We start from the raw sequence: 57671 nt of genomic DNA, 5'->3' as shown, positions 1-57671 counted from the left end.
TAATGTTAGCAACATCATTGGTGTAACTTACTTCTTTCATTTTGATAACAGGGTTATTATCCATAAAATCATAAGTACTTTTGCATCCCATAGCAAATGTAGCCACCACTTTTCCCCGGTCAATTATTTTATCTTCTCCCGTAACTACTCCTTTTTCTATCAGAGGGATTAAGCCATCAGAGAACATCTCAGAGTGTACTCCAAGTCTTTTGTGATTTGTAAGGGAAGCCAGGACTGCATTAGGGATGTTTCCTATGCCCATTTGAAGAGTGGCTCCATCTTCAATCAATGATGCTACATGATATCCTATTTTTTTATCTATTTCAGTAGGGGGACTGACTTTTGCTTCATAAATTGGTGAATCATGTTCTATCATGAAATTAAAGTTACTAATATGTATAAGTCCATCTCCATAGGTTCTCGGCATACTTGGATTAATCTGGGCTATCACTGTTTCGGCGGTTTCTATAACTGCTTTAGTGGTGTCTACAGAAACTCCAAGGGAGCAATATCCGAATCGGTCTGGTGGTGAGACTTGTACAAGTGCAACGTTTACAGGCAGAAGTTTTCTTCTGAAAAGTATAGGGATTTCGCTTAGAAAAATAGGAATGTAATCTGCTCTTCCACTTTGCGTTGCTTCCCTTACATTGGCTCCGACAAAAAGGGATTTTAAATGAAAGTTGTTCTGATATTCCGGTTTAACATACTCCGCTTGTCCTTCCGTATGCATATGAATTATTTCAACATTCTTCAGTTCTACAGCTCTTTTTACCATTGCTTCAATTAATATCTTAGGTGCAGCTGCCACACTGTGAATAAAAACCCGGTCATTGCTTTTAATTATTTTTATTGCTTCTTCCGCTGTTGTATAATTCATAGTTCAGAATGTTTTATTCCCTTTAATAAATAGTACATAAAATGTAAAGATGTTTATTTCTCCTTAAATTGACAATGACAATAATCATATTAAACCTTTATAGCTTAATTTATTTATCATGTTGTTTAGGAGAGTGATATTTTGCTTATTATAAGGTATTTGCAAATTATTTGTTCATAACGGAATTAGGAGTTGATTTTGAAACTTCCGGAAGATCAGAAGGGAGTGGTGATGTTTTATTGCCTGGTTTTATTTATTTTTTACAAGAAAAATTATCTTTTGTTAAAAATGAGTAAGCTTAAGTGAAAATAAAAATCTATAGCGGAGCTTTCTGGAGGATGTTATAAGCATTGAAGTTTTTATAATTTATCATCATTATATGAGTTTAGTGATGTAACGAATTGCATTTTATTCTTTTAGCTTAAGATAGATATGTCTTATGTTGTTAACCCCTGTCTCTCTCTCGTCTATATAAAATCTGTTTATATTTTTTATTAAGGGTAATAATTTGGGAAAGCCATAATTTCTTGGATCGAAATCCGGTTTCTTTTTAATGATAAAGTTACCCAGGTTAGCCAGAAAAGTCCAGCCACTCTCATCTGCTAAATCATTAACACTTTCTATAATCATTTGTATAGTTTCTTTATCAACTTTACTCAGAGGCTCTCCTTTTACTTTTGGTTTTGAAGCCTTTTGAGTAATGCTATACGTGTCATGATTTGAACTTTTTAGAATTTCTAAATATATAAACTTGTCACATGCGGATATAAAGGGTTGAGGTGTTTTCTTCTCTCCGAAGCCAATAACGGTCATTCCTGCTTCCCTGAGTCTGGTTGCTAATCTGGTAAAATCACTGTCACTTGAGACAATGCAAAAACCATTGACCTTGCTTGAATATAAAATATCCATTGCGTCAATTATTAAGGCGCTATCACTGGAGTTTTTCCCTGTGGTATAGCTGTATTGTTGAACAGGAGTTATCGCATTTTCTAAAAGAACATTCTTCCAACCTGATAGGGTTGGTTTGGTCCAATCCGCATAAATTCTTTTAATTGTTGGTGTTCCATACCTGGAAATCTCTTCCAACATTTCCTTTACATTTGCATACGGCACATTGTCCGCATCGATTAATACTGCAAGTTTATCATCGGTCATGTTTGTATATTATTGTTAGGAGTGATGCCAGAATTAATTTTCTTTAAGAAATCTAAATTAATTACATAAGATTTAGGTTGTTCTGAATATAAGTTCATAAAGTGTTATACAAAGAAGCAGGTAGGAGTGTTGTAGTAAAAAGCCTTTTATTCCCTAATTTGTTTTTTTTAGAGGGAAATTTAGGTTTATTAAAATAGTATTTTGATAAATCTGAAGCTGGAAAACTAATGTGCTAGAAGATATGTCGATCGTCTTTATTATCTTCTATTGAGATAGCTTTGTTATGAAGGTAAGGATCAGTAGTATCTTATATTTAGGCCAGCCAGTAAGTAATATTGATTAAACTTACCATAGTATTGTTGATAGGCAAAACCCAAAGATGGACTAACTCTGAAACTTCCTCTATTTCTTACCTGTTTGTTTCCTACTTCATAATCACAGGTAATTTTGAATTCCTTTCTGAAGGAAGTTCTTTCTCCGTCAGCTGACCTATAGACCGCTTCAGCCCATAAGCGTTCATTTAAAAACCTTGATTGTGCTCCAAAAGTGAATTCAAAAAAGGTCTGGTTTACAATGTCTATATGAGAAAATCCCATTCCACTGCTTATCATTACAGGGTAGATAGGGATATTAAGTTTTATGATCTGCCAGTCCAGGTTATTCAGATATCCTGTATTATCGTTTATACTTTGTTGTCTGAACTCTGTAGAGAACGCTCCCCAGTTAGCTCTGATCTGAGGGTTGAGAAGGATGGCGTTATATTTCCCATAATAGCCACTCTGAAGAAAACCTTCTAGTGAGACGACTTCAGGATGTTTATCCCTCGTAGATAATACATGTGTTTGAAGTCTGTAAATTCCATAGCCAAAGAGCCTGATCCCTTCCAGTAAAAGCCATTCTGAATTCCCGCTCCCGGAAACAGAACCTGAGTAACGGTCGATTCTTTTGGCTTCCCCTAATTCCTTAATGATTCCACCCACTTGTCCAAAAGTGTTGGCCGAGATAGTTAAGACTAAAGCAAAAACAATAATTATTTTATTCATCTTAAAAGAAAATGCACAGCTGTAAATGATCTGTAAATGAATTAAGATAAAAATAATTAAAAAGTGCGGCAGTTAAAAACTCCGCACATAAAATTCTTATAACCCAGATTAACCTTAATGAGGGATTTCCTCAACCAATATTGCTTTTCCTTTTTTATCGAAATAGGTACAAGTCATTTTATCCATACAAACTGTCCATTTTTCAATACCTAATTTTGCACTCATGGTGATAAAAGTCGAATAATCTGATTGCCCATTCTGATGAGCTTTTAGAGCTGCTTTAAATTGTTCAGTCTCACATTGGTCATTAATAAGTATTGCTTCATGGCTGGATATTGAGGATTTTTTGTAATCATTGGGACCATAATAGTCAGTATGACCGTCTGTTACATAGGTTTTATAGAAAGTAACACCGAGACTTTTAATATCCTGGATGTATGCTGGAAAGTCTGCACCTGATTTTACTTTACTATGAGCCGCTTTGATTTGTTCAATTGTAAACATCTTAATTTAATTTTGGAATAATGAATTTAGAATTATAATAAATTTATGGTTTACAAACTGGTAGTTATCAATTTGTTTGTAAAATGAATGTAATGCAAAGGTGTTTTTTAAAGGATAGATTTGATTGTAAAAAATCGTTTTTTTAGAGGAATCTTTTAAAATTTTCAGGTGTGTCTCCAGTAAATTGTTTGAAGTCTTTAATAAAATGAGCCTGATCAAAGAAGTTATTTTCGTAACAGATTTCAGTTAATGATTTATTGCTGCTGAGGCTGTTAATAATCGAATTAAAGCGGATAATGGAAGCGAACTTTTTAGGTGTAGTGCCAACAATTTTTCTAAACCTTTTTTCGAACGGACTCAGACTGATGTCGAGTTTTTCATTGAGTTCTTTTATTCGGATAGTGCCTTTGCTTTGGTATATAAGCTTTACTGCTTCAATGATCAGATTGTCCGTTTGTTTATCTTTTAATTGAGTGAATAAGAATAATTCAACAATATTTATTCGTTGTTGGTCAGTCGTAGCAATAGCAAGTTTTTCTTCAATGTCTTTTATTGCTTGTTTATCAAAAATGTCTTCCAGGGCAATGCTTAGATTAAATAATTCATTGGCTGGGTTAGAGGAAAAATGAGTAAATCCTGTTTCCGTAAAATAAACTAAAACGGTTCCGATGTTAGCTGAATTTTTAAAGATTTTATAACTGTCGGAAATACCTGTTATTCCTGCGGAAGTCAATTTGCTTTCAGTATTGTTATGAATAGTCGAAAGTTGTCCTTTGTACTGAAATCCGATGACAAGACCAGAAGAAGGAAAAACCTTATATTCATTTTCGACAAGGTTCTCTGACACTACAAAATGTTTGATGTAGGGTTTTAGTTTTTCAGTAGGAGGGTGTTTGTCGAACTTCATTTATACTAAAATATTCAATTGGCTGGGAATAACCAAAAGTTGGGCAGAGGCCTGAATGCTTTGTACGACTCAGGTTCTATATTGAATCTTGAGAATAATTGGTGGAATGCATTTATTTTATCAGTTCATGACATTGGCCATTGTATTTAGAGTCTGATTGTTTTTTGAATCCAGTATTCATAACCCATATGGATCACAGGAGATAATCCAAATGCGTATCAGCGAATATAAAAAGTAAATGTTTTTAATATCATTTGCTGTTAATGCTTAGTATAAGTTTTAAATTATATGTTGATATTAAATTCAATGTTTATGTCAGATGCAATCTGTCCACCTCGAAGCCCCCAATCCTCTAGTGGCTGCTCATTAAGCGTTATAAAAACAGTGTTTTTGTCAATTGAGAGTTTTTTGTCAAGTTATTGAACTATGTTTTGATAAAGTAACTTCTTGGTCTCTGTTGTTCTTCCTTTGAAAAGTGTTATCTGTATAATTATATCATACGGCTTTTTAGAATATAATAAATCCTGATCAAATTCAATTAATCTTAAGTTTTTATCTTCTTCAGTATTTGCAATGTATGAACCAGTACCGAATGGATATATTCAATTAATTGAAGTAAAAAATCTTTGTCTTTACCTTTGGCAATGCTGATATCTGTTACTGGCATAGTTTTAGGTTGTTATCTGATTTTTTCTAAATATACCAAAATTAAATTATCATTTATTGGCTGTCTTTTAAATTCTCTATATCCTAATTTCTGATAGAGAAATAAATTTTTTGCACTCTTGAATCCTGTAAAAAGTTCATAACGATTACAATTGCTGAGTTGAGTTTCTATTTCTTTCATTAAGGTCTGTCCGATTTTCTGGTTTTGGAATTCTTTATCTACAATTAGTCGTCCTATGTAAACGGTGCCATTATTGTTGCATGCACGAACAGACCCAACTATTTGTCCATTTAAGATGGCTTTTAAAAACAGTGTTCCTTTGTCCATTTCTGTTTTAATTTCGATTATGGTCTGGTTCAGTGGTGGAATATTATATTCATTATGAAGTTCTGCTTCAGTTTGATAACATTCCTTTTGAAGTCTGAGTATTGCTTCCAAATCACCTTCATTCGCATGCAAAATTTGTAGATTCATTTATCTTTCTATTGGTCAATTTAAAGTAAATAATATGTCTAATCCCCACCTAGTTTCAAGATGTTGAACTTAGGATATTGTATATTAATTCTTTCTAAAATACTTATTTGCCCGCCAATACTTCGGGCAGGAGCTTTATCAAGACCTAAATGAAGCAATTTACCTTTACAAGCAAGCATGCCTTCACAGATCTCTCTAAGCCCATTACAGTAACTAAAAACTCCATAAAGCAGACTAACCAGATGTAACCCTTACTGGTATTTCTTATAATATCGATTGGATTTATGTCTAAAAGCACAAACCTCAACAACTTTGGAAGGAATACAAGAAAATACTTGTGATAATATCGGCTGTCCGACAAATTTTTTATCTTTGATCATGTTATGATTTGCTCGCAAAACAAACATAAATATAAGGGAGGGACTTTCATTAGTTCCTACCTTTAAATTTTAGTCGGACAACAATGATACCTTATAATACCTTACTGAACATTAAATATTCTTATAATAAAATTCTTCATGACATTCTATAACGTTAGCTTTAATATTTGAGAAGCAATAAGCTCAAGTGAAAGTACTTTATCCGCGGCATCTAATTTTATAGCTTCTTTAGGCATTCCAAACACCACACTGCTTTTCTCATCCTGAGCAATGGTTTTTGCCCCTGCTTGTTTCATTTCCAATAACCCTTTTGCACCGTCATCACCCATTCCTGTAAGTAATACTCCGATACTGTTAGCGCCAGCGTAACGGGCAGTAGATCTAAACAGCACATCTACCGCAGGTTTGTGTCTGTTTACCAATGGGCCATCTTTCACTTCTACATAATATCTTGCACCACTTCTTTTAAGCAGCATATGTTTGTTCCCTGGGGCAATTAATGCTCTTCCCCTTAAAACACTATCCCCATTCTCCGCTTCTTTCACTGTGATCCTGCAAAGCTCGTTGAGTCTCAAGGCAAATGATTTGGTAAACAATTCGGGCATATGTTGCACAATGACAATACCCGGAGCATCCAGGGGCATCCCTTCGAGCAGCACACGGATCGCTTCAGTTCCACCAGTAGAAGCACCGACAGCAACTACCTTCTCAGTTGTCTTGATCATGCTGGTAGGACCGGAAGAACTAATCATGGCATCCGCAGATAATTTTGGAGCTACCTTCTCGAAGTGGGCTTTACGTCCTGGTTTTGATAGTGAAGCCGCTTTAATAATATCGATGATCCTCATTTTCGAATCTTCCCACGACTCATTGGATTCCAATTTGGGTTTTGTAATTACTTCCACGGCTCCATATTCTAATGCCTTTATCGCTGTCTCTGTACCTTTATCTGTAAGACTTGAAATAATCACAACAGGAATAGGGTGCTGAGACATAATCTTTCTTAAGAATGTCAATCCATCCATTTTGGGCATCTCAACATCAAGCGTAATCACATCAGGGATTTCGTGCTGTATTTTCATCGCCGCAAAATAAGGATCAGAAGCGGTTGCCATCACCTCTATGGTAGAATCAGAATTCAGAATTTCTGTTAACATTTTCCTCACCACCGCAGAATCATCAACAATCAAAACTTTTATTTTATTTTTCACGGGTTACAATTTAAAAGGTCAGACAATATCATCAGACTTAAACAAATTTCATATGAACTTCACCTGTATGAGTATAGAATTTCAACTTACGGGCTAAACCTCCTCCTAAATGACTTGCTACAATTGGTATCTGCATCTGTTTCAACATTACTTTAGCAAGTTTACAGTTCCGCTGCCCGATATTGAGAACATTGGCAGTGGTAGACTTTCCTAAACCACCAAAAATTTTAGCTTGCAGATCTTTCTTTTGGCTGCCAAGACAAATCATTTTTTCCTGCAGCTTTTCAATCGCAATATTTCCATATTTAGGTGAAGGTAAACCTTCGCCGTTCCATAATGGAAGCATATAATGATTGATACCTCCTATTTTAAGTACCGGATCATAAAGACAAACTGATACGCAGGTCCCTAAGACAGTAATTACTTCATGAGGACGATTATCTGCAAATAAAGCAGCTGGATACAGGTAATGTGTCAAAATTTTATTCATTCACCTCCCTGTTTAAAACTTTTCCTCGTTAATAAAAAATGTATCGTTTCCTTCTTCTGAATAATTTGAATTGTTCCATTCCTCAGACAATGGAAGAAAAAGAATAAAGGTGCTACCTTGTTTGCCAGATGATACACTTAAAGTTCCTTTTAAGTTTTCCGCCAGGGCCTGAGCTACGGCAAGCCCCAGACCATGTCCTTTGTGGCTCTTGGTCATTCCAGATTCCAGCTGCTGAAACCTGTCAAATATTTTAGGAACATCTACCGCTTTGATTCCAATTCCATAATCCGTTACCTTGATCACTAAGCCCTCTGATTGCAGGCCAGCATAAATATTGATCTTAGAATCAGGGTAGCTAAACTCTATGGCATTGGACAAAAGGTTGGAAATGATAAGCTGAAACTTTAAAGGATCAGTATTAAATTTTATCTCGGATGGTGAGGAAGAAAATTCTATCACAAGAATTTTCCTGTTGGCCATCTCTTTGAATGAATCAATAGCGCCCTTCAAAAGGTTTGTAATTTCTGTAGTAATAATTTGAGGATGTCCTTCCCCCGCTTCTAATTCGGCGGCAGCGAATATATTTCTTAATTGAAAATCCAGACCGAAAGCTTCCAGATGTATTAGCGAGGCCATTGTCTTTACCTTGTCCATATCCTCTCCACTAGACTTAAGAATACTTTCGGATAATCCCAAAATCGCTGTAAATGGATTAATGATCTCATTGCGAATATTAGAGAGAAAATTGCTCTTCATTGTTTCCGACTGTTCCAGCTTCTTATTCAACTGCTGAAGTTGTGCCATAAGATCATTCATCTCCTTTAAGGAGGGTTGTTTTTCCGACAATCGCAATTGCAATTCATGAATTAATTCTTCATCGGATAATTTCATATTCTCTCTTGATCTGTTAAAAACAATACTTCTAAATTCGTCTGAATATAGTAGGTTTAATCTGTTGCAAAGGAACATTCATATCCGTAATAGATTCAGAATGTCCCAAAAAGAAAATACCTCCTTTATTGAGCTTATCGCATAATCGGTTGATGACTTTTTCCTGAGTCTCTTTATCAAAATAAATAAGAACATTCCTGCAAAATATTATATCAAAATTATATGGAACATTATAGGTATGATCCATGAAATTCAATCTTTGGAGGGAGAGCTTCTGCCTTAATTCAGGAACTATTTTGTATGTTTTATTCTTATCATCTTTTCCTCTTAGAAAATATTTTCTTTTTAATACCAGAGGAATCACACTGGTTCTTTCTTCTGAATAAATAGCCAGAGCCGCTTTCTTAAGTATCTCTGTGGAGAGGTCAGTTCCAAAGATGGAAAAATTAAAAGGTCGGGTTTCTGCAAATTCACTAGCAACCATAGCGATGGTGTAGGGTTCCTCTCCGCTAGAACAACCTGCACTCCAAATCCGTAATGGACGTCCGGCATCCCGCCCTATAGTCATTGCTGGAAAGCAATGATTGCTAAGAAAATCGAAATGAATTGACTCTCTGAAAAAATCGGTTTTATTGGTAGTCACTACATCGATCATTTGAATCAGTTCCGTCCTTTGTCCTTCGGGACTGAAAACAAAATCACAATATTCCTTAAATGAATATAAATTAAGGGCGTTCAATCGTTTTTGAAGCCGGCATTCAAGCAATGTTTTTTTTGACGGTGGCATTTTAATTCCATAATCCGAATAAATCATAGAGCTCATTTTTCTGAACTCCTCATTAGACATTTTTACTACAACCATAGTGGATAAAATCACTTAATTGATTAGAGGAATTATCTCCCATGTAAAATATAACTCCGGGCATCCCAGTCAAATAAAGGAATTCGAAAATAAATTTTTCATAGTTGTATAATTTCACAGGTTTAAAAATTAAATAATGGTTTCAGATGTGTTTTCTTTCATCTGATGAAGTTCATTGATAGAAAAAACTTCATCAATATTAAGGACCATGATGAAATCTTCATCGTTCTTTATCATACCTTGAATAAACTCAGCTTTATATTTACTTCCTAATGCAGGAGAAGGCAGTATTTTTTCTGATGAAAGCTCAAGTACTTCCTGAACCGAATCCACCAATGCTCCAATGGTGATCTGTTCATTCTCCATCATGATAGAAAGAACTATGATGCAGGAATCGATTGTAAAATCAGTTTTAGCCAGTCCAAATTTTATGCGTGTATCAATTACAGGCAAGACATTACCTCTAAGGTTAATTACTCCTGTCATAAAGTCTGGAGATTTAGGAACTTTTGTTACCGTGGGTATTTCCAATATTTCATGTACCCTTTCGACAGTTACAGCAAAAGTTTCGTTTTCCAACTTAAATGATAGGTAAGAATTACTTACATTCAGATTTTCTATGCTCATTGTAAAACTTCGTTATGTATTTGATTAAATATATATTCCTTAATGATTCTGTTGGGATCAACAACAAGAGCAACCTCTCCATTTCCTAAGATCGTCGCTCCTGAAATAACGTCCACACTTTTGTACAACCTTCCAAGTGGTTTTAATACTGCCTGATATTCTCCAATAATAGTATCGACCGATAAAGCTACCCTTCTATCGTCCTGCTTCACCACCACCACCTGATGCAGTTGAGGACAATTTTCCTTTATATCAAATTCATCTCTCAGATATATAAAAGGCACCTGCTCTCCGTCCAGAATTATAAGGTCATTGATCTTATCTACAAATTCTTCATGATTTGCTTCAAAACATTTATCCACATTACCTAATGGTATTACAAAATGTGTAGCATTGATTTTTACAAGCAATCCGTCAATGATCGAAAGTGTAAGAGGAAGCTTAATATTAATGGTAGTTCCTTCGTTGAGCACGGACTCTACTTCCACTTCACCTCTGATTTCAGTAATCTGTCTTTTCACTACATCCATTCCTACTCCACGACCAGAAACCTCGGTAACTTTCTCTGCGGTAGAAAATCCCGGAAGAAAAATAAGATCGAAGATCTGACGCCGATCCAGATTCTGATCTGCAGTGATTAATCCTTTGCTGATGGCCTTTTGCCTGATCATTTCCGGATCAATTCCTTTTCCATCATCGCGGATCTGAATAATCACACTATTCCCGGAATAAAATGCCTTTAATAAGATTTTTCCTTGGGCAGGTTTTCCTTTCTTCACTCGCTCTTCTCCCGATTCAATTCCATGATCCAGTGAATTCCGGAAAATATGCATCAGAGGATCTGCCAGGTTTTCGATAATATTTTTGTCCAGTTCTGTATCTGCACCTTCAGAAACAAACACAACGTCCTTATTCAATTGGGTTGAAAGATCTCTCACCAGTCGTTGAAATCGAACCAATAAGTTTTCAATCGGAATAAGACATATACTAAAAGTATTATCTCTTAACTGACGGGTGATCTTTTCAATATTTTCTGAAATACTTATTAGTTCAGAGGACGCAATCTGTTCTGAAACAAGATTTAACCTTGCCTGAGTAGTTACAAGCTCACTTACAAGACTCATCAATTCATCCAGCTTTTCAGAAGCCACCCTGATACTTGAAATTGAATTATCTTTAGAAGTAATGATAGATCTCTCATTGGCTTTTTCCATCTTATTTCTTACCTCCTCTATTCTACTTTTAGAAGAAGATTTCTTTACTAATCCGCCAAACTTTAAAATCTTATCATCAATGCTTAAAGAAACATCTCGGGCAATAGTAGAAAAGCCATCCTGATCCAGTAAGTTTGTTTCTGAAATCTTTCTTATTTCAAGCTCGCAGTCTTCTTCAACGAACATGAAAACATCCAAGATACTGTTTTCCGTTACACTTCCTGAGACATAAATTTCCCAGCTTAAATATATTTCAGCAGGATCGAGTTTTTTAAAATCAGGTAATCGTTCCGTATTTGAAACTGTATAAGTTGCGCCAAGCTGAGACAGATCATCTAGAAGGAATAACACATTAGTCCCTTTTCTCACCAACCCCTTTTCAGGAACAAATTTCACCCAGTAAGTAGGAGAATCTGAAACTTTATTCTCTATCTTATGATCAGAAGAATTGTTTTTTATACTCTCCTCACCAGAAGTACCGTTCAGAACCTCAATTAGACCTCGGATCAGGTTTTCATGGTTGATTTTATGGACTGAATTTTCCAGCTCTACGTCTGTAAGCAGCACCCGCAGATGGTCAACAGAAGCAAATGTTATGTTTAGGACATTATCCGTTACAGACATTTTACCTTCCCTGATATAATCATAGAGCGTTTCAAAGTGATGTGTAAAATCTCCGATCCGGTAAAAGCCAAACATTGTGCTATTACCTTTCAATGTGTGCATGATTCGGAAGATCTGCTCTGTGATCGAACTATCCGAAGGATTATTGTGCAATAAGAGGGAAACTCTTTCCAGTTCATTGATGAGTGTGGTGGCTTCCTCAAAGAACACCGCTTTAAATCTGTCCATTATCTAATGACTTTTTCAATGGTGGAAATTAATTTTTCAGGAACGAATGGTTTTACAATCCAACCTGTTGCTCCCGCTGCTTTAGCTTCATCCTTTTTCGCTGCCTGAGACTCTGTAGTAAGGAATAAGATCGGCACATACTGGTATTCGGCTTTTCCGCGGATCTCCTTAATCAAAGCAATACCGTCCTTTTTCGGCATGTGAAGATCTGTGATGACGAGATGAATCTCCTTCCCATCCAGAAACTTCATCGCATCTTCTCCGTCCACTCCTACAAGCACATTATATCCCGCATTTATCAAAGTAAAAGAAACTACTTCTCTTACGCTTTCCGAATCATCAGCTATTAGAATCGTCTTTTTCATTTATTTATTTACCTGATTTATATTAATTACTTAGCATATCAGCATTACGAAGTAATTGATTCATTTCTTCGCTTAACTCCTTTTTGAGGTTCACTTCTTTATCATTATTCCGGAGATAAATCATGAATGAGATAAGTACTTGTAAACACATAATATCTATACGGGCAATGTCCATAAGAAGAATATTGTAAGTCTTATGTACCTTTTTTATTTCTTTCAATTCTTTGAAAAAAAAATCCGAATGTTTGATGCTAAGATCCCCGCTAACTACAATATCAATGGTCTCTTTATTGTCAGATAGCTTTTTTTGAATATTAAATTTTTCCATATTAGTTAGGTTAAAAAAAACTATATCTTTTTTCGGAATTACTTGCGCCACTTACCTTCGCATTAGATGATGTATCGAAGTTCCTTCTGATAACTTCTTCATAATATTACTAAGAGCAATTTGTATACTTTAATAAACAAGGGATACCCTTAAAATACCTACAAGCGAATTTTTAAATGCCGGATTTGCACCAGGATTGATTATATATTGGAAGTCTGGCTGAACTATAAAGTTATTCCCAAACTTTGCCTTATAATTCAACTCTATTAAACATCTGCTTTGAGTATAACTGATAGGATAAGTTTTATGAAGATGATTATTTATTGATGAATATACGAATCCCAAACCAAGTATATCATTAGAACGGGAAGGTAGTATACCTGTATAAATCAACCCTGTGCTTAAGTAAAAATCTACTAAATTGATTTTCCCGGGACTAGACCCTGATTGTAAAAATGCAGTTACTCCCTGGTTATCCTTAGAATTTTCAGCAAAGATTAGTCTGTCCATAGTAACATAAATCCCGTAACTTCCATCCACAGAATTTGAGGAATCGGAAAGGCCTCTGAAATCTCCATTGTGATAATATCCTCCAATTTTATAATTTCCTTTTACTACCGAATCCTTAATTTCTTTCATCTGAATTTCAAATGTTGAGAATAATCTCTTATTACCATCAATTTGCCACTTAAGGTTATTAGGATTATCCTGAAACTTTAATGGAGATCCATCGAACACTGCTGCCTGGAATGCAAGTTTTTCGGATTGCTTCCATTTGGCATATAAAGATGGGGTGGCATATGGATAGATAGATAAAGGCACATTCAATGCTATACTAGGATACATTCCGAAGGAGGTGTTTAGAAAATTGCCGGCAGTAGCATTTACTGCGAAGGTAGAATTCATGTCGAATTGACCAAAAAGAATTGAAAATTTGCCTATATCCTGACTATACCAAAATTCAAACAGACTTATCCGGTTTGTTGCTTCTATTCTTGATACAGGCTGTATATCTCCGACATAACGTGCGGATGGATTTCCACCGTGGGCATTGAAGGCATGCAGGAATAGTTTTCCTCCTTTAAACCATCCGGCTTTTTCAGTAGACAATCCCAAAGATAGATCTATTTTACCAACATAGCTGTGGCCGCTTTTTCTTCCACCTTGCATATTGCTTATCAAATCACCCGTGATTTCAGTCCTGAAAGTAAAAGGAGAAGAATTTTGCGCATTACCTTTTAAGCATGCCATTGCAAAGCTTAAAATAATTAAACATTTTTTCATCTGGGAAAATTTAAGCAGATATTGAATGACTATTCAGGCTTTCCAATATCTGCTATATGATTTAAAACTTTGTAAAATCTGCGTCGGAAACCGAACCATTGTCGAGTTTTATAGCTACGCCATTTATAGATTTTCCAGTTTTAACTGTAGGTGCTTGTTTTGAAAAACTCTTCTTTTTTGTATATCCATTATCCCCAGAAGTGTACCTTTTACTTTTGTCATGTCCGAGATTAAAGAATGAAATGGTTTCTTCTAAAGATACTGCTTGTGCTTCCAGTTCTTCAGCGCTTGCCGCCATCTCTTCAGCGGTAGCAGCATTATTCTGGATAACTCTGTTAAGTTGCTGAATAGAACTGTTTACCTGCTCAGCTCCGGAACTCTGCTCATTGCTGGATGCAGTGATCTCCTGAATTAACCTTGAAGTTTTCTGAATATCTGGAACGATCAGCTCAAGTATTTTTCCAGACTTTTCAGCAATTGTTACACTGGTTTTTGAAAGTGCATCTATTTCGATTGCTGCCTGCTGACTTCTTTCTGCCAGTTTTCGTACTTCTGCAGCTACAACCGCAAATCCTTTACCATGCTCGCCAGCTCTTGCTGCTTCCACAGCTGCATTAAGAGCCAGCAAATTCGTTTGTCTGGCAATTTCTCCTATAATTGAAATTTTCTGAGCAATTTCCTTCATTGACATCACAGTCATGCTAACTGATTTGCCTCCTTCACTTACATCTTCTGTTGCCTTAAGGGAAATCTTTTCTGTCTCCTGTGCGTTCTGGGTGCTTTGCTGAATGTTACTGGTCATCTGTTCCATAGAAGTTGAAACTTCTTCCGCAGAAGCGGCTTGTTCAGTAGCTCCTTCAGAAAGCTGCTGAGAAGAAGAACTCATTTGTTTGCTGGCAGAACTAATGTTTTCGGCAGCCGTGCTGATAAATGTTAGTGTTTCATTTAACTTATTAACCATTTCCTGCAGGTGTTTAAGCATTTCTCCAACTTCATCTTTTTTGCTTGTATCTATCTTCAAAGAAAGATCGCCTTCTGCTACTGATTTGATCGCTTCATTCGCAATTTTTAAAGAGCTTGATATTGAAAGTACAATCCAGATTGCTACTCCCAGGCATATAATAAATCCAAGTGTTGCTCCTATCAATGAAGTAGATATTGAGTTGGCTGCTGTTGCATCTGATTCCTGTGTTCTTTTATCCATCAACCCTTTTTCGATTTTAATAATTTCCTCAAGTTTAACCCGTAGCTGATCCATAGTTTGTTTACCGGATTTTTTATTTATCAATACCATCAGATCGTCCATACTCGCCGTTCCTTCATTAATCTTTCTTCTGGTACTGATTTCAATATTACCAGTCTTTTCATGCCATTGAGCCTCAAGATTATCAACCGCTTCAAACCTTGCCACTTGTTCAGGATTATCGTTGACAAGTTGCTTTACTTCGTTAAGCACTGTTTTAAATCTTTTCTTTCCTTCATTATATGGTTCCAAATATTCTTCCTCACCTGTAAGCAAAAAGCCTCGCTCTCCTGTTTCCATATCGATTAATAATTTCCCTAACGAATTTGCTCTTTCAATTACTTCATGGGTATGGTCTACCCATTTTGAAGTTGCTATAAGGGAATTGATGCTATTATAAGAAACTGTAGCCAGGGCGATGATCATGATCAACACTAGACCGTTTCCAATAAAAAGTTGATGACGTATTTTCATAGATAATCAGGGTTAATAGTTTTATATAAGTGGTGTATTTAAGAATTTAGAATTATAAGTATCAAGAATTCAAAGCATGGTATTTTCCTGTAAAATAGAGAGCTATTCGGATGAAAATGGCTTGTTCATATCCATCCTTAGATAAAGCTTTCATTTGGATTATACATCCCTGAAATGAATTCTGCCTTCTATTTATTCCTATGTGAGTACTAATTGTTTATTTACTTCGAATAATTAGCAAACCGAATCGGTCCAAGGCTGCCATAATTTTTTTGACCATTTAGCTTAAGATTCAAGATCATTTTATACAGCTAATTATTGTGTCAGCAACAACACCAAGGCCAAATTTTATACTTGTATTGGCTACGGGAAGAGCATCACCTCTTAAGTTAATAATGCCTAACAGATAATCAGGAGATTTGGGTATTTTCGTAATTTTGCTTAATTGTAATACGTCTTTGACATGCGATAAGTTTACAGCAAAAACTTCGTTTGCTACTTAAATGAGAGGTAAGAATGAGTCGTTAAATTTTCATCGTTCATAAAATTGATTTGTATTAAGTATATTTACATCGATTGTAAGTATTACGAACTTGCAATGGACTTTCAGGGTGGGCATATTTTTTTAAGATATCCTCTATAAAGATTTATCTTTCTTACTATTATTCAGAAGTAAAGCTACAAGTTCCAGTTCTGTGATTAAACCTGTTGCTTCATCAAAAATAAAGCTTGAATTTTTCAATTATCTTATTACCCTCTGTATCGTTTCTATAAGTTTCTCTGGCACAAAAGGCTTAACAATCCAACCGGTTGCACCGGCTGCTTTTGCTTCTTCCTTTTTGGAAGAAAGCGATTCCGTTGTTAAGAAAAGAATAGGAATGAACTTATATTCAGACTTTGCTCTTACTTCCTTAATAAGGGCAATACCGTCCATCTTTGGCATGTGTAGATCCGTCAATACCAGATGAATTTCCTTACCATTAAGATACTTCAATGCGTCTTCACCATCTACTCCTATAAGCACTTCATATCCTGCATTAATTAATGTGTAACTTACAACTTCCCTTACGCTCTCAGAATCATCCGCTATAAGAATCGTCTTTTTCATGATTTAATAATATTACAATTTCATTTGTTTGTCTATATCTGTATAAATCTATATCTTATTTATTTTTTTAGATATAGAATATCTAAAATACCAGCGCAGTTTAAAATCTTTATCAACTCATCATTGGATTGATCTGCTATGTATCTCTCTTGTTTCTTTTTTTGTAAAAGCTTAAAATAGGAGTATAGGACTTGGAATCCTGCATCATCAATATTGTTTACTTCTGAATATGGTATAGTATATTTCTTGTATGAATCTTTAATTCGTTGTAGTTCACTTTATAATTTTTAAATGTGCTTTAGTGAAACATCTCCTGTAATTTTATGTCAATATAAGAGTTGTCTTTTGCAAAGGTCTTTATTGCTAACTTCTCCATTTTAATACTTCTTCTTAAAAAAACTCAATATTGTTTTCCTGATTATTTTCAAATTGATTGTCCGGGCAATTATTTATTTCTCTTTCAAATGTCTGGTTGAAAACGTCTCTCTCGCTTTGCATTGTATAGTGGTTCATTAATTTTAACACAACTGCTTTTATGTCCTTTTTTCTTTTATGATTATTATCCAGTGATAGTTGAGAAATTAAAGTATGCCTTTTAATAATGTCCATTATCAGTGTATTGGTCAATGGGTTTAGTTCTAAGTGTTTTGTTATGCTGACTGAAGTGGCTTCTATGTGATGCGCTTCTAGCTTTTGTAAATTCTTCTGTATGTTGTCAACTACCAATCTATATTCATCTAAAATCAACTTCAATTGAGCTATATTAAGTGAAGTTATTTCTGGAATGATACTGCTATATAATATGCCTCCATGTCCAATAAGTCTTTGTTTAAGTTCCTTAAGCAACATATCGTCAATTGTTTCGATGTGCTCAAGTTTCTGTCTCATAGCATCTTGATACTGCAAGTCTTTTATGATGCAGCTTATAGCAGTCTGATCAATAATTACTGTTTTGTCTGAAATATTATGTAGTGAGATATTTTTAATCAGGCTTCCTATTAAGAGAAAATATTCAGAAGAACATTTTTGAAGTTTTAGGATTTGTATTTTATTTCCTTCAAGTAACTCTATAATATTCTTAATTATATTGTCCTCTTCAAGTTCTAACATATTCAGTATTTGTAAGGGGATTGTAATATTAGATGATTAATCAGAAAAGCTCCACGGCTATACTTTGGATGAAGATTGTAAAGTAGAATTTACCTTCTATAACAGTCTTTGATAAAGTGATTAAAGCAGGAATCTCTCCAGATGTTTTGCTTTTGACCGAGATCTCAGTTCTTATGTTTATTGGCTTTTTGAAGTTGTTTTTTTCAATATAAAATGCAGAATAGTCTCCGCTATTCTCATCTAAATAAAGATTGATTAATTCATTGATGTTTATTCCTAATACCTCAATGCGTCTATATCCGAATAATTCTTCAGATGCCTTATTGAAGAATTCGATTTTTCCTTTTTTGTCAAATGTTATAACAGCATCAACACAACCTTCTAGAATTCCTTCATTTTTAAGTTTTTCAATTTCTATTTCCTTAATCTGTTGCTTCATTTCTTCTTTTGCCTCTTCAAGTTTGTCGCTTAAGGTACCTTTTACAGCTTCCAACTCTTTCATGCTTCTTAAAAGGGTCTCCTCTTTTGACATTAGTTCTTCTGCTTGCTTTATAAGTTCTCCTTCCTGAAGTTTCATTTCCTGTGTCATTTGTCTTGATTCTCTTAGTAATTTAAGGGTTTGTTCATTTGTTTTTACAGAAGATAATGTTGTTGCAATGCTGGTTGCTATTTTTTCTAAAAAATCTATCTCATATTTTTCCAGGTTTCTGAAAAAGGCAAATTCCATTACACCCAATACATCTGTGTTATTACATAATGGCATAATCAATACGCTGGAGGGGAGGGCTTCACCGAGCCCTGATGTTATTCGGATAAAATTTTCCGGAATGTCAGTTAGATAAATATATTCTCGTTCCATTGCGGCCTGTCCTATTAGGCCTTCACCCATCTCTATTTCTTTGTCTTCATATTTCATTCTATCCCATGCATAGGATGAAATAAGCTTCAGGAAATATTTATCACCTTCTTCATATTTAAGGAAAATAGTGCCTTGGTTAGCATTGATATATTTTATAAGAGCTACGAGTAATTTATCGGATAGTGATTTTTCATTACTTTCATTTCTTAATATTTCAGAAAATTTTGCAAAACCTTCATTAGCCCAGTTTCTCCTCTTTTCTTCTGCGTTTACTTTTTGAAGTTTGTCACACATTCCAAGTAATGCAATTCCTATTTTATCATTATCGCCAAGTTTATCATAATGCACCTGATAGTTTCCATCTCCGATCCTTTCTGCAAAGGAGGCCAGATTTGCTTGATTTTCAATGATAGTGTTTATTTTTATATGGATGTTTTTAAACTCATTAGGTACTATCGTTTCAATTTTACTTATATCCCCCTTCGCTAGTATATCTAATGTATTAGTGATTTTGTTAATTTCTTTTTTTATTCCACTTGTATATGTTATCAGTGAAATACTAATAATAAAAAGGATTGTGATTACAAAAAGTACAAAAAGTATATTTTCTGATAATTGAATATGTGAGTAAGCTTCTAGCAGCTGGCTTGACAGGATATTAAATTTTGATTTTAATTCTTCAGTGTTTTCTATGTCGGATAAAAGAATGTTATTGTCTTTTGAAGTTGATATTGTATTCTTTATATCTTGATTAAGACTTTTTATTTCTGATATAGTGTTTAATAAATTTTCATTTATAAAAAAACTAGTGCTCCTAATTTCATCTGCTGTTTCTGTAAATTCTTTATTAATGTCGGAGAAATGATTTCTGGTGGTATTTATTGGATAATCTAAAATGATTTGTTCCTTTTCAGATACTGATAGGAGTTTATTTATTTTTTGTCCGGTCTCCTTGTAGAATTTTTGAGTACAGTATAGAATTAAACACGCAGATATAAGCAGAGTTAATATAAATCCTTGTTTTTTGCCGAAGCTCATCTCTTACTTTCTTATTAGTTATTTCTTTCTTTCATTGATCTACTTTTACGCCGAAAGAGATTTGAGGTTATATGAAAAAGTCCTATTTTTATGCCGAAAGAGATTTGAGGTTATATGAAAAAGTCCTATTTTAAGATGAACTTTATCGTTTATAGGGATGAGTCTATTGATAAAATATAATTTTACAGAAAAAATATTGTGTTAAGGTGATTAAAAATGATAACTTAATTCCTTTAAGCAATGCAATATTTATAATTTTTGAAAGTTTAAAGGAAGAGGAAATCTGTTTGTGAAATATTTTAAAAAAAAATCTGTCTATTAAAAATTCCGATGGAAAATATTTAGGTTGGTTCTACTAGCATTAAATATTATTTGATTATCGTAACCTTATTTAGAAATGTATATTAATGTTTCTAAAATATATATTTGATTCCTTTTCCATTCTATAAGTTTAATAGGTTGTGTGGACCAGTCCGGGCCATTTTTTTTCAATTGGATTGGCAGCATCATTTTGTACATTGTGATGTAGTGGGTGTAAAATTCTTGTCATGTTAACTTTCTTAAAATTCAATTTTTATTTTTTATTATGTTAGAAATTGAGGCTTCATTTAATTTAAAAAATAAAAATTGCTATAGCGTAAATCATCTTGTAGTGATAACATCATTAACAATATCCTTAATTAAAAATAACAGTTGTATAACTAGTATTCTGTCTTTGGATTGTTTTTGAAGACAGGCACTTAGTATTTTATTGATAAAATAATATATAGCCATTAACAAAATTAAAACTAGTAATTTTTAGAGATGTAGAACATGAAAAATTTCGTTTCTAATTCATTAATAAAATTCATCATTTTATAGTGTTCCAGTCAACTACTCCAACTTTTGAACACCACTCATCATGGGTAGCTTTTAGTTGTTTTACTTTGTCTGGATATTTATTTACTAAGTTACTAATCTCTGATCTGTCAGTTTGCAAATCGTAGAGTTGCCATTCATTTTGCTCCAGCTCGTAAACTAGTTTCCAGTTTGCTACTCTTATTGCTTTGTTTCCTTCATGCTCCCAGTATAATGTATCATTTCCTGACGTGGCGCCCTTGAAGATATTAATCATACTTTTGCCTTCCAGTTGTTTCAGGTGGATTCCATTAAATGTCTGTGGGTATTTTATTTTTGCTAATTCTATGCATGTAGGTAAGATATTAATTATATGACCTGTTGAATGATTAATTTGTCCTGGTTTAATTACTCCTGGAAAATATGCTATAAATGGAGTTGAAATACCTCCTTCATGCATGTTCTTTTTAAACATGGAAAATGGTGTATTGCTTGCATTGCCCCAGTTTTTTTGATAACTGTCAATATAGTCACCTGTTCCGGGGATTCCGCTTCTCTGAATTACGAACTTATCTTTTTGTACTTCGTCTCCGCTGCCTCCATTATCTGATAAGAATATAATCAACGTGTTCTTATCTTCACCAGTCTCCTGGAGTTTTTGAAGAATTTCTCCGATTCCTTTGTCCATTCTATAAATCATTGCAGCATATATGGACATGCGTAAGTCCCATAAATTTCTATCATTTTCATTGACATTATTCCATTGGGGAACTTTGTAATACCGAGAAGTAAGTTTTGTTTTCTTGTTGAAGATCTTTTCCTTGATTTGTTTTTTTAATCTATGTTCTCTAATAGAATCCCAGCCAATCAAGTATTTGCCTCTGAATAATTGGATGTCTTCTTCAAGAGCCTGTATCGGCCAGTGAGGAGCTGTGTATGTAAGGTATAAGAAGAAGGGATTTTTGTTATTCTTTTGTTCGTCTATTGTATTTAAAGCAAAGTCAGTAATGTTTTGTGTGAGGTAATATGTGGTATCTCTATTTATCACATGGCCATTCTGCATAAACATGACAGTTCTTCCATCATTATACAACGGTCCGTTTTTAAAATAACTGCTTCCGTTATTCAACATACAGAATGACTTGTCAAAGCCTCTGTTATGTGCAAGGGCAGATGGGGATGTACCAACATGCCATTTTCCTGAGGTGATAGTATGATAACCTGCCTGTTTCAATAGCTGAGCTATTGTAATGCAGCTATCACTTAGAAAACCCTGGTAAGCATAAGACCCTTTATTTTGAAGCATATCACCGATTCCTGCTTGATGAGGATAAAGGCCGGTAAGGATAGATGCTCGAGATGGACAACAACGGCCTGCATTGTAAAAGTTAGTCATGCGTAATCCTTGATGGGCTAGTTTATCCAGATTGGGTGTGTGGATTTCAGAACCATAGCAACCAAGATCAGAAAATCCCATATCATCAGCAAGTATAATAATGATGTTGGGCCTGCTGTCAGTTGCAGCATTTGTAGTTGTGTTTTCTATAAATTTAACAGATGTACATAGCATCAATAATACTAATAATGGTACTATCAGGAAGCCCCTATTCATAATAATTATATGTTTTCAAAAGTCTAAATTTCAAATCTAAACTAATGAGTGTTATCAAAGGATTTATCGAGGTAAATAATTTTTATCATGCCAATAATGCTTTATGAGGAGGAAGGTTTCAAATGCTTAAATTGAGATCTTTTAATTGTAGTTTTGTTACTTGGTTTCTGGTTGATTTATTCGTTTGAAAAATATTTTTCAATTCAGAGGCGGGAAACGCTTTAACCTCGATGAAATGAAATTCTGCAATTCTGTTTTTCTTTTGAATTTCTTCATTGTTTTCAATTGGTACGTGCTTTGTTTTGCCTAGACCGTAGCATTTGATCCATTAAGGATTTACACCTTTTGAAAACGAGATATTACTTAACAGCCTCAGTTTTGTTAGCAGATAAGTTGCTGTATTCCAGAGGGCCGTTGTATGTTTGTTAGTTTTTATTTCCAGTCAGGTAGATTCTACAGTGTTAATGCTAATATGAATAACTTTTAAATATTTTATTTAAAATAAAGTTGCTAAGGGTATGATTAAGGGTATTAGAGTTGTTCGTAAGGTTGCTCATTACAAAACTTTTACAGTAACTAATAGTTGGAGATAATAGGATGAAATTTTCCATGTTAAAATTTAGAAAGATTCGTAAAAAGTATATGCAAGATCTTATACTTAAGATAATCTATATCTGTGCCATGGCATGGCTTCTGTCGATGGTGGAAATGTAAGGTGAATTGTTCTGTGACAATCTTTTATCAGTTCTCAAAAGAGCTTATTGTTTCAGAGAGTTTTATTACTTAATCTTTTTATTTAGTATCTGAAATGTGAAGAGTTTATTAATTGGTGTCCTTTCGTTGACAGGGAAAGCTCCCTTCCCAGTCAAATTACAATCTTAGGTTAGCATTGTTTATATCCCCGGATGTCTTCTGAGAGATCTGGGGATATTACTTAAAAGTTATTTCAAATTAAGATTCAAAATAGTGACACCTTCACTGCTATCTGTGCTCAATGCTATATCTCTGCTCCAGGTTGCAATATATGTCCAGTCGGAATCTTCAACCCAGGAGATTGTATCGAAACTAGTAGCTTTTTTTTGAATTTTTCTTACATACAAATCTACATTGTCCTTTATCCACATGTCATCACCTCGAATGTGCAGCTGGATGGTCAAGTGCCCATTTAATCCATTTGAGAATTCGAATCCATAACCAGGATAGGGCATTAGATCTTGACCGATACCTGAGGGAAGCTCAGGAGTTTTATCATTCCTCCTTGGTAACTTTGTCGGACCCATGTAATCATAGTTACGTATAGCACCACGTTCCAGATCATCTTCAGTTGGATAATCAAGGTTCAGCAAACGAAGTTGTGAACCGTCTCTCAAAACTGAAGCTTGAACGAGACTATCAGTTCCTGCATATTAAGAATTCGCTGTTTCTATTACTAGTCTAATTGAACCTATCCACATATTATCTATTTTTTAAGTTAATTAAGAACTAAGTCATGTTTAACCGGGCCTACTTTGAATAGTTTAAGATTAAATAATCCTTTTACAATTTCTATTTGAGGGTAATATAAGAACGTATGAATATTTCTTTATCGAAGATGATCTGTTTTTGGCAAGGGTGAAAAGATTTATATCGTTCTATAGTATTAAAAGCACGATTAAAACAGGTGTAAAGAAAATTCTTCAAAGCTTCCTAAAAGAATATATCTGTAAACGTATTATGTTATAACCTTTATTAAAATATTTTTCATTTGAACATTTATAAAATTTCGGGTTATGTTAATTAATTAAACTGATATCATGAAAAAAAATAAAATTTACTTACAGGATTATTTTGCTATAAAGGTACGCACTGCGAAAATATTAAGTATGCTTTTATTCTTAGCATTAGTTTCATCAATGGGTTGTAAAAAGGATGATGATGATGACAATGCTCCTCCTCAACAGGTTCAGACTTTATCGGTTACAGATTCAGTATTTATAAAAAATGCTTCTTTGTCTAATATTGCAGAAATTGATTTGGGGCAATTAGCTGCTTCAAAGGCTACAGACGATAGCATTAGGGCCTTTGGGGCATTTATGGTTAATGAACATACTCTGGCACAAAATGACCTGAATGCACTTGCTTTACAAAAGAACGTATCCATCCCTCAGGAGCCAGATTCACTTCATAAGGCTATAAAACAACAACTTCAGGTTTTAAACGGATATAAGTTTGATAGCTTGTATATTTCTACACAAGTTGTAGATCATCAAAAGGCACAGCAAATTTTTAATACTGAAATTAATTCTGGGCAAGATCAGGATGTGATTAATTATGCTAATAAGTATTTGCCTCATATCAATGAACATTTGCAAAAGGCCACCCAATTAAAATCAAAGATTGTAAAGTAGGTTAATTCCCATTAGAATTCATTTCTTTAGCGATGATTTATTTAGTTATAGGATCACTTTGTAATTATAATAATATAGATTAAAGACTCAATGATGGGAAATTTATAGGGCTTAAAATAAATAAGTAACAGTTTGGCCCATTCTTTTTAAATATTTATTTCTAACCATAACCATATAAGTATGTTCCACCACATTAAAGATTTACAGTTTAATGCAAGAGTATCTAAGGCTGATCCTCAATTTGCCACACTTCTTTTAGAACAATTCGGAGGTGCAAATGGAGAACTTAAAGCAGCAATGCAATATTTTGTCCAGGCATTTTCTGTCAGACAAGCTTATCCTGAAAAATATGATATGTTGATGGATATTGCTACAGAAGAGTTAAGTCATTTGGAAATTGTAGGTGCTACTATTCAAATGTTACTTAATGGTGTAAATGGTCAATTGAAAGAAGCTGCTGACAAATCAGAAATTATGGAGATGCTTTTAGGTAAATCTGCAAAGGAAAATCTTATGCATCAGGCTACAACAGCGCCTCAGTTTGGAGTACTCACAGGTGGAGGACCTGCTGTTACAAATTGTCAGGGGGTACCCTGGTCGGGTGCTTTTGTCGAATCTAATGGTGATCTTACTGTCGACCTACGTTCAGATATCGCTGCAGAATCAAGAGCAAAAATTGTATATGAATATCTGATGCAGTTTACTGATGATCCTTATGTGAAAGAAACGCTTAAATTTTTAATGACAAGAGAAATTGCACATATGCAGATGTTTGAAGCAGCCCTTGAAACAATCAAGCCAAACTTTCCTCCAGGAGTTTTACAAGGTGATCCGAGATTTAGTAATGTTTATTTTAATATGTCAAATGGAGCTACAGTCAAAGGCCCCTGGAATGAAGGAAAATCCACTGGGCTTGGTGAAACCTGGCAGTATATTGAAGACCCTGCAAAGCATGTTAATGAGACAGAGGGGTTACTTAAACAAACAATAAAAGGTACAGATGCTACTCAGGCATCTGTTGAAATAGTAAGTAAAGAATTGGGTAAGAAGAGAAGCCATGAAATCAGACAAGCAGTTCCAAAGGGAGAAAATCAATGGAGTACGTACAAAAAAGATAAACCTTCAAGTCAGAATAAGTTGTAGTATTGATTCACTATTTGTTTTGTTTATCCCCAAAGCCAATTAAAATCAAAGTTGGTTTTGGGGATATTATTATTGAAATTCTCAATAGTATCAATTGTCTTGGTTGTCTCAGGGAATTGTGATGTTGAGGTAATATGCTATTCTTTATTAAAGTTGATTTTGTTTTTTTTTCCTGTTAGAACTATTATTCTTTTTGAACATAAATAAAGTTTGGGGTTATGTAGATAATAATTCAATATCTATGAAAAAGAATAAACTTCACTTAAAGAATTATCCTATATTAGGATTTAATTCACTTCGAAAAATAAGTGTATTTTTAATCTTAGTAGTAATCTCGTTATTTGGCTGCAAGGATGATGATGATGATAATGCTCCTCCACCTCAGCAAGTTCAAACATTATCAGTTACAGATACTGCTTTTATGCGAAAAGCTACTTTGTTTAATCTGGCAGAAATAAATTTAGGCCGAATGGCCCTAGCCAGTGCTTCTACAGACAGTATTAGAATTTTCGGAGCATCTATGGTTAATGAGAGGACTCTTGCTCAAACTGAACTTAATACTATTGCCTTGCAAAATAATGTCTTGCTTCCTCAGGTACCTGATTCTTTACATAGGGCTATGGAGCAACAGTTGCAATTTATGACCGGATCAGGATTTGATGACTTACTTATCTCAACGATAATAACGGATCATCAGAATGCCAGGGAATTTTTTACCACAGAAATTAATTCCGGAGATAGTCAGGAAATAAAGAATTATGCCAGTAAATATTTGCCCCTTATAGATGAAGAGTTGGTGACCGCTTTGAGGTTACAGGGGCAAATTGTCAGATAATTTAATTGCTGTACTATAGGTAAGGTTTTAATTTATTATGGCAAAAGCTATCTGGGATCAGTTCCTGCTTTTGTTTATTAAGTTTCTTAAAAAAATCTCTATATGAATGTAGCTTTTATTGGCCTTGGAATTATGGGAAGTCGCATGGCGATGAATTTAATTAAGGGAGGTAATGAATTATCAGTTTGGAATAGGAGTATCGAAAAGGCTGAAGCATTACAAAGAGCTGGAGCTAAGGTATGCACTTCTGTTTCTGAGGTTGTAAGAGATGCAGATGTCTTGATCACGATGCTATCTTCACCTGAGGTAATTGAAAAAATTAGCTTAGGAAAAGATGGGATTATGATGAATGCAAAGAAAAATGCTTTATGGATAAATACGAGCACAGTAAACCCCTCTTTTGCTGAAGAGTTGGCTGCCCAAACAAAAGAAGTTAGTCTAAGATATCTTGATTCACCAGTTTCAGGTTCTATGGTTGTTGCAGAAAAAGGGGAATTGATATTTTTAGTAGGTGGAGAAACTAAAGATCTTGAAGAAGCACGGATATTGCTAACAACTATGGGGAAGTCTATTAATCATCTTGGTAAAGTTGGGGATGGATCAAAAATGAAAATGGTTATTAATTTAATGTTAGCCCAATCCATGATTGCATTCTCAGAGGCTGTCAGTTTAGGAGTGGCTTCTGGTTTGAATGAGGGTACAGTGTTAAATATTCTTTCAGAGAGTCCTGTGAGTTCTCCTTTTTTGAAACTTAAAAAAGGCAAGTTTGAATCTAAAAAATTTGATGCTGAATTTTCTATAAAGTGGGCTCATAAAGACCTTTACTTAATTCTTCAGACCGCATATGAAAATAATATTTCTTTGCCTGTTTCTGCTATCACAAAAGAGGTTTATGGAATGGCTAAACAAGAAGGGCAGGGGGATAAAGATATTTCTGCAATTTATCAATATCTTTTGAGTAAGAACTTTTAGAAAGTTGTATTGAATAGATAGTTGTTATCTCTTTCTCTTGGTATATCTTTATAATTGATTACGTTTTAGGGCGACTTAATAGTATGAGTAATACTATCACAATTTATGAATATATATAATGATATACTCTGTTGATTTAGTAAAAGGCTGTTTTTAAAACTGGTGCTTTAGTACAAAACTCCCAAGTTGATCCAGGGGGAGTATTTTCTCTACAGCATTCAATTTGATTGCTTCCTTTGGCATACCAAAAACAACGCAGCTTTTTTCATCTTGAGCCCAATGTTAAAGCTCCGGCTTCTTTCATCTCCAGTAATCCTTTGGATTCGTCCGAACCCCATGCCGGTCATAATAATGCCGATGCTGTTTTTGCCAGCATTCATTGCTGTTGATCTAAACAGTGTATCTACAGAAGGCTTGTGTCTGTTCACCAGTGGGCCGTCTTTTAGTTCCACATAATATCTTGCGCCGCTTCTCTTAAGTATCATGTGTTTATTCCCAGGAGCAATCAAAGCCCTGCCTCGGATAACACCATCTCCGTTTTCGGCTTCTTTTACATCTATTTTACATAGGCTGTTGAGCTTGGTAGCAAATGACTTAGTGAAAAGCTCAGGCATGTGTTGAATGATGATAATTCCAGAAGAATCAGCTGGGAAGCATTCTAAAAAGGTTCTTATGGCTTCGGTTCCGCCTGTAGAGGCACCAACAGCAATTACTTTTTCTGTAGTTTTAAGACGACTGTTTGATGTTTGGATTTTATCTATAGTATTGGAAATAGCGATCTCAGTATGATATATTTTTTTTCTGAGTACTTTTGATTTAGCTGCAGCTTTGATCACCTCACAGATTCTGGTTTTGTATTCTTCAAAAAATCTTCTTGAGTTTAGCTGAGGCTTATGTAAAACTTCTACAGCTCCTGATTCAAGCGCTTTTATTGCGTTTTCTGTGCCAGCCTGAGTAAGGCTTGAGATAATTACAACTGGAATAGGATGTTGAGACATAATTTTTTTAAGAAATGTAAGTCCATCCATTCTTGGCATTTCAATATCGAGAGTATTACATCAGGAATTTCTTCTGCAATTTTTGAAACGGCAAAATAAGGATCTCCTGCAGTTGCCAGCACTTCCAGTTCAGGGTCGGACTCAATAATCTCTTTAGGACCTGTCTGATTACAGCTGAATCATCAACAATCAGTACTCTTGTTTTTTTCATTATCTTAATTTTCGGATTACTTTAATTGGCTTTACATGTACGTTACCTGTGGCTGTATAAAAAACGATCTTTTGGGCAAAGGGAGTTCCGACACAAGACTTTATAATAGGGATTTCATATTCGTGTAATATTCGTTTTGCCAAAGCAATATTCCTTAATCCTACATTGAATTGAGGAAGTAAATTTTTATTCATGACCCTCCAAAGATTTTTGTCTGTAAGCCTGAAGGTTTTGCACCCATACGAATCATTCTCTGAATGAGTTCAGGTACTGCGTAAATCCCATATTGACCGGTTCTTGAAAATCTCGTACTATCTGGTAATACGAAATGGTTGATGCCGCCTGTTTTCAGTTCTGGATCAAAAAGATAAACTGAAACGCAACTTCCTAGAATAGTTATAACCTCTGTCGGCTCTTTACTCACTTTGATTTCTTCCGGACACAGGTATTTCTCGTACATACCTAAATCTTTCTGAATACCGTTGGCTTGACCTGAATCAAAGGCAGGTCCATATTTGTAAGCGATTCAGAATGTCCTATAAAGAGAAAACCTCCAATCTTCAGTTTAGCGCAAAGTTTTTTTATTACATTTTCCTGGGTGCGATTATCAAAATAAATAAGAACATTTCTGCAAAAGATGATGTCAAAATTATTGGGTAAATCAAAACTTTCATCCATGAAATTCAACCTTATAAAATTTGTTTTTCCTCTCAGTTCCGGTATAATTCTGACAGTTTTATCGGTAGTGCTTTTGCTTTTTAAAAAGTATTTCCTTTTGATTGCTAAAGGAATAATCATTGTTCTCTCTTCGGGATAAACTGCTAAAGCTGCTTTTTCCAGAACTTGAGAGCAGATATCCGAGCCAGTAACAGAATAATCAATCCCAGGCCAATATTCTCTTAATTCTTCAAGTACCATGCATGTAGTATATACTTCTTCTCCTGTAGAGCATCCTGCACTCCAAATAGATATCTTGTTGATTTTTGTTTCTTTATACTGAGGAAATATATGATCACGTATAAAATCAAAATGCATTGCCTCTCTGAAGAAGTCAGTTTTATTGGTTGTAACTACATCGATCATATGAATGAGCTCTTGCCTTTTCCCGGTTTCACTGAATAAGAAATCACAATACTCTTCATAGGATTTCATATTCAGGTGTCTGAGCCTCTTATTGAGGCGGCTTTCCAGAAGTATTTTTTTTTCAGGAGGCATTTTTATACCGCAGTATGCATTTATGAATTCGCTTAATTTCCTGAAAACCTTTGAGGACATGGTTGTCCTGAAACTTTGATCATGTTCAAGGCCTTTACTCACTAATTGCATCTTTTTATTTTTATTCAGTCAAAAAAGAATTTTCATTATAAATATGAATTGTTGTCATACGCCTGCTTTGTTTAATTTTATAATAGTGGATGAACAAAGAAACAAACAGTATGACAACAATCAGAGGCTATTTCTTAATTAGAATTTTTCGTATTCCTTATCAAGTGAATCGCTTTCTTTCTTCAGATTTATTATAAAACCATTGTTACTTTTGTTTTTCACGTTTGAAGGATGATTGTTTGTTGCAACCCTATTGACAGTTGTTTTTTTTCTCCTTTGACCATTGGTATGAGTGTCTATTCTGAAAAAAGCAATTGTGTCTTGTAATTGTTCTGCCTGGCTTGCAAGTTCTTCTGCGCTTGCTGCCATTTCTTCAGAGGTAGCGGCATTTTGTTGAATGATCTGATTGAGCATTTGTAAAGCTGTATTTACCTGATCAGCTCCTGAGGTCTGTTCAATACCAGCTGCACTAATTTCTTGTACGAGTCTTGATGTTTTTTGAATATGAGGTACAATTTCTTCAAGGATTTTACCGGAACGTTCAGCAATCGATACACTTGAGAATGATAAAGAATTGATTTCATTTGCAGCTATCTGACTTCTTTCTGCAAGCTTTCTTACTTCCGCTGCAACAACCGCAAATCCTTTTCCATGTTCGCCTGCTCTTGCAGCCTCCACCGCAGCGTTCAGAGCAAGTAAATTGGTCTGACGTGCTATTTCTTCTATGATGGAAATCTTTTTTGCTATATCTTTCATAGAACCTACTGTCTGATTTACTACAGTACTTCCTTCCTGGATATCGTCAGCTGCTTTCAACGCTATCTTTTCTGTCTGCTGAGCATTTTCATTGTTCTGCTGAATATTAGCTGCCATTTCTTCCATTGATGAAGATACTTCTTCTGCAGAGGCTGCCTGTTCATTTGCTCCCTGTGACATCTGTTGAGATGAAGCACTCATCTGCTGGCTTGCTGAAGCAATTTGTTCAGTTGCATTATGTACGTTTCCAATAATCTCTTTTAATTTGGAAATCATTCCTTTAAGATATTCAAGGACTTCACCGATCTCATCTTTATTATTGCTATCGATCTGTATCAAAAGATTACCTTCAGAAACCTCTTTAACAGCAAGTTTTGCTTTTGACAGAGAATTTATAATTGAAGAGATAATCCAGAATGATACCCCTATGGCACATATTACTGCAACAATCAGAGAAATGATCATGTTTTTTTGGGATTCAGCATAAAGTTCTGCATTCTCTTTTGCGGCAAGTGAAAGTTCTCCTTCATTTTTCTTTACTATTCTGTAAATAATGGCTCTACACTCTACAAATAAAGGAGTCAGTTTGCTGTCGGATAGGTTTGAAGAAGCAGCCTTCGATGAATCAGTATTAATGTCAACTGCAAGCCGCTTGAAGTCATCAAAAGCATCCAGATACTCATTCCACTTAGCATCATAACTGTCAAGAATTTCTTGCCCTTTAGAATCTGCTAAGGATCTAAGGTCTGCAAATCTACTTTTCATTTCGACTTGCCTGTCAATGATTTCCTGATGGATTTTTGTGAGTTCTGCACGATCTCTCGAAATGATAAGTGCTTTTTCCCTCTTTCCAATAAATTGGAGGTCTTCACTTACTTTTAATGCATGTGCAAGCCTTTTCGCGTTTATTTCTACTATGGTGGTTACACTTTTATTGAGTTCAAAAGCAACGGAATTTCCTATATAAAACATGTATGCAGCAATAGCAATCAGAATTGAGAAAGCTAAAATCAGCCTTCCTTTTATTGTTAAGTTCATTATTTTTCTATTTATAGGTTCGTGGTTAGTTTTATATTTTAAAAATTAGCTGATTAAAGAATCTTTGACAATAATCAGTTCATCTGCTGAAAAGACTTTGTCTATATTAAGCAGCATTATAAATTCGTCATGATACTTAGACATGCCATCTAGAAACTCTGCTTTGTATTTACTTCCGATACTTGGAGAAGGCTGAATTTGTGATTCTTGAATTTCAAGTACTTCCTGTACTGAGTCTACCATAGCTCCAACTATAATGCTCTCAGAATTTATCTCAACATTAATTACTATAATGCAGGTATTTACAGTACATTCTGTTTTGGGTAATCCGAATTTAATTCTTGTGTCAATAACAGGTAGTACATTTCCTCGAAGATTAATAACTCCTGTCATGTAATCAGGAGATTTGGGAACCCTTGTTATATGTGGGACTTCAAGTATTTCCAGAACCTTTCCGACATTAGCCGCAAAGGATTCTTTACCAAGCTTGAAGGTCAAATAGGAATGGATGTTGTCATTTATGTCCTCCTTCATACTGTAATTATCATTTTTGAATCAGAATATTCTTTAATTATTTTATTTGTGTCCAGGACCAAAGCAACAGTGCCGTCACCAAGAATGCTTGCTCCTGAAATGATCTCGATGTTTTTATAGAGTTTACCAAGTGGTTTTAGCACTGCTTGATATTGGCCGACAATGGCATCAATGGTAAGACCTATTTTTTTATCATCAGATTTTATCATTACTATCTGATGAAGGGTGGGTGGGGTAGAGGTATCGCAAAATTCTGTACGAAGATTAATAAAGGGTTGTCTTTCTCCATCAAGAACTAACAAATCATCAAAAGCATCTTCAATAAACTCTTGGGTTACTTCAAAGCATTTCTCAATTACACCTAAAGGAATAATATAATGAGTGTCAGAAATTCTTACCAGTAGTCCATCAATGATTGAAAGCGTCAAAGGAAGTTTTATGGTAAGGGTTGTACCTTTTCCTGGCCTGGAAATTAAATCTACTTCTCCTCTTAAGTCAGAGATCTGTCTTTTTACAACATCCATACCTACTCCTCTTCCTGAGATTTCTGTAACTTTTTCTGCAGTTGAAAAACCTGGAAGGAAAATCAGATTTAAAATTTCCTTTTCTGTAAGGGAGGAATCTTTAGGAATAATATTTTTTTCTTCTGCCTTTTTTTTAACCCTTGTGAAGTCTATCCCTTTACCATCATCTGTTATTTGAATATTGACATTTGAGCCTGTATAGAATGCTTTGAGCAGTATAGTGCCCTGAGCCTGTTTTCCGTTAGCAATCCTTTCTTCCTTTGATTCGATTCCATGATCAAGGCAGTTACGAAGAATGTGTAATATCGGATCAGACAGATTTTCTATTATGTTTTTGTCCAGCTCTGTATCAGTGCCTTCTGTAATGAATTTAACATTTTTATTTAGCTGAGTTGAAAGATCCCTTATGAGTCTTTGAAATCTGACGACTATAGTTTCAAATGGTACAAGACAAATAGAAAAACTATTGTCTCTTATTCTCCTTGTTATCTTTTCAATACTCTCTGTTATTTCCGATACTTTATTGTCAGTAGTATTTTGCGTGAGAACATTAAGTCTTGCCTGGGCTGTTACCAGTTCGCTGACGAGGCTCATCATTTCATCTACCTTATTGGAAGAAACTCTTATGGAAGAAATAGCACTTTCCATCTTGCTGCTATTTCTTGATAAGTCATTCTCCTGTATAGGTTCTTCAGGTGATATAATACTATATTTATCAAGCAGAGTTTTTATAGAAACACCTATATTATCGGACAAAGAGGCTTTCTTAAGGTCATCGGAAAACTTTGGTGAGTTTATTAGATTTTTTTCGCTTATCTTCTCTACCACAACTTCTGATTGAGCATCGGCAAATAGGAATATATCCCGGATATCATCTTCATTTTTTGTGTAAATAAAATTGTACCATGTAACATAGCATGCCTGTGGATCCAATTCCGGCAATTCAGGTACATCTGATAAATCAGCAATAGTAAGAATGATTCCGAGTTGAGATAAATCATCAATGAAGTACAATGGATTATTCCCTGAACGGAATATATCTTTTGCAGGTTTAAACTTTACATACCATGTTGAGGCACCTTCCTGAGATATATTAACTTTTGGCTCTTCATTTGCACTATTGGTTGTATTGGATATAGAAGAAAGCTCTTTTATTGCTTTCATCATGTTATTATGGTTTACTTTATTTGAAGCCTCTTCAAGGTTTTCGTCTTTAAGGATACTTCTCAAATGATCCACAGATGAAAGCGTAACAGAGATGATCTGAGAAGATAATTCTAGTTCATCTTTTCTTATATCGTCATATATGTTTTCAAGATAATGGGTAAATTCACTGACTGCCTCAAACCCAAACATGGAGCTGTTTCCCTTCAGAGTATGCATAACTCTGAATATCTCTTCAACATGAGTGCTAATGGCATCTTCATTTTCAATTTTGAGTAAAATTTTCTCCAGTTGTTCAAGCAGATCACTTGCTTCTTCCAGAAATTTCCTTCGAAACTGATCCATGATAATTTATCTGATTACTTTTTGAATAGTAGCTAATAACTTTTCAGGCACAAATGGTTTTACTATCCATCCTGTGGCACCTGCGGCTTTTGCCTCATCTTTTTTATTTTGCTGGGATTCTGTTGTTAAAAAAATAATCGGAACATGTTGATATACAGGATTAGATCTGATGTTTTTTATCAATTCTATTCCATCTATATTAGGCATGTGAAGGTCTGTTACAATGAGGTCTATTGGACTGCCATCAAGATACTTCATTGCATCTTTTCCATCAGATCCTGCCAGAACTTTATATCCGGCATTTACCAGAGTATAACTAACAACTTCCCTCATGCTTTCGGAATCATCTACGATTAGTATTGTTTTTGTCATATATTAGATCAACTAGGAATTACTTAAGATATTTTTAAAGCCACTTTTATCCATTAATAAAAAAAGGTCTTTAGGAAGATTTGCAATAGTTGTGAGTTCTTTGCCTTCTTTTAAAATTGTTCTTTTTAACGAATATAAAATCTGTACCATTGTAAGATCTATGTTTTCAATATTATTGAGATGAATAGTTGTTTTTTTTGAAGTTGCAATTACACTTAAAATTTTTTTATAGATACTTTCTGAATTGCTTACAGTAAGGTTGCCACTAAGCATAATCTCTTTGTTGTTTTTCTTTTCGTTTATCTTTATAGTAAAACTTTTCATAGAGTGTTAAAAAAAAATGTCGTTATCATTGTTGAATGTGATTCTGTATTTCTCCTGCATATCAGGAATGCAGGAGTATAATATTTCTCTTTCGGATTGCATGGTGTAAATGGATTGTACTTTCATCGCAGCCTGATCAATAGATTGGCCTGAATCTGATACTTCAAAATTTATAGATGTCATCACTTTCAGATTTTGCTTTATCTCAGAAACCAATGTTGCTATCTTGAGAGAATTCTTAAATGGAATAAAAGGGCTTAAGGTATTAGAGTTTTTTAATCTGTTTTGCTTCTCAAATTTGTCAAGATCTTTTCTAAGGATGGAACAAATAGAAATATATTCATTATAAGCATCTTCAAGTTGTCTGATATTCACTTCAGTTATTTTGCCTGAATATGTTATAAGCTCTGTAGAGCCACCATTTGCATGTTCTGTATTTTTAAGTTCCTGAATGATTAATGTATTGATCATGATGATATGATCAAGGCGTTGAGAAAGTATATCCTGATATTGAAGATTCGTTGTTATGCTGCTAATGATATCATCGGAAGGTATAATTGGCTCGTGGTGGTTTTTAAAGTTATCATGGATAGAATATCCTTTAATGAATGAAACTATATTTTTAAAGTCACCGGAAATTTGTTCAATAAGAATTTTAATTTTTTTATTAACTACTTCAGTCAGTTTTATATACTGGTCTTCGTACTTGTATTGCTCTCTCATGCCTGCAGATTAAAATAACTCAACTGAAATACTTTGTACAAATGCGGTAAACAGATATTGGTTTTTATATTTTGATTTAGATATTGTAATAAGCACAGCTGATTCTTCATGGTTATTATTAAATATGTTAATTTCAGTTCTGATGTCAAGAACTTTTCTTTGTTGGCCATTTAAGTATTCCCAATGCATGTCTGAATCGGTTACCTTTAACTCCATCTTAATCAGCTCCCTGATATTTTTATTCAATACATTCTCTCTTGAAACATTCCAGATTGCTTCAGCAGATTTATTGAAGTACTCAATCTTGCCTTCCTGATCAAATGTGATGACTCCATCGACGCAACCTTCCAGTATGGATATATTTTTGTTTTTCTCTGATTCTATATCTATAATCTGTTGTCTCATCTCTTCTTTTGCTTCTTCCAGCTTTATGTGAAGATTTTCCTGCGTAGCCCTGAGCTCTTCTGTATTTTGTCTAAGCTCTTCTTCCTGTGACTGAAGATTTTTTGCTAATAGCCTGGATTCATCAAGGAGCAATCTGGTTTTTTCATTAATTCTTGCGCTTGCTATTGAAGACGCAATTGCGTCTCCGGCTTTTTCTGCAAATTCGATTTCAAAAGGTTTTAATTCCTCGAAATATGCCATTTCTATCATGCCACAAAGTGCGTCGTTACTTTTTAATGGTAGGATAAGTATAGAGCCTGGATTTGATTCTCCCAGTCCAGATGTAATTTTTATATAATCTTCCGGAATGTCAGTCAAATAAATGGTTTCCAATTCCATAGCAGCTTGCCCTATAAGGCCTTCTCCAAGATCAATATCTTCCTGAATATTTTTCTTACGATCCCATGCATAAGCAGCTTTAAGCTTCAGACGAATATCTTGTGCTTCTTCTTTTACAATATATATTTTACCCTGGTTTGCCCTTGTGTATTTTATAAGGCTGTGAAGTCCATGGGTACAAAGCTCTTCAAGATTGTCATTATGTGCTCTTAATACGTCGGAGAATTTTGCCAGTCCTTCAGTAGTCCAGGCTCTTTTTCTTTCTTCTTCACTTACATTTGATAACCTTTCAGCCATGTTTGTTAATGAATTGCCAAGTTTATCATGTTCCCCAAGAAGGCTGTACTGGTAATTGAACTTTCCTGCTCCTATATTTTCAGCAAAGACAGCAAGCTCTTTTTGATTATGTATGATAGCATTTATACACTTTGCAATTTCTCCCAGCTTTTCATTACTGTGATAATCTATTTCACAATTGATATTGCCCGTCTTTAATGTTGAGACAGATTTCAGAATTTTGTTAATTGGTTCTGAAATGGTTTTGTTGTAATTGTATATCATTATACACTGTATGGAGAGTATTAATAAAATCAATATCCAGCTGTATAAGTTAAATTTTTGTTCTATAGTATTGTTGTTCGCCTCTATCAGTTTTTCAAGATGTTCATATGCTTTTATCTCCTGTATAATAAACCTGCTGAACTCTTGTTCAGTGATTGCAGATTCTTTAAATGATTTTAATACATTGACTAATGAAGGTGAGTTACCCTGACTATAAGGATGTCTATCTAAAAATATAGAATCGTTTAGTCCTGCCAGATTAATCAATTCAAGTGCATGTTGGATGTTAACAGAATTTTTAGGATGTGTATTTTTTATAAAAGACAAAGCTTGTTTTTTTAATCTTCCGGCTGTTATCTGATCTTGTCCTATCTTTAATTGTTCATTCTTAAGCTCTTTAAGAAATCCCCAAAGGAAAAGTAGAAGAATGCTTATAACTAATGTAAATTTATACTTTAATGAAACTAGTTTATTTTCCACTTTATACAGCGATGTAAAATTTTAATGACGTAGGGGGGGGATACGAATCATTTTAATAATGGTTTTAAATTATGGTTTAAGTGAGATAAGTAATTAGCTTTATTAGCTTGAGGGGAAATTTTATTTTTGTTACGGGGTGCTTAAAAAAGAAGTACTTAAGAAGCTATAGGGCATGTGATCGTATTACTAAGATCTAGTTTGCATTAATGTAAAAAATAATTATTCTCAAAATAGTAAGAATAATAATCTATATTTTGTGAATTATAATACTGGTTATTGTGCGTTAAATTCACTGTACAATTTTCTCGATTGGGGTACAAGAACCTAAACTTTTTTATTTATAGTTGTTGTCAGTTTTTTTTGTAAATTATATATGACAGGATTGTAATCAAGGAATTATTATTTTCTTTGAAATAAAAATATTGTTGTTTTAGTTAGTTTTTTATTTCATAGAATTTTCAAATTACTTAAAGTTGATTTGTAAAGCGTTCAGTTTTATTTAAGATTAACGATTGTAAGGGAAGAGATATGGAGAAATGGAGTATACAATTAGTTTTTATAATTGGATTATATTATCCAATTATAAAGAAATTACTTGGATGAAAAAGTCATGTGATACATATTAGGGATGCCCTAATGAGATTCTATGCCATTGCCATTACTCTCTATAAATAAACGATCCTTTTGCTATCTTTAGAAAATTCAGAGAATAAAATGAAAAAATATATGGCGAATATCTTCTTAATTCAGTTAAAAATACTTTTGGATGAGGATAATTGAGAGAGCCATAATAGCAGGCATCGCTTGTATAAAGAATATTTTTCTGCTTGCTGAAATCGCTCCATAAATTCCAGCTATACTTATACAAGTAAGAAAGAATGTAGCGATATTTGCCGACCAATCAATGTCAGTAATGAAAAGAGACCAGATGAGTCCTGCAGCCAGAAATCCGTTATATAATCCCTGATTCGCTGCAAGACCTTTTGTTGGCTTAAATAAATGTTCTGGTAAGGATTTAAAAGTTTTCTTTCCTATAGTTTCCCAAGCGAACATTTCAAAATACATAAAGTATAAGTGTTCAAGAGTTATCACTATAATTAATGTTTTTGATACAGCAGTCATATTTTACATCTGTTATTTTATAAATATTGTTGCAGTAAGTTAAGGTAAATTACAGATTAATACTAATAGAAATTTTAAAGCTTACTTCAACGTCCTTTACAGATCTATTATTATGTCTCCTCTTTATTACTATATCTATGGAAATAGAGGCATAACATAGAATACCAATAAAACGGGAATCATGTTATCCCAAGTTGAAGGATGACGAAGTATCATAGTCCTATTATTATTTGAACAACACTTGAGGTAATGACTCCAGTTATAGTGTCATAAAGATCATTAGAGCTGTCAATATTCCAATCTCTCTCGAAATGCAATCAAGTAAAAAAAATCATTGAAATAAGGTTTGTAACAATGGGGATATACTAGTTTATAAACTATGATTTGACTTTTTCTTTCATGAGATAAGTAATTGACTCATTTACTTATCTTTTATTAAGAACTTTTATGTTCTGTTGTTATATTCTATGGTGGTAGATTCCCATTTTTAAATCATGTATCTCTACGGTGTCTGATACACCAGTTTTTAAACACCTTTTGAATCTATTTATTTGTAGTCATATTTATCATGTAACTTAGTGTCAACACATCTTCTAGGGCTAAAGCTTTGTGGTGACCAAAATAACCATTAAAGAGTTTTCCTGCAAACTCGGTATATACTGGGTTTAAATAAAGTAAGATTGTGAGGAATAAATACAAATTACATAAATATAGATTCTATTTCATTTAGAAATGATTGTCGATAATACAGATTTTATTGGCTTGTAACTCAGTAGCTATTGGGCAATTGCAGAATTTATTATCGCATGAATTATTCCATTCTTGTCAATATAGGCTGTATCTATTCGATAATTACAGGAAGGAGAATTGGAAAAGGATAGGGTTAGGGTTAGAATCAATATAATAAATTGATTATTCATTTTTGTTCAAAAACTGTTTGTCTCTTTGGTGTGAACTTGTAGTTCAGTGGATCTTATTTACTCCAATAGTCCTTCTCTCACAGTGGATTCAGTAAATATGCTTATACTAACAATTAAAAGTTGTCTTTTCTACCTTAAATTTCTATTGTGAACTTGCTGTCCTGTCCATTGATCCTAATATTCTATATTATTGAGACATAAAATTTATAAGAGTAAGAATTTCTATAAAGTTAAGTGTAAACCTTTAGTCAGGGAAGACCAAGAAATAGAATATCTTACATTTCCACCATGGAAAGTAATAATGCCATAGCACAAATGTAGATGATTTTTAAAATGAGATCTTGCATAACAGTTTAGGTTCTTCCGAATTATCATTAAAATTCCTTTTCAGAAAGTATAACTACTACACATAACATCCCTCTTTGGTAACTCTGATTTAAAAAAAAAAATTAAAAAAAATAAAAAATGCGTTTAAGGGTTAATTGATAAAATACTGAATAGAAATTCAATCCGAAAGAATTACAATAAGAATTGAGAGGGCTTGCTTAAGTTCAATTTTAAAGCGAAAGGACAACATGTAATGGTTCTTCAATTTAAAGGAGATGTTCTTATGGTTTTTATACGATTGACTTTGCTTGTATTTTATTCATCTATTTTAAATTGTGTTATATCGAACTGTTGCATCTGTAATTTTTTCATTGGTTGAGTCAATTTGTTTTCGTATATCTAAAAGTTCTCTCGGTTAAGTTCAAATCGTTAATATAAGTTGCAACTTCTAATTTTGACCTTAATAAAATTACTATTGAATATATGAAAGTTTAAAACAATTCAGATGCTGTGCCTGGCTATATTACTTCAGGCAGGAATTAAGCACAAATATTGCAAATTAAAGGACTTGTTGTCATGGTTAAGTTTCTATGATATCCTTTTCCGGAGCTTCCATACTCTATGGAAATGATGATGATTGATTATTCTCTATATTCTTATACCTTGAGTAAAGTTAAAGATATTTAGGGCTCTAGTACTACTGCTACTGTAATTTTCTCCGTAGTTGCTTCAACAGCAGACTTCAGCGAACCTGCTTGCGGAAGTAACCCCAATGCAATCAATTTGCAAACATTCAGGTATTGAACGCAGGTGGAGTAATTTTTGAAGAAGCACAGGCAACAGTTTCATTTGAGTTTGGTATTGAATTAAAACCGGGATTCTTCATCGTAATAACCAACTTTGAAAATGAAAGCAAAGTTGTGAAATTAATCGAAGCTTAATTTCCCATCCGAATCTCTGGTAATTTAAAATAACAGGAGGTTTTGGGAAAACCGAAACTCCTGTTTTGTTTATTATAAATCATTTTTTGTGAGGAATTTTTGTTAAGTCAGACTGGGAGACAAATTAGTTTTGTGAAATTTAAAAGAAGTGCCATAGTAGTATTATTTAAATTAAATGTAAAATGTAGGAGTTTTTTGTTAAATACCAGTAAGTTATGATTTTTGGAAGATTAAATTAGATAAAATGATGTAATAAAATGTGATTGGTTGTATTTGAGTTTAATTTATTTACATTAGCTGTATATTTTTTTACAACATATTAACAATCAATACCTATGAAGAAAAAACATCTACTCATTTTTGTTCTTTTTATGCAGGCTGTTTTTTTTAGAAGTCATGCATCTAAAATTACTGTTACTAATGGCTCCGACAATGTAGTCGGAGGGTTCCGATTTGTAATAAGCAATGCAGTTGCGGGAGATACTATTGTGTTTTCCCAGTCCCTTGTTGGTGGGATTATTTCACTGACACCAGAAGTTATAGTTATAGACAAGGATCTTACCATTATTGGTCCTGGATCAGATAAGCTGATGCTCACTAATCACAGGACAAACGCATTAGTGTTTATAGTGGAAGATGGTGTAAATGTGTTTATGTCAGGAATACAGATAGAAGGGAGTGGTGATGATGAAGTGCCCATGCAAAATGGTTTGTCAGGGGCTATTTATAATAAGGGAAATCTAACGATTGAAGATGCTGTGTTTTATAGTAATTATATTGGAGCTATCTATAGTACCGGAGTTTTAAATTTAAACAGAGTTACCTTTTATGGTAATTATACTAAAGGAAATAACTACCCAGGAAGGTGTTCAGGAATAACAAGTAGTGGTGTCTCAACAATTAAGAACTGTTTGTTTGATTCAAATGGTAGTGATGGTGGCGGTGGGAATACAGGTTCAATACAAAATTCAGGAATCATGGTGGTGGAAAATACTTCTTTAATAAATGGATGGACCCAGGTTAGTACCTATAATATAGCGGCTGCTATAATGAATACAGGTACTCTTCAACTGATAAACAGTACAATTAGTAAGTGTTATACAAGCGGAAAAGGATACCCGGGAGCTGGCGGTATTTATAATGCTGGCAATTTGAGCTTAGAGTATTGTACAATTGCATACAATACAATAGATAATACCAATTACCCTGATGTGCCCTTTAATCATCCGGATTATTTTCGGTCTTTCAAGGGGAGTGGAATCTACAATGTAGGGAGTTTGTCTCTGCGTGGTTCACTTATAGCTCAAAATGGTCCAGTAGATCTTTATTACATTTACAGAGGAGAACTTCCTCCGATAGAAGAAGGAGTGGACGGTTTTACTACGAACCGAATTAATGATCTTGGATATAATTTTGTAGGTGTAAATAATGGATTGAATCTTTCAGCTTCTACGAATATACTTGGGACAAGTACTAACCATATAAATCCATTTTTAGGTCCTTTACAGGATAATGGAGGTTATTCATTAACACATGCACTTCCGGAAGGAAGTTATTGTATTGATGCAGGAGGAAGTTCTTCAACGGTTTTGTTTGATCAGCGAGGTGAGGTCAGAAACAAACCTGATATAGGGGCTTTTGAGTACAAGGGTGCTCCGTTAACTTTTGGTATTTATTATAACTATAATCCTTACCAATCTCCTACCAATATAGAGCTTTCGGGTCAGTTTGGGTATAAAAATGCATACCTGATGGTATCTCATGTTCCAGGATATAAAAAACTGAAACTGGGCTATGATAATATAGGATTGTATCATGCAAATAAGAATGTAGTCGCAGGGGGAAATACTACTTTAGAAATAGCATTAAAAAATTATCAAAGAGGAGTTGAGTGGGACAAAATTCAGATAAGACCCAATGGTAGTACTATAAATCCATTATCATTAAAGAATTATGTAGGCAATACAATGGATTATCCAATGACATTTGCTAAAACAATAAAAATACCGTTGTCGGATTTTGATCCAAGTATAGACTTCTCTCAGCTTATTCTATTGGAGTTCCCTTATAGTAACAATGCAGGCTATTTTAAATTAGGTATAGAAAAAATTTTGTTTACAGGAGGTATAACACCATTTTTATGGTTTGGAGATACCAAAGTGGATAATACTTTTGATGGAGGAGGAGTAGGGGGGCAATTAATAGCGTCTTTATTCCCTGCTATATCATCAGATATTATTTCGAAGGTTGAGTTTTTCGATGGCACTATAAAAATAGGAGAAACGACAACTCCTCCTTTTTTATATAACTGGAAAAATGTTGTAACCGGAATATATAACATCAATGCGACTGCCCATAAAGTTGATGGCACAAAGCTTAAGGCCACTCCAGTTACGCTGAGAGTTCATTCAAGTCTTCAACGTGAGTCAAATTTGGTGGAATTGAACGATTTAATAGATGAGTATGTCTATCCAAATCCCACAACAGACATCATTACTATCAGGTCGCTGAATTCCAATGCAAAAGTCGTTATTTGGGATATAAACGGAGTGATTCAATATCAGGAGGTATATAGTAATCTTCAGAACAATCAGGCCGACATTTCTTTTCTTCCTGCCGGACTTTATTTTTTGAAACTGGAGGATGAAGAAGGTCCTTCCGGAAGAGTATTCAAGCTGGTAAAGCAATAAGCTTATCGTATTCGATTACTGAGTTCCCAATCATCATTCAGTTGCTTGGGAGCTCATTTCATAGCTGTTGGCTCAGTACAATAGCTCAGCAGGTAGGACCATCTATTTTATCGTCAAATTTTTACAATCTTTTAAACCAATACTTATGAGAAAAAAACATCTATTCTTTCTTGTCCTTTTTATGCAGGCTTTGTTCTTCAGAAGTCATGCAGCAAAGATTACAGTAACCAATAGCTCTGACAATTTAGTCGGAGGTTTGCGATTTGCTATTGCTAATGCAGCAGCCGGAGATACTATTGGGTTTGCACCTTCTCTTGTTGGTGGGATTATTTCAATTTCTCCAACAGTTATTTTAATTAATAAGAATCTTACCATTATTGGTCCTGGATCAGATAAGCTGATGCTCACTAATCACAGGACAAACGCATTAGTGTTTATAGTGGAAGATGGTGTAAATGTGTTTATGTCAGGAATACAGATAGAAGGGAGTGGTGATGATGAAGTGCCCATGCAAAATGGTTTGTCAGGGGCTATTTATAATAAGGGAAATCTAACGATTGAAGATGCTGTGTTTTATAGTAATTATATTGGAGCTATCTATAGTACCGGAGTTTTAAATTTAAACAGAGTTACCTTTTATGGTAATTATACTAAAGGAAATAACTACCCAGGAAGGTGTTCAGGAATAACAAGTAGTGGTGTCTCAACAATTAAGAATTGTTTGTTTGATTCAAATGGTAGTGATGGTGGAGGTGGGAATACTGGTTCAATACAAAATTCAGGAACCATGGTGGTGGAAAATACTTCTGTAATAAAAGGATGGAGTCAGCTTAATACCTATAATATAGCAGCTGCTATAATGAATACAGGTACTCTTCAACTGATAAACAGTACAGTGAGTAAGTGCTATACAATGGGAAAAGGATACCCAGGAGCTGGCGGTATTTATAATGCTGGCAATTTGAGCTTAGAGTATTGTACAATTGCATACAATACAATGGATAATACCAATTACCCTGCTGTGCCCTTTCATCATCCGGATTATTTTCACCACTTCAAAGGAAGTGGTATTTATAATACAGGCACTCTATCTTTGCGTGGTTCAATAATTGCTCAGAATGGCGATGAAGATTTTTATTCTCCATATAGAGGTTCATTGCCAATAGAAGAAGGTGCAGATGGATATTCGACAACAGTGGTTAATGATCTTGGTTATAATTTGGTAGGCGTAAATAATGGCTTGAATCTTAAGGCAACCACCAATATTTTGGGAACTAATCTGAAACATATAGACCCTCGGTTGGGCCCGTTACAAAACAACAGTGATGGTAGATGGATGCATGCACTAACTGAAGGTAGTTTGTGTATTGATGCGGGAAGAAGTCCTGCAGCTGTATTGTTGGATCAGCGTGGAGTGACTAGAGATAAACCAGATATAGGCGCATATGAATATAAAGGTGGTTCTGTAACGTTTTTTACCGGCTATAGCTATTTTGAAGAGCAATCTACTGTTACTCTTGTGAATATTTTTTCACAAGATAGTCCACATTTATTGGTGTCACATGTCCCAGGATATAAAAAGCTTAAGTTAGGGTATGACGGATATGGCTTGTATCATGCTAATAAGAATGTAGTCTCAGGTGGAAATACTACTTTAGAAATAACATTAAAAAATTTTTACAGTGGAACGGATTGGGATAAAATTCAGATACGCCCGAATGGTAGTACAGTAAATCCATTATCATTAAAGAATTATGTTGACAATGGTATAGACATAGATCATTTGTTGGGAATACCTAGGACAATAAAAATACCGTTGTCGGATTTTGATCCAAGTATAGACTTTACCCAGCTTATCATATTAGAATTCCCTTATAGTAACAATGCCGGATATTTTAAGCTAGGTATAGAAAAGATAATTTTTACAGGTGGTATAACTCCATTTTTATGGTTTGGAGCTACCAAAGTAGATAATACTTTTGATGGAGGAGGAGTAGGAGGGCAATTAATAGCATCGAAATTTAATGCCACTTTATCAGACCTCATCTCTAAGGTTGAATTTTTTAATGGAACTGAAAAGATTGCGGAAACAACAATTTATCCGTTTTCACATATCCTGGAAAATGTTGAGAGTGGACTATACACCATCACTGCAGTAGCTCATATAACCGGTGGAATTGTGGTGTTGGGTACTCCGGTTTCATTTATAATTCCACCACGTATTCAGCGAGAATCGAGTTTGCTGGAATCAGATTTAAATGAGGAATCCGTCTATCCTAATCCGACGGTCGATATCATTACCATCAAGTCGCTACATTCTAATGCTAAGGTAACCATCCGTGATATAAATGGATCTATACAATACCAGGAGCCCTATAGCAATCTCCAGAATGGTCAGGCCGACATTTCTTATCTTCCTGCTGGTCTGTATTTTTTAAAACTGGAAGATGAAGAAAATTCTTCCGGTAAAGTATTCAAACTGATCAAGCAATAAACTGCTCATATTTCATATTGCTGAATTTCCCAATCATCGTAGGATGATTGGGAGTTCTTATTAAATAATTTTTAATTATTTATAATTTTTTAAACCATTATTGTTATGAGAAAGACACATCTGTTTTTATTTGTCCTTTTTATGCAGCGCTTTTATTCAGAAGTAATGCAGCTAAGATAACAGTTACCAGTAATGCTGATAATGTAGTCGGAAGTTTGCGGTATGCAATTGATAATCCAGGTTCCGGTGATACCATTTTATTCGCTTCGCCTCTTGTAGGTCCAAAAAAATCGATTTCTCCTAACATAATTGTTATTAATAAAAGGTATGTAAAAAGATGAGGAAAATAAATTGAGAAGTTTAAAAACGACAATCCCTATGTGTAGGAGAACAGTGAGGTTAATATCACAATAGTGTGTTATTTATAATTCGATCTGTCTTGGATAGTAATAATGGAACAGCAGACCTGCTCATCGTGTTTAGAGGAGGTGTAAGATAAAAGGGCGTTTTTAAGTGGTTGATTTATAGTGTTAACTGCAAGTTGAATTGTACGTAATGGCAAAATTTATTAACTTTATTTATTAAATTTTTAACCTTATATGAATCAGAGAATATTTTTAACCTTCTTTTTGCTTTTGTTTGCAAGTACATTATATGCACAAGTTGGTTTTACGAAAGTGTATCCCAATAACGAATTTGTGAGTTATTACAGCTCTAGCATTACAGTAGCATTCCAAACTGATGATGGCGGCTACATGCTTGTAGCAAATATGATTGAGAATTCTGAAGTTGATGGTATATTAATTAAAGTAGATGCAAAGGGTGATGTGCAATGGAATAAGAGGTTTGGTAAACCGGAGGTAATAGATCTTGTTGTATCAGGACTCCAAAATAGGGATGGCGAATACATTATTGCCACAACTTATGATCCTGAAAGTACCATTTATGACGAAGAAGTTAATTTCTGGCGGTTTGATGGAAAAGGAAATCTAATAGTTGAAGCAAACATAACTTATTCGGGCATCTGTTGTTGGGATGTAGCTTCTGGTAAAATAAAACAAACTTCTGATGGTAATTATATATTTCCTAAGATAAGTTTTGGTATATCTACAATATCCGCAGGGATTATAAAGGTGGATAAAAATGGAAGTTATATCTGGGGGAATAGTTTTAGTGGTAATGGTCGTGGTGTAGAAGATGTACTTGAGACTAAGAACGGTGATATATTAAATTGTGGGGGTATAGGGGATGGCTTTGTCAGGAAGCTGGATGAAAATGGAAGAGCGTTATTGCATAAAAGTTTTCGACATCCATTGTCAAAAGCAAACAGTGGTAATTCAATTCCGACCATTATTGAGCAATCCGACGGCTTTCTTTTTCCTGTAAACTTTGTTGATGAAAAAGGCAATAATACCTGGCTCGTAAAGACTGATTTTAAACTTGATACACTTTGGACTAAGACCATTTCTGGGACAGGGCGCGTCTTTGGTATGGAGCAAAATGAAGAGGGGCGTATCATTTTGATAAGTGCTGCAGATGGTCCCATCTCTAATGGCGATATTGTCTCAGTTGTGCTGGATGAAAATTATAATATTCAGGGTAAAAGATATATGGGGACATTCAAGGAAGATAGAATAACGGATATAAATAAGGCATCCGATGGTTCTTTTATTGTAGCAGGAGTTTCCTATTTTATTGGAGAGAAGCAGAGAGATCTTTTGTTGGTGAAACTTGATAATGATGCTTGTATTAAACCAATTGCCGGTTTTGATGTCTTAAGGGAAGAGGATCAGACAGGTGTAAAATTAACCTATTCTCAAGCTAACAAATTTATCCTGGTAAATGATGAAGATTATACCTGGTTTTATGACGCTGGTGATGGATATACCACAACAGAACAAAATGTCATACTCCATGAATATGAAAAGCAGGATAATTACATTGTATCACAAATCGTGGGTAATGGTTGTGCTACAGATACCATTCAGAAATCCGTAAATGCCGTTTGTATTGGTGAACCATACGAATTCAGTATTAAGGATACGCATCTTGATGTCGTTTTCGGTTATACTCCTGAATCCACATTTTGGAATTGGGATTTTGGAGATGGCAGTACTGCCAATGGGAAGGTTGTATCTCATCACTATGAAGTTCCGGGAGTTTACAATGTTTGTCTGTCTACAGATAATGCTTGTGGGCCTGCTAGGCTTTGCGATTCTGTGAAGGTGGACTGTTCCAAACCTGTTCTGAACCTGAAAAAGGAAATAATTGCATGTGCTGGACCTTTGTTCTCGCTTGATGTTACAAGTCCTGGTTTATCATATTTTTGGTCAACAGGGGAAACCACGTCGAAGATTAATATAACATCTCCAGGTATCTATTGGGTGGAGGCAAAGAATGTATGTGGTGCAGTAACAAGAGATACTGTAAGGGTAAGCTTTGTAAATCCTCCTGTTATTGAATTAGCATCTGTCCTTCAGGCTTGTTATGGGGAAGATTTTATCCTGAATTATCCGAGTTCTGATAATTTTACTTTTTCATGGTATATCAATGGAGCTTTTATATCCTCCGGTAATGGATTACATTATAGATTCCCAAATCCAGGTGATTACAACCTAAAAGTTGAAGTTTCAAACGGAGATTGTTCTTTGAGCAAGTCAGCGATAGTCAAAGTAAATAAAACTCAGGTGTGTAAACCATATTGTGTTCCCAATTATTCTACAGGTACATCTACAGGCAATTTTATAAAGACAGTAGTTTTCAATACTATTAACAACAGCAATAGTGGTTCTGCAGGTGGGCCATCTTATACTGATTATACAGATAAGTTTACAACAAACCTGATCAGAGGAAAGCAATATGGTATAACTGTTACCTGTGATTTAAAAAGTTCGCTTTATTATGGTGTATGGATAGATTATAATCAGGATGGAAAGTTTGATAAGGCAACGGAAAGAATAACTTCTGATAATGCTCATTCCAATACATCTACAACGTATTTTACATTACGAAGCGGGATCCCTTTGGGGCCTATGGTTATGAGGGTTAGATTAATGGATGCAATTTCATATTCAAATGTAGATCCTTGCAGTGATGCTAATGTTGGAGAAACAGAAGATTATCAGTTATTCATTGTTCCTGATTGTCCTGTTATAAATTTGACAGGAACTGTTGTTGACGAGTCCTGTGAAGGAGGAAACGGAGCTATTGATGTTAAAGTATCTGGAGGAACGGCTCCTTATACTTATCTGTGGAATAATGGTGCTAAGGTGCAGAATTTGAAAGGTGTTGGTTCAGCTACTTATTCGGTTACAGCTACTGATTCCAAAGGTTGCACTTCAACAAATAACTGGAACGTTAAAAAGGGGAGGAATATGATGTCAGTCTCTGTAGATACTAATCCTGCAACTGAAAATCTCTGTGATGGAAGTGCAATAGTAAATGTAGTAAATACAATAGAAGGTCGGACTGTCTATACCTGGGATAAAGGGCTTCCTTCTACAAGCTCACAGTATGGATTATGTCCCGGAAGGTATAAAGTAAATGTCTGGCACTCTATGGTATGTTCTATAGAGAAAGATGTAATGATTGGAATAAGCACGGTTACATCAATAGGAAAGAACGAAGAGGTAAAGGATATGCTTGAGATTTATCCTAATCCTTTTTCTGATGATGTACTTAACTTTGAAGTAATGTCTGATGAAGGAGAAGCAAAACTATCTCTCAGAACTTTATCCGGTATGCCAGTTGTAGAAGATGAAAATATGTCACTAAAATCGGGGTTAAATAAAATGACTTTTTCAACAGGATCAATCAAACCGGGTGTTTATATTCTATCAATCACAACTTCAAAGGGAAGTACTCATAAAAGGGTAATTAAGAAGTAATATAGATAGATTCGATATACCGAGAATCAAATGAAAGTGGCTAGTCTCTTCAGATAAGCCACTTTTTTATTTTTACTCTTCTTTGATAAGAGGACTATTGATGTATTATTGAAGAATCAAACTTTACTGAATGGACTTAGATACACTATCTGTCCATGATAATTGTTTGCTGAAAAAGATTCTCTTTACCTTCAGAGAGAAGTTTCATTAAGTATAAAGAAGGTCTGCTGATAGGCCAATCTATGAACTGGAGAGCCTATTATTTTCTAAATCCTAAAAAGCCAAAGTTTAAACCAATATGAAATGAAAGTCGATTGCGTTCATCACTATAATTTTGAGGTATAAAGGTGTAAGAACTGCCACCATAGTGATCTGTTATTTGGTAATTCCAGTGATTATATGTAAAGCCTGGTCCTAGATAAAAATCCAAATAAGTATTGGTCATTAGACGCCGGAATCCTAAAAGGAGTCTCAGACCATAGACATCTAAATCCATATTTTCAAGATTCTGATTTGAATCATACTGAGATCCATTCTCATATCCGATCCACATTTCTTTAAACCATCTTTTTTTGTAAAATACTCCCGGAGCTATATAATACAGATAATTGTTTTTGGTAAAATTTATTTTGTAATCAAAACTGAATGCAAGTTCATTGGCAGCTATGTATTCATAGCTATGTCCCATGATCGGGAAATCCAATGATTGTTTAACTCTAGCCGCAAAACTGAGACTATTTGAATTTCTTAAATAATAATCAAAAGTTGGACTAATAGCGAGTAAGCTTAAAGGAATTAAATTTATTCCGACTCCATACTTAATGCTTCTTTTATTGGTATCAGGTGCATTGTTACTTAAATAATCTCCCAGGTGACAAGCAGGAGAAGCTTCACTTATCATGGTGCTTAATAGTATCAAAATAATGGCAGTCTTAAAAGTATTTTTCATCTCAAAAATTAATGATTTTAATAAACAAGTTTGCACTTTTATTTGATAAATAAAAGATATCAAACTTAAATGCCATTTCAAAGAGGACGAATTAATTCGTATAAATAAATTATTTTGGGAACTATTTTAAAAATAGGAGTCTACTATTAAAAGCTTGTAATAAATATATTTTAAAAAAGGATTAGCATTCTTTACGCATTTTTTGAAAAAGTATTTCCTGGCTTGGGAAAAAATCAGTACTAAGGTCATTTGGTTTATTTAAATTTTTAAGCAAAAGTCTATGAGAAAAATATTACTGGTTATTTTAGTTTTATTCAATTTTTCATTAGTTAAAGCTGAGGATAAGCTTGTTGCTTATTATCCATTTACGGGAAATGTCAATGATGCCTCAGGGAATGGTAACAATGGAACATCTTATGGGGCAACTTTAACTACCGACAGATGTGGTAGAAAAAACGGCGCCTATCATTTTAATGGTTCATCCTATATTTCACTTCCTACTAAAGATTTTATTAACTCAAATTATACCTATGCCATGTGGGTGTCTTTTGATAATCTTAATTCTGTAGCATCACTTCTTAACATTGGAGCAAAAGGTGGAGATCAGGCAATTCAAGTAGTTCCTAATGGGGCAGGATGGGCAGGAGGGGGCTATAATACAAATGGTACCCTTACCGGGGCGATACCGGGAAAATATCCGTCAGCAAACAGATGGTATCATGTGATTTTGACAAGAAATGATTCTACCGCAAGGTTATACATTGATGGACAGCTGGAAGCGACAGGTTCTACTAATAACTCATCTCCGAGTTATGCTTCAGCGCCATATTATGCAATGTTAGGAGTCCGAGGCTTTGAGAATATACAATTCTTAACCGGCAAATTAGATGAGGTAAGAATCTACAATTACGCTCTAAGTACGGATGAAATAGCTGACCTGTATAATTCCTATGAATGTAATAAGCTGGTTGCCTATTATCCATTTACAGGAAATGCCAGCGACGCCTCAGGGAATGGCAACGATGGAACATCCTATGGAGCTACTTTAACCACCGACAGATGTGGTAAAGCAAACAGCGCCTATCATTTTAATGGTTCATCCTATATTTCTCTTCCTACTAAGGATTTTATTAATCCAAATTATACCTATGCCATGTGGGTATCTTTTGATAATCTAAATTCTGTAACATCACTTTTAAACATTGGAGCAAAAGGTGGAGATCAGGCAATTCAAGTAGTTCCTAACGGTGCAGGATGGGCAGGAGGTGGCTATAATATAAATGGTACCCTCACCGGGGCGATACCGGGAAAATATCCGTCAGCAAACAGATGGTATCATGTGATATTGACAAGAGATGATTCCAGTGCAAAGTTATACATAGATGGACAACTGGAAGCGATAGGTTCTACTAATAACTCATCTCCGAGTTATGCGTCAGCGCCATACTATGCAATGCTAGGAGTCAGAGGCTTTGAGAATATACAATTTTTAACCGGAAAATTAGATGAGGTAAGAATCTACAATTACGCTCTAAGTATGGCTGAAATAGCTGAGCTTTATAATTCCTATGAATGTAATAGTAATAAGCTAGTTGCCTATTATCCATTTACAGGAAATGTTAATGACGCCTCAGGGAATGGTAATGATGGAACATCTCATGGAGCTACATTTGCCACAGACAGATGTGGTAATGAAAATAGTGCTTTTCATTTTGGCGGTTCATCCAATATTTCACTTCCTACTAAAGGATTGATTAATTCAAATTATACCTATGCCATGTGGGTGTCTTTTGATAATCTTAATACTGTATTATCATTGCTCACTGGGGCAATAACAGGAAAATATCCGTCAGCAAACAAATGGTATCATGTGGTATTGACAGGAGATGATTCAGGTGCAAAGTTTTACATAGATGGCAAACTGGAGGCGGAAGGTTCTTTTAATAATTTATCGTCCGGTTATGCTTCAATACTATACTATGCAGTGATTGGAGCTACAGACTTTGAATATATGCAATTTTTAAGCGGAAAGTTAGATGAGTTGAGGATTTACAATTATTCGCTTAGTGCAGCAGAAGTGAAGGATTTATATAATTCTTATTCATGTAATGGTAATGTAATTACGTCCATTAATGGTCAAAGTTTAGAAGAGAATTTGTTTGAAGTTTATCCTAATCCTGCAGATAGTAAGTTTTTTGTGAAGTATGATAAAAATAGTTTAACTGCATCGAAGATTACAGTTACTAATGCAATTGGAAAGACTGTATGTACAATTGAAGATGCTGAGACAATGCAGAATTTGGAAATTCAATTAAGTGAACAACCTTCCGGAATCTATTTTGTCTCTATTAAAACGGTTGAAGGAGCTACTATTACCAAACGTTTGCTATTGAAATAGTGTTTTCATAGATCTAAACTAGTTTTGAATATCAAACAGCGTAGAATACCGTTTCTACGCTGTTTTTTTAAAGACCAATCCAATATATTTTTAAAACGGGTGTCTACACCTGCCATACTGATTTTTACAAAATCACAACATTGTTGATTTATTTTTTGGGTCTATAAATTTCTTTAATACAATGGTTTATATGAAAGGTATGTTAGGGAAAGGGATGCAGGGTTTTAAATAGATACATTATTCAGTAAATTTGATGCTTTATAAAAGTAAAACAATCATGAACAAAGCGTTATCAGGTCTTTTAGGTATTTTTATCTTTTTTAGTTGCTCCAAGCCAGTTCCTCTAGAGCAGATTTCATTTAAGAATGGTGAATGTTATCTCGGAGAAACAAAATTTACAGGTACTGCCAGTGGCCGCACCAGTTCAATTAAAAATATTTTTATGTTGTTCCCGATGTCTGTTTTTTCCGATTCAATTATGCTTGAGTTCGATGATGGTACTTTGACTGATTTGACAGGTTATATCAACGGTGGGAAAATTCTTGAAATAGTAAGTGAAAAAGATAACGAAGATGTTTTCACGGAAGTAAGAAATTATAACCCAATGAAATATTTTCCTGACAGGAAAACTTATGAAGCGACACTTAAAAATGGACGTTTACATGGCAAACAGATTTATTATTATCCTAAAAATGGATTTACTTTTTTTGATAAAGTAAAATCTGAACAGGAATTTGTCGAAGGTGTTGAGGACGGAAGCTATACTGTGTGGTATGAAAATGGTGATAAAAAAGCAGAGGGACAGTATACTAAAGGTTATATGCATGGAACATTTTATACTTATTTCGATCAGGATGAAGTCGTACAAAAGAAAAGCATTTACAATAAGAATAGGCTAATTGAGCAGTATGTATATAGCTTTAATAATGTCCTTCTTTCTGATTATAAAGATGGTAAAGAAACTATATATCCTGTGAATGGTGAAGTTGTTACAATCAGAAATGGTAGAAAGATTATCTCCATGTATAAGAACGGAGTTAAAGATGGTGTTGAAAAAGAAATGTACAGCAACGGGGAGTTATGTGCAGAAACCTATTATAAGGCAAATGAAAAACACGGAAGTCATAAGGTGTATTATGAATCCGGAGAACTCAATACGGAGGAAACTTATGCTAATGGTAAATTAAACGGCCTTTCAACAAAGTGGAACAAGGGAGGTCAGAAAAGCAGAGAATATAATTATGTGGATGATCGGTATGATGGAGTTATAAAGGAGTGGTATGCGGATGGTAAGATGTGGAAAGAGATAGCTTATACAAATGGAATCAAAAACGGAAGTGAAAAGTCGTGGTATAAAAACGGTCAGCCTGCTAAAGAAAATGTTTATGCAATGGGTAAAATTACCAAGTGTATGGAATGGTATGATGATGGGAAAAAGTGGAAAGAGAGCATTGAGGAAACATTGGAAAATGGAGATGTTGTCCTTCATTATGAGTCCTGGTATACCAATGGTAATAAAGCAGAAAAGTATCAAAGATACAACGGTCAGAAGCATGGCTATTATGAGAAATGGTATTCTAACGGACAAAAAAGTACTGAAATCCCCTATGAACATGGGCGCAGAGTGGGACCGGAACTGAACTGGAGTAAAAGCGGAGAACAGTTGTAAACTGGGATCCATGAATGACGGGATAGACAGGATTTCTTCGAATACATAATAAGTTTTGTTTGATATGTGTAGGGTTCTTATATTCGACCATTTAGGAGGAATATATAGGAATAAGAAATGATATTTATCTTCGAATACAAAATAAGTTTTGTTTGATATGTGCAAGGTTTTTATACTCGACCATTTTTTTGGGTATATAGGGATTAGAGATGACTATTATCAGAGATAATCCTGTCTGTCCTTTAATCCCATGAATCCCAGTTCAAACAAACAATCACTCAAATCCCTGCTTAATGGCGCTTTTTCGGGCCATAATTCGTTTTGGTTTCTTTAGGCTTTTGTGGAGTGGATTCTTTTGAAGGCACCAGCTCACCGTTTTGTTTTTCTTTAATTGTTTTAGGTTTTGTTCTAGGAGTTGAATAGGAAGGACGAGGACTAGAATACGACGGGCTTGCATAAAAACTAGCTCGTGGCATTCTGAATAAAAGACCCAGATGTGCACTAATCAAAGATGGTACTGCCTCCCTTTTGATATGATCATAAAAAGGTGCAGAATATGAAAAATGGTCAAGATCGGTGAAAGGTGTTTTTTGCGTTCCCTGGTAGTAAGTCACTTTTGCATCGACTATAAACCATTCGGTAACCTGTAACAGGTATCCCGCTGATATGCCGAAAACAGCCATCGATTCCCGATAATCACCTCTGGGTCTATTGATAAGAGGAATATGCATGTTGTTAGATATCCTTTCATGAGATGAAAAGGTTCCCAGTCCGAAGCTTAGTTCGAGGTAAGGCTTGAGTATTCTGTTTTTTTCAAAGGTAAATCTGCCAAGAAGCGAGAGGTAGGAAAAGTTATTATAGAAGCGCTGTGAACTTTTCAGGCTATCGCCAGCCATACTTTTAAAATATCGGTTACCCTGTTCTGATACTTCGACAGCAGCTCCGATTCTCAGAGAATAAGGGAGCTGTTTAAATACAGGAAGTTTTTTTGAAAGATAAATAAAGGAAAGGCCTGGGCCTGCTTTATAATTTTCCCTATAAAATCCGAAGATAGGAACCAGGTAGTTTCCATATCCACCCAGAAAAGCTCGGTTGGTGGTGTTTTTCTGAGCAAAAGACAGAGCAGGAAGAAAAAATGAAATATGGAAAAGTACAATGATTAGATTTTTTTTCATAGTTAGCAGTTGAGTGGTTCTATTAAAATTTCATATACTAAAGACGATACAAAAAATATGTTTTGTTGTTTATCAATAAAAATGCCAGATTTTTTTTGTTTATCAGTACTTTGGGTAAATTTTTAGAGGGTATTATCTCTTTTTCTTGTCTGGTCTATAGTAAAAATCAGATATCTCTTTAATAGCTCGGACCTTCTTCATCGGACCTTTGAAATATTAAATCGTACTTCGGCGGTGCGATTTGGACAAAATAAGGTGGGATAATTTTAAGCAAACTTATAAGAGCAATTACTTTAGGTAAGGTAATTGTTTGGGCCTTAGATAACTTAGCTAGAAAAATATCGTAAGTTGTAACACTTTGTTTTTATATTTGGTGACTGGGATATTTTTGGAGATTTTGATTTAGTTTTTTTGAATGGGGAAATGCAAACTGACAAGCGGATATTGTTAATACTGGACCTTGATGAAACGGTGATCCATGCCTCAAAGACGCAACTAGACAGACAAGCGGATTTTATAGTATATAATTATCACATATATAAACGACCATCCTGGATCAGTTTATCCGGTTCTGCTCTGGCAATTTCAAGTTGGCCATCTGGTCATCTGCTTCTGATGACTATGTAGAAGAGGTAGTGAAATGTATTATTCCTGATGATATAAAACTTGAATTTGTTTGGGGGAGAAGAAAGTGTACGTATTGCTTAAATGTTTTAGGCATTGAAACGGATGGTTATGTTGATTATGCCAATCATTATAATTATATCAAACCCTATAGTCCTCGTTTTCCAACGAGGATTTCCGAGAATAGCGATTGTATCGCTATTTGTTATTACTTTTGTAATTCACCAACTATTTTTTACAGCTATGGCAGGAGACAGATATTTTATTTCTGATCAGTATGTTCCATATTATATTACTTGTACAGTAATAAAATGGATAGATTTATTTACCAGAAGAGATTACCGGGATGTTATTGTTGATTCGCTAAATCATTGTTGCAAAGAAAAGAGCATTACAATTTACGCATGGGTGATTATGAGCAATCACATGCATCTTGTTGCTCAAGCATCGATTTTTTGAGATTGGCGATACAATCGCCAATCTCGGAAATCCTCGTTCGGAAACGAGGACTATTGGGATAGCGATTGTATCGCTATTTGTTATTACATTTGCGCTTCATCAACTATTTTTTACAGCTATGGCAGGAG

The 57671-nt window shown here is 34.5% G+C and carries 51 protein-coding genes and 2 pseudogenes (1 of these 53 running past the window's edge); 12 read left to right on the top strand and 41 right to left on the bottom strand.

Going from position 1 to position 57671, the window contains the following annotated elements; translation table 11 throughout:
• The 24 genes and pseudogenes from MYP_RS23775 to MYP_RS23675 form a co-directional block, all read right to left on the bottom strand.
• Nucleotides 1-877, bottom strand: partial view of an acetyl-CoA hydrolase/transferase family protein gene (locus MYP_RS23775; protein ID WP_045469587.1) — the 5' portion only. It extends 389 nt beyond the left edge of the window; the window shows 877 of its 1266 coding nt (coding positions 1-877); the start codon lies at nt 875-877; its stop codon lies off the left edge, out of view.
• A gap of 408 nt (nt 878-1285) precedes the next feature.
• Nucleotides 1286-2032 carry an NYN domain-containing protein gene (locus MYP_RS23770; protein WP_045469584.1) on the bottom strand — a complete coding sequence of 249 codons (747 nt, stop codon included), beginning with the start codon at nt 2030-2032 and terminating at the stop codon, nt 1286-1288.
• Nucleotides 2033-2328: 296 nt separating this feature from the next.
• Nucleotides 2329-3075, bottom strand: coding sequence for a hypothetical protein (locus tag MYP_RS23765; protein ID WP_045469580.1), 747 nt, complete (start codon nt 3073-3075; stop codon nt 2329-2331).
• A 114-nt stretch (nt 3076-3189) separates the two neighbouring features.
• Nucleotides 3190-3579 (bottom strand): DUF1398 domain-containing protein, encoded by a 390-nt coding sequence (locus tag MYP_RS23760; RefSeq protein ID WP_045469577.1) that lies wholly within the window; start codon nt 3577-3579, stop codon nt 3190-3192.
• Between the two features lie 142 nt (nt 3580-3721).
• On the bottom strand, nt 3722-4486 hold the full coding sequence (locus MYP_RS23755; protein WP_045469574.1) for a helix-turn-helix domain-containing protein: 765 nt from the start codon (nt 4484-4486) through the stop codon (nt 3722-3724).
• 544 nt (nt 4487-5030) lie between these two features.
• On the bottom strand, nt 5031-5153 hold the full coding sequence (locus tag MYP_RS26845; protein WP_262506816.1) for a hypothetical protein: 123 nt from the start codon (nt 5151-5153) through the stop codon (nt 5031-5033).
• A gap of 12 nt (nt 5154-5165) precedes the next feature.
• Nucleotides 5166-5627, bottom strand: a complete 462-nt coding sequence (locus MYP_RS23750) for a GNAT family N-acetyltransferase (protein WP_045469570.1) — start codon at nt 5625-5627, stop codon at nt 5166-5168.
• 38 nt (nt 5628-5665) lie between these two features.
• The gene (locus MYP_RS26980) at nt 5666-5860 is read right to left on the bottom strand and encodes a DUF4372 domain-containing protein (RefSeq protein WP_370568903.1); all 195 of its coding nucleotides are present in this window, start codon (nt 5858-5860) and stop codon (nt 5666-5668) included.
• 293 nt (nt 5861-6153) lie between these two features.
• Nucleotides 6154-7218 carry a protein-glutamate methylesterase/protein-glutamine glutaminase gene (locus MYP_RS23745; protein WP_081990653.1) on the bottom strand — a complete coding sequence of 355 codons (1065 nt, stop codon included), beginning with the start codon at nt 7216-7218 and terminating at the stop codon, nt 6154-6156.
• A 37-nt stretch (nt 7219-7255) separates the two neighbouring features.
• Nucleotides 7256-7708, bottom strand: coding sequence for a chemotaxis protein CheD (locus MYP_RS23740; RefSeq protein WP_045469567.1), 453 nt, complete (start codon nt 7706-7708; stop codon nt 7256-7258).
• A 12-nt stretch (nt 7709-7720) separates the two neighbouring features.
• Nucleotides 7721-8599: a sensor histidine kinase gene (locus MYP_RS23735; protein ID WP_045469564.1), complete on the bottom strand. Its 879-nt coding sequence runs from the start codon at nt 8597-8599 to the stop codon at nt 7721-7723.
• Nucleotides 8600-8630: 31 nt separating this feature from the next.
• The gene (locus MYP_RS23730) at nt 8631-9461 is read right to left on the bottom strand and encodes a CheR family methyltransferase (protein WP_045469561.1); all 831 of its coding nucleotides are present in this window, start codon (nt 9459-9461) and stop codon (nt 8631-8633) included.
• Between the two features lie 129 nt (nt 9462-9590).
• Nucleotides 9591-10088: a chemotaxis protein CheW gene (locus MYP_RS23725; RefSeq protein ID WP_045469559.1), complete on the bottom strand. Its 498-nt coding sequence runs from the start codon at nt 10086-10088 to the stop codon at nt 9591-9593.
• Nucleotides 10085-12154: a chemotaxis protein CheA gene (locus MYP_RS23720; RefSeq protein ID WP_052430477.1), complete on the bottom strand. Its 2070-nt coding sequence runs from the start codon at nt 12152-12154 to the stop codon at nt 10085-10087. The genes MYP_RS23725 and MYP_RS23720 overlap by 4 nt, the downstream gene beginning before the upstream one ends.
• On the bottom strand, nt 12154-12519 hold the full coding sequence (locus MYP_RS23715) for a response regulator (protein ID WP_045469552.1): 366 nt from the start codon (nt 12517-12519) through the stop codon (nt 12154-12156). Before MYP_RS23715 ends, MYP_RS23720 begins: the two co-directional genes overlap by 1 nt.
• 22 nt (nt 12520-12541) lie before the next feature.
• Complete coding sequence (locus MYP_RS23710) at nt 12542-12847, bottom strand: hypothetical protein (RefSeq protein WP_045469549.1); 306 nt, start codon at nt 12845-12847, stop codon at nt 12542-12544.
• 129 nt (nt 12848-12976) lie between these two features.
• Nucleotides 12977-14098, bottom strand: coding sequence for a carbohydrate porin (locus MYP_RS23705; protein WP_197060179.1), 1122 nt, complete (start codon nt 14096-14098; stop codon nt 12977-12979).
• 94 nt (nt 14099-14192) lie between these two features.
• Nucleotides 14193-15848: a methyl-accepting chemotaxis protein gene (locus tag MYP_RS23700; RefSeq protein ID WP_045469543.1), complete on the bottom strand. Its 1656-nt coding sequence runs from the start codon at nt 15846-15848 to the stop codon at nt 14193-14195.
• 298 nt (nt 15849-16146) lie between these two features.
• Nucleotides 16147-16335 (bottom strand): annotated as a pseudogene (locus MYP_RS26975) (chemotaxis protein CheW); the annotation flags it as partial.
• 255 nt (nt 16336-16590) lie between these two features.
• Nucleotides 16591-16956 carry a response regulator gene (locus MYP_RS23695; protein ID WP_045469540.1) on the bottom strand — a complete coding sequence of 122 codons (366 nt, stop codon included), beginning with the start codon at nt 16954-16956 and terminating at the stop codon, nt 16591-16593.
• Nucleotides 16957-17346: 390 nt separating this feature from the next.
• Nucleotides 17347-18066 (bottom strand): hypothetical protein, encoded by a 720-nt coding sequence (locus tag MYP_RS23690; protein WP_045469537.1) that lies wholly within the window; start codon nt 18064-18066, stop codon nt 17347-17349.
• Between the two features lie 40 nt (nt 18067-18106).
• Nucleotides 18107-19963 (bottom strand): GAF domain-containing protein, encoded by a 1857-nt coding sequence (locus MYP_RS25575; RefSeq protein WP_052430475.1) that lies wholly within the window; start codon nt 19961-19963, stop codon nt 18107-18109.
• A gap of 850 nt (nt 19964-20813) precedes the next feature.
• Nucleotides 20814-22412: an arylsulfatase gene (locus tag MYP_RS23680; protein ID WP_052430474.1), complete on the bottom strand. Its 1599-nt coding sequence runs from the start codon at nt 22410-22412 to the stop codon at nt 20814-20816.
• Between the two features lie 941 nt (nt 22413-23353).
• Entirely contained in the window at nt 23354-23782 is a 429-nt protein-coding gene (locus MYP_RS23675) for a hypothetical protein (protein WP_156140813.1), read from the bottom strand.
• A gap of 423 nt (nt 23783-24205) precedes the next feature.
• On the opposite strand from MYP_RS23675, the gene MYP_RS23670 reads away from it, so the two are divergent.
• The 4 genes from MYP_RS23670 (at nt 24206) to MYP_RS23655 (ending at nt 27749) form a co-directional block, all read left to right on the top strand.
• The gene (locus MYP_RS23670) at nt 24206-24799 is read left to right on the top strand and encodes a DUF4142 domain-containing protein (RefSeq protein ID WP_045469531.1); all 594 of its coding nucleotides are present in this window, start codon (nt 24206-24208) and stop codon (nt 24797-24799) included.
• A 180-nt stretch (nt 24800-24979) separates the two neighbouring features.
• Nucleotides 24980-25942, top strand: a complete 963-nt coding sequence (locus MYP_RS23665) for a manganese catalase family protein (protein ID WP_045469527.1) — start codon at nt 24980-24982, stop codon at nt 25940-25942.
• Between the two features lie 241 nt (nt 25943-26183).
• Entirely contained in the window at nt 26184-26777 is a 594-nt protein-coding gene (locus tag MYP_RS23660) for a DUF4142 domain-containing protein (protein WP_156140812.1), read from the top strand.
• A gap of 102 nt (nt 26778-26879) precedes the next feature.
• Nucleotides 26880-27749, top strand: coding sequence for an NAD(P)-dependent oxidoreductase (locus tag MYP_RS23655; RefSeq protein WP_045469523.1), 870 nt, complete (start codon nt 26880-26882; stop codon nt 27747-27749).
• Between the two features lie 153 nt (nt 27750-27902).
• Here the strand turns inward: MYP_RS23655 and MYP_RS26840 are convergent, their stop codons facing one another.
• The 14 genes from MYP_RS26840 to MYP_RS23600 all read right to left on the bottom strand — a co-directional run bounded on the left by MYP_RS26840 (nt 27903) and on the right by MYP_RS23600 (nt 39010).
• Nucleotides 27903-27992: a hypothetical protein gene (locus MYP_RS26840; RefSeq protein ID WP_262506815.1), complete on the bottom strand. Its 90-nt coding sequence runs from the start codon at nt 27990-27992 to the stop codon at nt 27903-27905.
• On the bottom strand, nt 27968-28786 hold the full coding sequence (locus MYP_RS23650; RefSeq protein WP_231570090.1) for a chemotaxis protein CheB: 819 nt from the start codon (nt 28784-28786) through the stop codon (nt 27968-27970). Before MYP_RS23650 ends, MYP_RS26840 begins: the two co-directional genes overlap by 25 nt.
• A 16-nt stretch (nt 28787-28802) precedes the next feature.
• The gene (locus tag MYP_RS26655) at nt 28803-28958 is read right to left on the bottom strand and encodes a hypothetical protein (protein ID WP_231570089.1); all 156 of its coding nucleotides are present in this window, start codon (nt 28956-28958) and stop codon (nt 28803-28805) included.
• Nucleotides 28958-29152, bottom strand: a complete 195-nt coding sequence (locus MYP_RS26835; RefSeq protein WP_052430473.1) for a hypothetical protein — start codon at nt 29150-29152, stop codon at nt 28958-28960. Before MYP_RS26835 ends, MYP_RS26655 begins: the two co-directional genes overlap by 1 nt.
• Nucleotides 29149-29418 (bottom strand): chemotaxis protein CheD, encoded by a 270-nt coding sequence (locus MYP_RS26830; RefSeq protein WP_052430472.1) that lies wholly within the window; start codon nt 29416-29418, stop codon nt 29149-29151. Before MYP_RS26830 ends, MYP_RS26835 begins: the two co-directional genes overlap by 4 nt.
• 2 nt (nt 29419-29420) lie before the next feature.
• Nucleotides 29421-30284, bottom strand: coding sequence for a CheR family methyltransferase (locus MYP_RS23640; RefSeq protein ID WP_045469521.1), 864 nt, complete (start codon nt 30282-30284; stop codon nt 29421-29423).
• Between the two features lie 138 nt (nt 30285-30422).
• Nucleotides 30423-32078 carry a methyl-accepting chemotaxis protein gene (locus MYP_RS23635; protein WP_045469519.1) on the bottom strand — a complete coding sequence of 552 codons (1656 nt, stop codon included), beginning with the start codon at nt 32076-32078 and terminating at the stop codon, nt 30423-30425.
• 45 nt (nt 32079-32123) lie between these two features.
• Nucleotides 32124-32612, bottom strand: coding sequence for a chemotaxis protein CheW (locus MYP_RS23630; protein ID WP_045469517.1), 489 nt, complete (start codon nt 32610-32612; stop codon nt 32124-32126).
• Nucleotides 32609-34645: a chemotaxis protein CheA gene (locus MYP_RS23625; RefSeq protein ID WP_052430470.1), complete on the bottom strand. Its 2037-nt coding sequence runs from the start codon at nt 34643-34645 to the stop codon at nt 32609-32611. Before MYP_RS23625 ends, MYP_RS23630 begins: the two co-directional genes overlap by 4 nt.
• A gap of 6 nt (nt 34646-34651) precedes the next feature.
• A complete protein-coding gene (locus MYP_RS23620; RefSeq protein WP_045469513.1) occupies nt 34652-35017 on the bottom strand; it encodes a response regulator in 366 nt (121 codons plus the stop codon).
• Nucleotides 35018-35029: 12 nt separating this feature from the next.
• Nucleotides 35030-35341: an STAS domain-containing protein gene (locus MYP_RS23615; RefSeq protein ID WP_045469509.1), complete on the bottom strand. Its 312-nt coding sequence runs from the start codon at nt 35339-35341 to the stop codon at nt 35030-35032.
• Between the two features lie 6 nt (nt 35342-35347).
• The gene (locus MYP_RS23610; protein ID WP_045469506.1) at nt 35348-36064 is read right to left on the bottom strand and encodes a hypothetical protein; all 717 of its coding nucleotides are present in this window, start codon (nt 36062-36064) and stop codon (nt 35348-35350) included.
• Between the two features lie 9 nt (nt 36065-36073).
• Nucleotides 36074-37888 (bottom strand): GAF domain-containing protein, encoded by a 1815-nt coding sequence (locus MYP_RS25560; protein WP_052430469.1) that lies wholly within the window; start codon nt 37886-37888, stop codon nt 36074-36076.
• Between the two features lie 750 nt (nt 37889-38638).
• Nucleotides 38639-39010, bottom strand: a complete 372-nt coding sequence (locus MYP_RS23600; protein ID WP_045469503.1) for a DUF1304 domain-containing protein — start codon at nt 39008-39010, stop codon at nt 38639-38641.
• 2047 nt (nt 39011-41057) lie between these two features.
• On the opposite strand from MYP_RS23600, the gene MYP_RS26280 reads away from it, so the two are divergent.
• The 3 genes from MYP_RS26280 to MYP_RS23590 all read left to right on the top strand — a co-directional run bounded on the left by MYP_RS26280 (nt 41058) and on the right by MYP_RS23590 (nt 46382).
• Nucleotides 41058-41198: a hypothetical protein gene (locus tag MYP_RS26280; RefSeq protein WP_156140811.1), complete on the top strand. Its 141-nt coding sequence runs from the start codon at nt 41058-41060 to the stop codon at nt 41196-41198.
• 335 nt (nt 41199-41533) lie between these two features.
• Entirely contained in the window at nt 41534-43888 is a 2355-nt protein-coding gene (locus MYP_RS23595) for a T9SS type A sorting domain-containing protein (protein ID WP_045469500.1), read from the top strand.
• 145 nt (nt 43889-44033) lie between these two features.
• Entirely contained in the window at nt 44034-46382 is a 2349-nt protein-coding gene (locus MYP_RS23590) for a choice-of-anchor Q domain-containing protein (protein ID WP_045469497.1), read from the top strand.
• A 139-nt stretch (nt 46383-46521) separates the two neighbouring features.
• Here the strand turns inward: MYP_RS23590 and MYP_RS26275 are convergent, their stop codons facing one another.
• Nucleotides 46522-46689, bottom strand: a complete 168-nt coding sequence (locus tag MYP_RS26275; RefSeq protein WP_156140810.1) for a hypothetical protein — start codon at nt 46687-46689, stop codon at nt 46522-46524.
• Nucleotides 46690-46981: 292 nt separating this feature from the next.
• Here MYP_RS26275 and MYP_RS23585 point away from each other — a divergent pair, with 292 nt between their 5' ends.
• On the top strand, nt 46982-50269 hold the full coding sequence (locus MYP_RS23585) for a PKD domain-containing protein (RefSeq protein ID WP_045469494.1): 3288 nt from the start codon (nt 46982-46984) through the stop codon (nt 50267-50269).
• Between the two features lie 259 nt (nt 50270-50528).
• Here MYP_RS23585 and MYP_RS23580 read toward each other — a convergent pair whose 3' ends face one another.
• Nucleotides 50529-51218 (bottom strand): hypothetical protein, encoded by a 690-nt coding sequence (locus MYP_RS23580; RefSeq protein ID WP_156140809.1) that lies wholly within the window; start codon nt 51216-51218, stop codon nt 50529-50531.
• A gap of 280 nt (nt 51219-51498) precedes the next feature.
• On the opposite strand from MYP_RS23580, the gene MYP_RS23575 reads away from it, so the two are divergent.
• Nucleotides 51499-53616, top strand: a complete 2118-nt coding sequence (locus MYP_RS23575) for a LamG-like jellyroll fold domain-containing protein (RefSeq protein ID WP_045469488.1) — start codon at nt 51499-51501, stop codon at nt 53614-53616.
• Between the two features lie 277 nt (nt 53617-53893).
• Nucleotides 53894-55285: a toxin-antitoxin system YwqK family antitoxin gene (locus MYP_RS23570; protein ID WP_197060178.1), complete on the top strand. Its 1392-nt coding sequence runs from the start codon at nt 53894-53896 to the stop codon at nt 55283-55285.
• 290 nt (nt 55286-55575) lie between these two features.
• Here MYP_RS23570 and MYP_RS23565 read toward each other — a convergent pair whose 3' ends face one another.
• Nucleotides 55576-56460: a hypothetical protein gene (locus MYP_RS23565; protein ID WP_045469481.1), complete on the bottom strand. Its 885-nt coding sequence runs from the start codon at nt 56458-56460 to the stop codon at nt 55576-55578.
• A gap of 423 nt (nt 56461-56883) precedes the next feature.
• On the opposite strand from MYP_RS23565, the pseudogene MYP_RS26970 reads away from it, so the two are divergent.
• Together MYP_RS26970 and MYP_RS26480 are read left to right on the top strand one after the other, a co-directional pair.
• Nucleotides 56884-57356: pseudogene (locus tag MYP_RS26970) on the top strand (NIF family HAD-type phosphatase).
• Nucleotides 57328-57543: a transposase gene (locus tag MYP_RS26480; protein WP_197060176.1), complete on the top strand. Its 216-nt coding sequence runs from the start codon at nt 57328-57330 to the stop codon at nt 57541-57543. The pseudogene MYP_RS26970 and the gene MYP_RS26480 overlap by 29 nt, the downstream one beginning before the upstream one ends.
• Nucleotides 57544-57671: the final 128 nt, after the last annotated feature.

This window comes from Sporocytophaga myxococcoides (genome assembly GCF_000775915.1).
Classification (GTDB): domain Bacteria; phylum Bacteroidota; class Bacteroidia; order Cytophagales; family Cytophagaceae; genus Sporocytophaga; species Sporocytophaga myxococcoides_A.
This window is presented reverse-complemented; position numbering and strand designations above follow the sequence as displayed.

Excerpts from the sequence above, each read along its gene's own strand:
- MYP_RS23655 (WP_045469523.1), top strand. The coding sequence starts at position 26,880 with ATGAATGTAGCTTTTATTGGCCTTGGAATTATGGGAAGTCGCATGGCG.
- MYP_RS23585 (WP_045469494.1), top strand. The coding sequence starts at position 46,982 with ATGAATCAGAGAATATTTTTAACCTTCTTTTTGCTTTTGTTTGCAAGT.
- MYP_RS23705 (WP_197060179.1), bottom strand. The coding sequence starts at position 14,098 with ATGGCATGCTTAAAAGGTAATGCGCAAAATTCTTCTCCTTTTACTTTC.
- MYP_RS23755 (WP_045469574.1), bottom strand. The coding sequence starts at position 4,486 with ATGAAGTTCGACAAACACCCTCCTACTGAAAAACTAAAACCCTACATC.
- MYP_RS23640 (WP_045469521.1), bottom strand. The coding sequence starts at position 30,284 with ATGCAATTAGTGAGTAAAGGCCTTGAACATGATCAAAGTTTCAGGACA.
- MYP_RS23750 (WP_045469570.1), bottom strand. The coding sequence starts at position 5,627 with ATGAATCTACAAATTTTGCATGCGAATGAAGGTGATTTGGAAGCAATA.
- MYP_RS23610 (WP_045469506.1), bottom strand. The coding sequence starts at position 36,064 with ATGAGAGAGCAATACAAGTACGAAGACCAGTATATAAAACTGACTGAA.
- MYP_RS23680 (WP_052430474.1), bottom strand. The coding sequence starts at position 22,412 with ATGAATAGGGGCTTCCTGATAGTACCATTATTAGTATTATTGATGCTA.
- MYP_RS23600 (WP_045469503.1), bottom strand. The coding sequence starts at position 39,010 with ATGACTGCTGTATCAAAAACATTAATTATAGTGATAACTCTTGAACAC.
- MYP_RS23620 (WP_045469513.1), bottom strand. The coding sequence starts at position 35,017 with ATGACAAAAACAATACTAATCGTAGATGATTCCGAAAGCATGAGGGAA.
- MYP_RS26835 (WP_052430473.1), bottom strand. The coding sequence starts at position 29,152 with ATGAATAAAAATTTACTTCCTCAATTCAATGTAGGATTAAGGAATATT.
- MYP_RS26480 (WP_197060176.1), top strand. The coding sequence starts at position 57,328 with ATGGCAGGAGACAGATATTTTATTTCTGATCAGTATGTTCCATATTAT.
- MYP_RS23730 (WP_045469561.1), bottom strand. The coding sequence starts at position 9,461 with ATGGTTGTAGTAAAAATGTCTAATGAGGAGTTCAGAAAAATGAGCTCT.
- MYP_RS23665 (WP_045469527.1), top strand. The coding sequence starts at position 24,980 with ATGTTCCACCACATTAAAGATTTACAGTTTAATGCAAGAGTATCTAAG.
- MYP_RS23595 (WP_045469500.1), top strand. The coding sequence starts at position 41,534 with ATGAAGAAAAAACATCTACTCATTTTTGTTCTTTTTATGCAGGCTGTT.
- MYP_RS23735 (WP_045469564.1), bottom strand. The coding sequence starts at position 8,599 with ATGAAATTATCCGATGAAGAATTAATTCATGAATTGCAATTGCGATTG.
- MYP_RS23625 (WP_052430470.1), bottom strand. The coding sequence starts at position 34,645 with ATGGATCAGTTTCGAAGGAAATTTCTGGAAGAAGCAAGTGATCTGCTT.
- MYP_RS23650 (WP_231570090.1), bottom strand. The coding sequence starts at position 28,786 with ATGCCAAGAATGGATGGACTTACATTTCTTAAAAAAATTATGTCTCAA.
- MYP_RS23725 (WP_045469559.1), bottom strand. The coding sequence starts at position 10,088 with ATGAGCATAGAAAATCTGAATGTAAGTAATTCTTACCTATCATTTAAG.
- MYP_RS23710 (WP_045469549.1), bottom strand. The coding sequence starts at position 12,847 with ATGGAAAAATTTAATATTCAAAAAAAGCTATCTGACAATAAAGAGACC.
- MYP_RS23770 (WP_045469584.1), bottom strand. The coding sequence starts at position 2,032 with ATGACCGATGATAAACTTGCAGTATTAATCGATGCGGACAATGTGCCG.
- MYP_RS23630 (WP_045469517.1), bottom strand. The coding sequence starts at position 32,612 with ATGAAGGAGGACATAAATGACAACATCCATTCCTATTTGACCTTCAAG.
- MYP_RS23575 (WP_045469488.1), top strand. The coding sequence starts at position 51,499 with ATGAGAAAAATATTACTGGTTATTTTAGTTTTATTCAATTTTTCATTA.
- MYP_RS23720 (WP_052430477.1), bottom strand. The coding sequence starts at position 12,154 with ATGGACAGATTTAAAGCGGTGTTCTTTGAGGAAGCCACCACACTCATC.
- MYP_RS23700 (WP_045469543.1), bottom strand. The coding sequence starts at position 15,848 with ATGAAAATACGTCATCAACTTTTTATTGGAAACGGTCTAGTGTTGATC.
- MYP_RS26655 (WP_231570089.1), bottom strand. The coding sequence starts at position 28,958 with ATGAAAAAAACAAGAGTACTGATTGTTGATGATTCAGCTGTAATCAGA.
- MYP_RS23580 (WP_156140809.1), bottom strand. The coding sequence starts at position 51,218 with ATGAAAAATACTTTTAAGACTGCCATTATTTTGATACTATTAAGCACC.
- MYP_RS23765 (WP_045469580.1), bottom strand. The coding sequence starts at position 3,075 with ATGAATAAAATAATTATTGTTTTTGCTTTAGTCTTAACTATCTCGGCC.
- MYP_RS23635 (WP_045469519.1), bottom strand. The coding sequence starts at position 32,078 with ATGAACTTAACAATAAAAGGAAGGCTGATTTTAGCTTTCTCAATTCTG.
- MYP_RS23740 (WP_045469567.1), bottom strand. The coding sequence starts at position 7,708 with ATGAATAAAATTTTGACACATTACCTGTATCCAGCTGCTTTATTTGCA.
- MYP_RS23565 (WP_045469481.1), bottom strand. The coding sequence starts at position 56,460 with ATGAAAAAAAATCTAATCATTGTACTTTTCCATATTTCATTTTTTCTT.
- MYP_RS26830 (WP_052430472.1), bottom strand. The coding sequence starts at position 29,418 with ATGTACGAGAAATACCTGTGTCCGGAAGAAATCAAAGTGAGTAAAGAG.
- MYP_RS23695 (WP_045469540.1), bottom strand. The coding sequence starts at position 16,956 with ATGAAAAAGACGATTCTTATAGCGGATGATTCTGAGAGCGTAAGGGAA.
- MYP_RS23590 (WP_045469497.1), top strand. The coding sequence starts at position 44,034 with ATGAGAAAAAAACATCTATTCTTTCTTGTCCTTTTTATGCAGGCTTTG.
- MYP_RS23615 (WP_045469509.1), bottom strand. The coding sequence starts at position 35,341 with ATGAAAAGTTTTACTATAAAGATAAACGAAAAGAAAAACAACAAAGAG.
- MYP_RS23660 (WP_156140812.1), top strand. The coding sequence starts at position 26,184 with ATGAAAAAGAATAAACTTCACTTAAAGAATTATCCTATATTAGGATTT.
- MYP_RS26845 (WP_262506816.1), bottom strand. The coding sequence starts at position 5,153 with ATGCCAGTAACAGATATCAGCATTGCCAAAGGTAAAGACAAAGATTTT.
- MYP_RS23760 (WP_045469577.1), bottom strand. The coding sequence starts at position 3,579 with ATGTTTACAATTGAACAAATCAAAGCGGCTCATAGTAAAGTAAAATCA.
- MYP_RS23570 (WP_197060178.1), top strand. The coding sequence starts at position 53,894 with ATGAACAAAGCGTTATCAGGTCTTTTAGGTATTTTTATCTTTTTTAGT.
- MYP_RS26275 (WP_156140810.1), bottom strand. The coding sequence starts at position 46,689 with ATGTTAGGAGAAATCGATTTTTTTGGACCTACAAGAGGCGAAGCGAAT.
- MYP_RS25575 (WP_052430475.1), bottom strand. The coding sequence starts at position 19,963 with ATGAGCTTCGGCAAAAAACAAGGATTTATATTAACTCTGCTTATATCT.
- MYP_RS23715 (WP_045469552.1), bottom strand. The coding sequence starts at position 12,519 with ATGAAAAAGACGATTCTAATAGCTGATGATTCGGAAAGCGTAAGAGAA.
- MYP_RS26840 (WP_262506815.1), bottom strand. The coding sequence starts at position 27,992 with ATGCCAAAGGAAGCAATCAAATTGAATGCTGTAGAGAAAATACTCCCC.
- MYP_RS23690 (WP_045469537.1), bottom strand. The coding sequence starts at position 18,066 with ATGTTAGAACTTGAAGAGGACAATATAATTAAGAATATTATAGAGTTA.
- MYP_RS23670 (WP_045469531.1), top strand. The coding sequence starts at position 24,206 with ATGAAAAAAAATAAAATTTACTTACAGGATTATTTTGCTATAAAGGTA.